The sequence below is a fragment of the Bradyrhizobium sp. CCBAU 25360 genome, assembly GCF_028128695.1.
GTDB classification, from domain to species: domain Bacteria; phylum Pseudomonadota; class Alphaproteobacteria; order Rhizobiales; family Xanthobacteraceae; genus Bradyrhizobium; species Bradyrhizobium ottawaense.
This window is the reverse complement of record NZ_LBJA01000042.1, coordinates 1-57,671: the sequence shown is the minus strand read 5'-3', so window position 1 is coordinate 57,671 and position 57,671 is coordinate 1. Positions and strand designations below refer to the sequence as shown.

General features: G+C 65.1%; 49 protein-coding genes and 1 pseudogene (2 of these 50 only partly in view). 18 read left to right on the top strand and 32 right to left on the bottom strand.

Annotated elements, in window-relative coordinates:
• Window positions 1–2: a 2-nt sliver of an alpha/beta fold hydrolase gene (locus XH81_RS24480; RefSeq protein WP_244439131.1), read on the bottom strand. 889 nt of this gene lie to the left of the window's left edge; only 2 of the gene's 891 nt are visible here; its start codon straddles the left edge of the window (only 2 of its three bases are visible, at window positions 1–2); its stop codon lies off the left edge, out of view.
• Here XH81_RS24480 and XH81_RS24475 point away from each other — a divergent pair.
• Window positions 1–135: the 3' portion of a hypothetical protein gene (locus XH81_RS24475; RefSeq protein ID WP_244439132.1), read on the top strand. 12 nt of this gene lie to the left of the window's left edge; the window shows 135 of its 147 coding nt (coding positions 13–147); its start codon lies off the left edge, out of view; it ends in the stop codon at window positions 133–135. The two genes, XH81_RS24480 and XH81_RS24475, sit on opposite strands and share 14 nt — an antisense overlap.
• A gap of 78 nt (window positions 136–213) precedes the next feature.
• Here the strand turns inward: XH81_RS24475 and XH81_RS24470 are convergent, their stop codons facing one another.
• The 15 genes from XH81_RS24470 to hpaR form a co-directional block, all read right to left on the bottom strand.
• A complete protein-coding gene (locus XH81_RS24470) occupies window positions 214–1,428 on the bottom strand; it encodes an acyl-CoA dehydrogenase family protein (protein WP_028143229.1) in 1,215 nt (404 codons plus the stop codon).
• Between the two features lie 182 nt (window positions 1,429–1,610).
• Complete coding sequence (locus XH81_RS24465; protein ID WP_028143230.1) at window positions 1,611–2,822, bottom strand: ABC transporter substrate-binding protein; 1,212 nt, start codon at window positions 2,820–2,822, stop codon at window positions 1,611–1,613.
• 112 nt (window positions 2,823–2,934) lie between these two features.
• The gene (locus XH81_RS24460) at window positions 2,935–3,510 is read right to left on the bottom strand and encodes an HdeD family acid-resistance protein (protein ID WP_026201537.1); all 576 of its coding nucleotides are present in this window, start codon (window positions 3,508–3,510) and stop codon (window positions 2,935–2,937) included.
• A 128-nt stretch (window positions 3,511–3,638) separates the two neighbouring features.
• Window positions 3,639–5,162 carry an FAD-dependent oxidoreductase gene (locus XH81_RS24455; RefSeq protein ID WP_038971566.1) on the bottom strand — a complete coding sequence of 508 codons (1,524 nt, stop codon included), beginning with the start codon at window positions 5,160–5,162 and terminating at the stop codon, window positions 3,639–3,641.
• A 27-nt stretch (window positions 5,163–5,189) separates the two neighbouring features.
• Window positions 5,190–5,816 carry a GTP cyclohydrolase I FolE gene (gene folE, locus XH81_RS24450; protein WP_028143232.1) on the bottom strand — a complete coding sequence of 209 codons (627 nt, stop codon included), beginning with the start codon at window positions 5,814–5,816 and terminating at the stop codon, window positions 5,190–5,192.
• 136 nt (window positions 5,817–5,952) lie between these two features.
• Entirely contained in the window at window positions 5,953–6,843 is an 891-nt protein-coding gene (locus tag XH81_RS24445) for an alpha/beta fold hydrolase (RefSeq protein WP_028143233.1), read from the bottom strand.
• 105 nt (window positions 6,844–6,948) lie between these two features.
• Window positions 6,949–7,776: a hypothetical protein gene (locus tag XH81_RS24440; RefSeq protein ID WP_028143234.1), complete on the bottom strand. Its 828-nt coding sequence runs from the start codon at window positions 7,774–7,776 to the stop codon at window positions 6,949–6,951.
• Between the two features lie 215 nt (window positions 7,777–7,991).
• Window positions 7,992–8,870 carry a transglutaminase family protein gene (locus XH81_RS24435; RefSeq protein ID WP_028143235.1) on the bottom strand — a complete coding sequence of 293 codons (879 nt, stop codon included), beginning with the start codon at window positions 8,868–8,870 and terminating at the stop codon, window positions 7,992–7,994.
• Entirely contained in the window at window positions 8,867–11,389 is a 2,523-nt protein-coding gene (locus XH81_RS24430; RefSeq protein ID WP_028143236.1) for a circularly permuted type 2 ATP-grasp protein, read from the bottom strand. Before XH81_RS24430 ends, XH81_RS24435 begins: the two co-directional genes overlap by 4 nt.
• Before the next feature lie 27 nt (window positions 11,390–11,416).
• Complete coding sequence (locus tag XH81_RS24425) at window positions 11,417–14,686, bottom strand: transglutaminase family protein (protein ID WP_028143237.1); 3,270 nt, start codon at window positions 14,684–14,686, stop codon at window positions 11,417–11,419.
• Window positions 14,687–14,964: 278 nt separating this feature from the next.
• Window positions 14,965–16,269 carry a methyl-accepting chemotaxis protein gene (locus XH81_RS24420; protein ID WP_028143238.1) on the bottom strand — a complete coding sequence of 435 codons (1,305 nt, stop codon included), beginning with the start codon at window positions 16,267–16,269 and terminating at the stop codon, window positions 14,965–14,967.
• Entirely contained in the window at window positions 16,247–16,765 is a 519-nt protein-coding gene (locus tag XH81_RS24415; RefSeq protein ID WP_028143239.1) for a PAS domain-containing protein, read from the bottom strand. The genes XH81_RS24420 and XH81_RS24415 overlap by 23 nt, the downstream gene beginning before the upstream one ends.
• A gap of 228 nt (window positions 16,766–16,993) precedes the next feature.
• Window positions 16,994–18,517 carry a UxaA family hydrolase gene (locus XH81_RS24410; protein WP_028143240.1) on the bottom strand — a complete coding sequence of 508 codons (1,524 nt, stop codon included), beginning with the start codon at window positions 18,515–18,517 and terminating at the stop codon, window positions 16,994–16,996.
• A gap of 162 nt (window positions 18,518–18,679) precedes the next feature.
• Window positions 18,680–19,456, bottom strand: a complete 777-nt coding sequence (locus XH81_RS24405) for an HpcH/HpaI aldolase family protein (RefSeq protein ID WP_008549964.1) — start codon at window positions 19,454–19,456, stop codon at window positions 18,680–18,682.
• 363 nt (window positions 19,457–19,819) lie between these two features.
• On the bottom strand, window positions 19,820–20,350 hold the full coding sequence (gene hpaR / locus XH81_RS24400) for a homoprotocatechuate degradation operon regulator HpaR (RefSeq protein ID WP_028143241.1): 531 nt from the start codon (window positions 20,348–20,350) through the stop codon (window positions 19,820–19,822).
• 111 nt (window positions 20,351–20,461) lie between these two features.
• Here hpaR and hpaH point away from each other — a divergent pair, with 111 nt between their 5' ends.
• The 6 genes from hpaH to XH81_RS24370 all read left to right on the top strand — a co-directional run bounded on the left by hpaH (window position 20,462) and on the right by XH81_RS24370 (window position 27,023).
• Complete coding sequence (hpaH, locus tag XH81_RS24395; protein WP_028143242.1) at window positions 20,462–21,268, top strand: 2-oxo-hept-4-ene-1,7-dioate hydratase; 807 nt, start codon at window positions 20,462–20,464, stop codon at window positions 21,266–21,268.
• Window positions 21,269–21,298: 30 nt separating this feature from the next.
• On the top strand, window positions 21,299–21,697 hold the full coding sequence (locus tag XH81_RS24390; RefSeq protein WP_028143243.1) for a 5-carboxymethyl-2-hydroxymuconate Delta-isomerase: 399 nt from the start codon (window positions 21,299–21,301) through the stop codon (window positions 21,695–21,697).
• Window positions 21,690–23,228 (top strand): 5-carboxymethyl-2-hydroxymuconate semialdehyde dehydrogenase, encoded by a 1,539-nt coding sequence (gene hpaE, locus XH81_RS24385; RefSeq protein WP_028143244.1) that lies wholly within the window; start codon window positions 21,690–21,692, stop codon window positions 23,226–23,228. The genes XH81_RS24390 and hpaE overlap by 8 nt, the downstream gene beginning before the upstream one ends.
• 120 nt (window positions 23,229–23,348) lie before the next feature.
• Window positions 23,349–24,332 carry a 3,4-dihydroxyphenylacetate 2,3-dioxygenase gene (hpaD, locus tag XH81_RS24380; RefSeq protein WP_028143245.1) on the top strand — a complete coding sequence of 328 codons (984 nt, stop codon included), beginning with the start codon at window positions 23,349–23,351 and terminating at the stop codon, window positions 24,330–24,332.
• Between the two features lie 174 nt (window positions 24,333–24,506).
• A complete protein-coding gene (locus tag XH81_RS24375) occupies window positions 24,507–25,376 on the top strand; it encodes a fumarylacetoacetate hydrolase family protein (protein ID WP_271596392.1) in 870 nt (289 codons plus the stop codon).
• A gap of 18 nt (window positions 25,377–25,394) precedes the next feature.
• Window positions 25,395–27,023, top strand: coding sequence for a thiamine pyrophosphate-dependent enzyme (locus tag XH81_RS24370; protein ID WP_028143247.1), 1,629 nt, complete (start codon window positions 25,395–25,397; stop codon window positions 27,021–27,023).
• Between the two features lie 107 nt (window positions 27,024–27,130).
• Here the strand turns inward: XH81_RS24370 and alkB are convergent, their stop codons facing one another.
• From alkB to XH81_RS24350, 4 genes are all read right to left on the bottom strand, one after another.
• Entirely contained in the window at window positions 27,131–27,784 is a 654-nt protein-coding gene (gene alkB / locus XH81_RS24365; protein ID WP_028143248.1) for a DNA oxidative demethylase AlkB, read from the bottom strand.
• Window positions 27,785–27,792: 8 nt separating this feature from the next.
• A complete protein-coding gene (locus XH81_RS24360) occupies window positions 27,793–28,539 on the bottom strand; it encodes a 2OG-Fe(II) oxygenase (RefSeq protein ID WP_028143249.1) in 747 nt (248 codons plus the stop codon).
• Between the two features lie 205 nt (window positions 28,540–28,744).
• Window positions 28,745–29,431, bottom strand: a complete 687-nt coding sequence (locus XH81_RS24355) for a DUF2848 domain-containing protein (protein ID WP_028143250.1) — start codon at window positions 29,429–29,431, stop codon at window positions 28,745–28,747.
• On the bottom strand, window positions 29,424–30,773 hold the full coding sequence (locus XH81_RS24350) for an amidase (RefSeq protein WP_028143251.1): 1,350 nt from the start codon (window positions 30,771–30,773) through the stop codon (window positions 29,424–29,426). Before XH81_RS24350 ends, XH81_RS24355 begins: the two co-directional genes overlap by 8 nt.
• A 192-nt stretch (window positions 30,774–30,965) precedes the next feature.
• Between XH81_RS24350 and XH81_RS24345 the strand changes: the two genes are divergently transcribed.
• The 4 genes from XH81_RS24345 (at window position 30,966) to XH81_RS24330 (ending at window position 34,846) form a co-directional block, all read left to right on the top strand.
• On the top strand, window positions 30,966–31,379 hold the full coding sequence (locus XH81_RS24345) for a Zn-ribbon domain-containing OB-fold protein (RefSeq protein WP_027568974.1): 414 nt from the start codon (window positions 30,966–30,968) through the stop codon (window positions 31,377–31,379).
• Window positions 31,380–31,382: 3 nt separating this feature from the next.
• Window positions 31,383–32,522, top strand: coding sequence for a thiolase C-terminal domain-containing protein (locus XH81_RS24340; protein ID WP_028143252.1), 1,140 nt, complete (start codon window positions 31,383–31,385; stop codon window positions 32,520–32,522).
• A 180-nt stretch (window positions 32,523–32,702) separates the two neighbouring features.
• Entirely contained in the window at window positions 32,703–33,617 is a 915-nt protein-coding gene (locus tag XH81_RS24335; RefSeq protein WP_028143253.1) for an SDR family oxidoreductase, read from the top strand.
• 116 nt (window positions 33,618–33,733) lie between these two features.
• Entirely contained in the window at window positions 33,734–34,846 is a 1,113-nt protein-coding gene (locus XH81_RS24330; protein ID WP_028143254.1) for an SMP-30/gluconolactonase/LRE family protein, read from the top strand.
• A gap of 135 nt (window positions 34,847–34,981) precedes the next feature.
• Here the strand turns inward: XH81_RS24330 and ppc are convergent, their stop codons facing one another.
• The 3 genes and pseudogenes from ppc to XH81_RS24315 all read right to left on the bottom strand — a co-directional run.
• Window positions 34,982–37,774, bottom strand: coding sequence for a phosphoenolpyruvate carboxylase (ppc, locus tag XH81_RS24325; protein WP_028143255.1), 2,793 nt, complete (start codon window positions 37,772–37,774; stop codon window positions 34,982–34,984).
• A 1,061-nt stretch (window positions 37,775–38,835) separates the two neighbouring features.
• Window positions 38,836–39,927: a phosphatase PAP2 family protein gene (locus XH81_RS24320; RefSeq protein ID WP_049801719.1), complete on the bottom strand. Its 1,092-nt coding sequence runs from the start codon at window positions 39,925–39,927 to the stop codon at window positions 38,836–38,838.
• Between the two features lie 310 nt (window positions 39,928–40,237).
• Window positions 40,238–40,408, bottom strand: a pseudogene (locus tag XH81_RS24315) (YccF domain-containing protein); the annotation flags it as partial.
• Between the two features lie 344 nt (window positions 40,409–40,752).
• On the opposite strand from XH81_RS24315, the gene XH81_RS24310 reads away from it, so the two are divergent.
• A complete protein-coding gene (locus XH81_RS24310) occupies window positions 40,753–41,670 on the top strand; it encodes an NADP-dependent oxidoreductase (RefSeq protein ID WP_097668804.1) in 918 nt (305 codons plus the stop codon).
• A gap of 80 nt (window positions 41,671–41,750) precedes the next feature.
• On the opposite strand, the gene XH81_RS24305 is transcribed toward XH81_RS24310, so the two are convergent.
• From XH81_RS24305 to XH81_RS24285, 5 genes are all read right to left on the bottom strand, one after another.
• On the bottom strand, window positions 41,751–42,155 hold the full coding sequence (locus tag XH81_RS24305; protein ID WP_097668803.1) for a YccF domain-containing protein: 405 nt from the start codon (window positions 42,153–42,155) through the stop codon (window positions 41,751–41,753).
• 88 nt (window positions 42,156–42,243) lie between these two features.
• Window positions 42,244–43,335: a rhomboid family intramembrane serine protease gene (locus XH81_RS24300; protein WP_271596391.1), complete on the bottom strand. Its 1,092-nt coding sequence runs from the start codon at window positions 43,333–43,335 to the stop codon at window positions 42,244–42,246.
• Window positions 43,336–43,422: 87 nt separating this feature from the next.
• A complete protein-coding gene (locus XH81_RS24295; RefSeq protein WP_179879944.1) occupies window positions 43,423–44,217 on the bottom strand; it encodes an enoyl-CoA hydratase/isomerase family protein in 795 nt (264 codons plus the stop codon).
• 137 nt (window positions 44,218–44,354) lie between these two features.
• Window positions 44,355–45,899 (bottom strand): acyl-CoA synthetase, encoded by a 1,545-nt coding sequence (locus tag XH81_RS24290; RefSeq protein WP_097668823.1) that lies wholly within the window; start codon window positions 45,897–45,899, stop codon window positions 44,355–44,357.
• A gap of 157 nt (window positions 45,900–46,056) precedes the next feature.
• A complete protein-coding gene (locus XH81_RS24285; RefSeq protein WP_097668800.1) occupies window positions 46,057–46,866 on the bottom strand; it encodes a crotonase/enoyl-CoA hydratase family protein in 810 nt (269 codons plus the stop codon).
• Between the two features lie 116 nt (window positions 46,867–46,982).
• Between XH81_RS24285 and XH81_RS24280 the strand changes: the two genes are divergently transcribed.
• Together XH81_RS24280 and XH81_RS24275 are read left to right on the top strand one after the other, a co-directional pair.
• Complete coding sequence (locus XH81_RS24280) at window positions 46,983–47,855, top strand: SDR family oxidoreductase (protein ID WP_028143262.1); 873 nt, start codon at window positions 46,983–46,985, stop codon at window positions 47,853–47,855.
• A gap of 276 nt (window positions 47,856–48,131) precedes the next feature.
• Window positions 48,132–49,709 (top strand): fatty acid--CoA ligase, encoded by a 1,578-nt coding sequence (locus tag XH81_RS24275; RefSeq protein WP_097668799.1) that lies wholly within the window; start codon window positions 48,132–48,134, stop codon window positions 49,707–49,709.
• 165 nt (window positions 49,710–49,874) lie between these two features.
• On the opposite strand, the gene XH81_RS24270 is transcribed toward XH81_RS24275, so the two are convergent.
• Window positions 49,875–51,149, bottom strand: coding sequence for an acyl-CoA dehydrogenase family protein (locus tag XH81_RS24270; protein WP_097668798.1), 1,275 nt, complete (start codon window positions 51,147–51,149; stop codon window positions 49,875–49,877).
• 213 nt (window positions 51,150–51,362) lie between these two features.
• Between XH81_RS24270 and XH81_RS24265 the strand changes: the two genes are divergently transcribed.
• Window positions 51,363–52,142, top strand: coding sequence for an enoyl-CoA hydratase-related protein (locus XH81_RS24265; RefSeq protein WP_038947741.1), 780 nt, complete (start codon window positions 51,363–51,365; stop codon window positions 52,140–52,142).
• Window positions 52,143–52,272: 130 nt separating this feature from the next.
• Here the strand turns inward: XH81_RS24265 and XH81_RS24260 are convergent, their stop codons facing one another.
• The 3 genes from XH81_RS24260 to XH81_RS24250 are packed head-to-tail and all read right to left on the bottom strand — an operon-like array spanning window position 52,273 to window position 54,425.
• Complete coding sequence (locus tag XH81_RS24260; protein ID WP_028143266.1) at window positions 52,273–52,650, bottom strand: DUF6285 domain-containing protein; 378 nt, start codon at window positions 52,648–52,650, stop codon at window positions 52,273–52,275.
• Window positions 52,651–52,653: 3 nt separating this feature from the next.
• Entirely contained in the window at window positions 52,654–53,640 is a 987-nt protein-coding gene (locus tag XH81_RS24255; RefSeq protein ID WP_028143267.1) for a phosphotransferase family protein, read from the bottom strand.
• Entirely contained in the window at window positions 53,637–54,425 is a 789-nt protein-coding gene (locus XH81_RS24250; protein ID WP_038947737.1) for an enoyl-CoA hydratase/isomerase, read from the bottom strand. The genes XH81_RS24255 and XH81_RS24250 overlap by 4 nt, the downstream gene beginning before the upstream one ends.
• A 180-nt stretch (window positions 54,426–54,605) precedes the next feature.
• Between XH81_RS24250 and XH81_RS24245 the strand changes: the two genes are divergently transcribed.
• The 3 genes from XH81_RS24245 to XH81_RS24235 all read left to right on the top strand — a co-directional run bounded on the left by XH81_RS24245 (window position 54,606) and on the right by XH81_RS24235 (window position 57,514).
• Window positions 54,606–55,385 (top strand): SDR family NAD(P)-dependent oxidoreductase, encoded by a 780-nt coding sequence (locus XH81_RS24245; protein ID WP_028143268.1) that lies wholly within the window; start codon window positions 54,606–54,608, stop codon window positions 55,383–55,385.
• A 131-nt stretch (window positions 55,386–55,516) separates the two neighbouring features.
• Complete coding sequence (locus XH81_RS24240) at window positions 55,517–55,897, top strand: VOC family protein (RefSeq protein ID WP_028143269.1); 381 nt, start codon at window positions 55,517–55,519, stop codon at window positions 55,895–55,897.
• Between the two features lie 339 nt (window positions 55,898–56,236).
• Window positions 56,237–57,514 (top strand): acyl-CoA dehydrogenase family protein, encoded by a 1,278-nt coding sequence (locus XH81_RS24235; RefSeq protein ID WP_028143270.1) that lies wholly within the window; start codon window positions 56,237–56,239, stop codon window positions 57,512–57,514.
• Window positions 57,515–57,671 lie beyond the last annotated feature (157 nt).

Here is a 57,671-nt window from a genome sequence, read left to right as displayed (position 1 = left end):
ATCAAAATCGAGGCGAAGATTGCCGCGATGGATCGCGCGCCGGACGTCCGGCGGCTCGGGGCGAAACTGCACATTGTTGACCTGCTCGCTCTTGTGCCGAGCGCAACAACGTCGGCAATGCACGCATTGAAGTGATCCCGTCATCCAAGCATACCATGCTACCTATGACCAGATACTTCCGCGCATTGGGCCAGTCCCGGAGAAACTGTCTGCCTATCCCATCACCCCGCCGCGCTTGATTAGCTCCTTGCCGACAGCAGCCAGATGCACCTGGTCCGGCCCGTCGCCGATGCGGATGAAGCGGGCGTAGACGTAAGCACGCGCCAGGAACGTGTCCTGCGAGACGCCGGCGGCGCCGTGGATCTGGATGGCGCGGTCCATGACACGGGCGGCCATGCTGGGCACCACGATCTTGGCCGCCGCGATCAGGTCGCGCGCGGCCTTGTTGCCTTCGCGGTCCATCTTGTCGGCGGCTTGCAGCGTCAAGAGCCGCGCCTGCGCGATCTCACAGAACGAGTTTGCGATGTCCTCGCGCACCGAGCCCTGCTCGGCAAGCGGCCTGCCGAAGGCCACGCGGGAGACTGATCGCTGGCACATCAATTCGAGCGCACGCTGGGCGCAGCCGATCAGCCGCATGCAATGGTGGATGCGGCCGGGCCCGAGCCGCCCCTGCGCGATCTCGAAGCCGCGGCCCTCGCCGAGCAGCATGTTTTCCGCGGGCACGCGGACGTTCTCGTAGACGATCTCGGGGTGGCCGACCGGGGCGTCGTCATAACCATAGGTGAGCATGTCGCGGACGATGCGCACGCCCGGCGTGTTTCTGGGCACCAGGATCATGGATTGCTGGCGGTGGCGGTCGGGATCGTCGGGCGCGGTCTTGCCCATCACGATCAGGATCTCGCAATCCTCGTTCATCGCGCCTGAGGTGAACCACTTCCGGCCGTTGATGACGTAGTCGTCCCCGTCGCGCGTGATGGCGCACTGGATATTGGTGGCATCGCTGGAGGCGACCTGCGGCTCGGTCATCGAGAAGCCGGAGCGGATGCGGCCCTCCAGCAGCGGCTTCAGCCAGCGCTCCTGCTGCGCCCTGGTGCCGTAGTTCGCGAGCACCTCCATGTTACCGACATCGGGCGCCGAGCAGTTGAAGACCTCGGGCGCCCAGAGGATGCGGCCCATGATCTCCTTCACGGGTGCATATTCGAGATTGGTCAGACCGGGGCCGTGCTCGCCCGACAGGAACAGATTCCAGAGCCCCTGCTCCCGCGCCAGCCGCTTCAGGTCCTGCAGGACGGCCGGCGTCCTGTAGCGCGCGGCCTCCGGCTTCACCTGCTCGTAATAGAGCTCCTCGACCGGCTCGACATGTGCCCGCATGAACTGCCGGACGCGCTCCTGGAGCTCCAGCGAACGGGCGGAGTGTTGAAAGTCCATTGGGTTCTCCTCTTCCCTTCTCCCCTTGTGGGAGAAGGTGGCGCGAAGCGCCGGATGAGGGGTTGTTTCAGCGAATGCCATTGTTAGAGGAGTGCGCGGAGATAGACCCCTCACCCGGCTTCGCTTCGCGAATCCACCCTCTCCCACAAGGGGAGAGGGTGCACCGTCTCTGCGGCTGCCCCTCACGTCCCTTTCAGCAGCTCACTCGCCACCACCCAGTCGTTGCCGTCGAACTGCAGCATGTAGCCGTCCTTGATCGGGCGGAAATCCTGCGGCGTGGTATTGAGCGTGATGCCGGGCATCAGCAGCGACAGCGGCACGCTCTTCAGGTTCGCCGCCTGCGCCATGATGTTCTCGCGCGTCAGATTGTCCTTGCACTGCTTCAGCAGCACCACCAATGCCTCGGCGACGGTGTAGCCGTAGAGGCCGGCGACGTTGTTGACGTCGGCATTGGGCAGGCGCTTCTTCATGAAGTCGATATAGGCCGTCATCGCCGGATCGTCCTTCGGCGTCTCGACGAACGGCTTGAGCGCGCCGAGCGAGAGCACGCCCTTGCCGGCCTCGAGACCCGCAGGGACCATCACGGTCGCCTTGTTGGCGCAGCCGGAGGCGAGGAAGCGCGTCGGCTGCCAGCCGACCTCGTGGGCCTTGCGGATCGCCTGCGCGCAGGCGCGCGGCGTCACCGAATAAATCATGAAGACGTCGGCCTTGGTGTTCGCCAGCGTCAGCACCTGGGAATCGACGGTGGGATCCGCGACCTCGAAGCTCGAGGCCATCGCGATCGCCTTGTCGGCGTCGGCGCCGAGCGCCTCCTTGACGCCGCGAAGATATTCCTTGCCGGCATCGTCGTTCTGGTAGAGCACGGCGAAGCGCGCGTTCGGGTTCTTGGCACGCGCATAAGCGACGTCGATCGCAGCCTCGCTGGTGTAGTTCGGCGCCCAGGGCAGCGCCATCGACCACGGCATGTTGGCCGGATCGTTCCATTTCGAGGCCGAGCTGATCAGAAACAGCTGCGGCACCTTGTTGCTGTTGAGATATTTTGCGATCGCCGAGCTCGGCGCGGTGCCCATGGTCGCGAAGATGAAGGCGACGCCGTCGCCTTCGACGAGCCGCCGCGCCGCCTCCATGGTCTTGGGCGGCGAGAACGCGTCGTCCAGCGAGATCAAATTGAGCTTGCGGCCGCCAACCCCGCCCTTCTCGTTGACCTCGTCGAAATAGGCCGCGATCACCTTGCCCGTGATGCTGAGCGGCGAGGCCGGCCCGCTATAGGGCATGGTGTTGCCGATCTTGATCTCGGTGTCGCTGACGCCCGGACCGTAGGATTTTTGCGCGGAGACGGATGTGGACAGGCAGGCGGCAGCGAGCGCTGCGGCCAGGGCCAAGGCGGCTTTCATGGTTTCTCCCCGGTGATCTCCGCGCGAGGCGGCCGCGCGGCGTGCTGCTTTTTGTCAGCGCGTCAGATCAGCGGAGTTCCGCAAGATGGTCTTGCGTCGAGTTGCTGATGGCTTAGCCGCGCCGCTTCAAGCTGAAGCCCAGGCTGATCCAGCCCGCTCCCGCCATGATCAGGTCGATGCCGAGGAACAGGCCGAGGATATAGACGCTGTTCACCGGCCAGCGCGCGACGATCAGCAGGCCGAGCAGCAGCGTGATGACGGCCGACAGCGCCACCCAGACCCACGGGCTCTCGCGCTTCATGCTGAAGGCGAGAAACAGCCTGACGGCGCCCGAGGCGATCAGCGAGGCGCCGAGAAACAACGTCAGCAGGACCGCCGCGAACAGCGGATTCTCGAAGGTCAGGAAGCCCGCGATCACGTAGAGCACGCCGAGCAAGGCCCAGATCAGGAACTTGCCCCAGCTCTTCATCTGGAACGCGCCGATGATCTCGGTGACGCCCGCGACGATCATCATGGCGCCGACCACGATCACGCTCGCCACCGTCGCCATCACCATGCTGCCGAGCGCAATGAAGCCGGCGATGAGATAGACGACGCCGAGCGCGACGATCCAGCCCCATTTGGCATGCAGCGCCGCGATGCCGGAGCCGAGACTTGGGTGATGTGACGTGTCCGAAGCACTGGTCATGACGGCCACTCCTGCTTGCGTAGCCCGGGGGCACGCGCCAGAATAGCACGCATCGTGCCGGGACGACAGCCAGCAGAGCACCCGTACCGGCAGTAACATTGACGCAAATCAAGATCGACTGCGGCGCGTCAGCCGCGCGACCGCTCCATCTCGAGCTCGGCCTTGAGGTTGTCGAGATCGCGGTAGATCGAAGCAATCGCGAGCACGCGGCCGTCCTTGCGGTACTTCAACAGGCAGTCCTTGCCTCCGATGCTGCCGTCGATCGCGACCTCGTCAAAGCTCTCGGCGTGGCCGACATAGTTGATCGGCACGTCGTAGTGTTGCGACCAGAAGAACGGCACCGCGTCGAAGCGCTCGCGCTTGCCGAGCATGTTGCGCGCCGCGGTCTGGCCCTGGCGTTCGGCAACGACCCAATGTTCGACGCGGATGGTTTGCCGGGAATGCGGATCGGGCCAGCGCGCGATGTCGCCGGCCGCGAAAATGCCGGCGACACTGGTCTCGAGATATTCGCTCACGCTGACACCGCGATCCGCCGCAAGGCCGGCGTGCTCGGCCAGCGCAAGGCGCGGCTTGACGCCGATGCCGACCACGACGAGGTCGGCTTCGATGACAGCTCCACTCTTCAGCGTGGCGCGGGTGCCGTCGAGCTTTTCGACTGTGTCCTTGAGATGAAAGATCACGCCGTTCTCTTCATGGAGCGACCGCACGAAGTCGCCCATCTCGGAGCCGAGCACCTTCTGCATCGGCCGCTCTTCCGGCGCGACCACGTGCACCTCGATCTTGCGTGCCCGCAAGGACGCCGCGACTTCGAGGCCGATGAAACTGGCGCCGATTACCAAAGCGCGCCTGGCACTCTCCGCGGCCTTGATGATGGCGCGGCTGTCGGCGACGGAGCGCAAGGTGTGGACATGCGGCTGGTCGGCGCCCGGGATCTGCAGTTTGACGGGCTCGGCGCCGGTCGCGAGCAGCAGCCGGTCGAACGGAAGCCTGTCGCCATTGCCGAGCGTGACGTTGCGCGTCTTCGCATCGATGGCGGAGACGTCGGTGTTGAGCCTGAGATCGATGCCCGCGTCCTGATAATAGTCCTGACCCCGCAGCGGCAGCCAATCCTCCGGTGCGTTGCCCGCGAGATAATCCTTGGAGAGGTTGGGCCGGTCGACCGGCATCGCGCCGTCATCGCTGAGCATGGTGATGGCGCCGGCAAAGCCCTCGCGCCGGAGCGTCTCGGCGGCCGCGAAGCCGGCTGCGCCGCCGCCGACGATGACGAATTTCTCCGGTGTCGGCGCGTTGCGATGAGCGGTCGACGGCTTTGGCGCCTCGCGCTTGCGCCGAACGATGATGTCGTCCCGATCGCGCGCGACCTCCCACACCGCCAGCGCGTTCAGGGCCGGCGGGCGGGTGGCTTCGCCCGTGCGCAAGGAGAAGCAGGCGTGATGCCAGGGGCAGCGGATGGTGTCTCCCACCACCAGGCCCTCGGCGAGCGGCCCGTGGTAATGGCTGCAGGCCGGCTCGATCGCAAAGATCTCGCTGCCGGCCTGCACCAGCAGGACGTCCTCCTCGCCGACATGACCGAGCAGTTTGCCATCCCTGAACGCGGTCAGCGACACGCCTTTGCTCAGGTCGGGTCCGCTCGGCTTGTTGTTCTCGGTCATGGCGCCGTCTCCTTGAGCAGTCGCGGGTCAATCGTCCGAATTGGCGAGCCCCAACAGTTCCTGGCGCGTCAGCGCATTGTCGCGGAATACGCCCAGCATGCGGCTGGTGACGAGATCGGTCCCGGGCTTGTGGGCGCCGCGCGTCGTCATGCAGTGATGCGTCGCCTTGATGATGACGCCGACGCCTTCAGGCTTGAGCACGTCGTTGATGGTATTGGCGATCTGCGCGGTCATCTTCTCCTGGATCTGGAGGCGCTTCGCGTAGATGTCCACCACGCGCGCAAGCTTGCTGATGCCGACGACACGGCCCTGCGGGATATAGGCGACCCAGGCGCGGCCGACGATCGGCGCTATGTGGTGCTCGCAATGGCTCTCGAAGCGAACGCCGCGCAGCACGATCATCTCGTCATAGCCTTCGATCTCCTCGAAGGTCTTTTGCAGGATTTCCGTCGGATCCTGCGCATAGCCGGAAAAATACTCTTCGAAGGCACGTGCGACCCGGTCCGGCGTGTCACGCAGACCGTCGCGCGCGGGATCGTCACCGGCCCAACGGATCATGGTTCGGATCGCCTGCTCGACCTCCGGCCTGTCAGGCCGTTCGACCGGCGCCTGCGCCACCGCGACACGTTCCAGCTTGCGCACTTGTGACTTCATCGAGATCCTCCCCTGCAACGCGCCGCATACAGAAGCGGCTCCTCAGCTTGGACGGCTGCAATCGCAAAAGGTTCCCAGGATCAGGAAAAATCGGAGGGATGGCAGACAAGCCGGCCGGCCGGACGAGAAAGGGCCTTTATGAGGCCGCTTTCCGGACCTCGACCACCGCCTGCGCCCATTCGGCCGGCCGCTCCTGCGGCAGGTTGTGGCCGGCATCGGCGAAGACACGCCGCTCGAATGGGCCCTCGAACTTGCGCGCGTGATGGGCGGTGCCGGGATTGACGCCGTCGCTGTCGCCGTCGATCGCGATGGTCGGGACGCGGATCGGCGGTTGGCCCGCGAGCTTCGCCTCGATCGCGGCATAGGCGGGGTCGCCCGCGACCAGCGCGTAGCGGTGGCGGTAGGAGTGGATCACGACATCGACGAAGTCAGGATTGTCGAACGACACCGCGCTCCGTTCGAACGTCGTGTCGTCGAACGCCCATTTCGGCGACCACATCGCCCAGAGCTGGCGGGCAAAGCCACGCCGGTTGCGCTCCAGCGCGCGGCGGCCGCGCTCGTTGTGGAAGAGATATTGGTACCAGAGCGCCGCCTCTTCCGGCGGCGAGGCCGGCTCCATGGCGCGGGCGATGTTCTGGATGTTGTAGGAGTTGCCGGAGACGAGGCCGACAACGCGCTCCGGATAGAGCGCAGAGACCACGCAGGCCGCGCGCCCGCCCCAGTCATAGCCGCCGACGACGGCACGCTTGATGCCGAGCGCGTCCATGAAGGCCAGCAGATCCGCGCCGAGCGCCGCCTGCTCGCCGGAGCGCGGCGTGTCCGCGAAGCGAAACCGCGTCGGCCCATAGCCACGCAACCAGGGCACCAGCACCCGCGCGCCGGCCTCGGCAATGATCGGGGCGGCCTCGGCATAGGCGTTCACGTCATAGGGAAAGCCGTGGCCCATGATGCAGGGCCAGCCGTCCGGCGCGCCGTATTCGTGATAGGCGATGTCGAGGATGTCCGTGGTGACGGTTTTTTGTTGCATGATTTGCTCACGGAGTTGCGCGGTCGTAGGCCGGATGAGCGAAGTGATATCCGGAATCTGGCGCGGCCGGCCACGGATGTCGCTACGCTTATCCGGGCTATAGGGCTATCTCTGCGGGCCGGATAGCGAGATGTCGCGCTCGGCGCGGAAGACGTTGCTGTAGAGGTTGGCGATCCATTGCCGGCCGATCTCGGTCTTGTTGAGGTAACCGATCTCGGTCTGGATGTGCGGTGCGACGCTGTTCCAATAGAATTGTGGATAGCGGTTCACGATGTCGGCCGGTGAATCGTAGCCGAGCTGGCGATTGATGCCGACTTCCTCGAACTCGTAATAGAGCGCGTTGGCCTTGCGCAGATAGTTGGGATCGCCGAGCTGGCCGATGAAATCGGCGGCGCGCAGGATCGAGGCATCGACGTCATACTCATGGCCCTCCTGAGCCGGAAAGCGCGTTCCCTCGATAGCGCGGGCGATGCGTTCAGGATCAAGACCGGGAATGTGCTGCAGCCGCCGCGAGACATAGAGCTTCGAGCGGTCGACGTGATACATCATCAAGCTGGCGTCGGAGGCACCACGCGGCAACGAGATCTTGGTGTCGGCGGCATCGATGACGAAGCCGTCGATGTCATCCTCCTCGAACAGCCCGCGGACATAGCCGATATCGTGGGCGAGGCAGGCGATCAGGACATGGACGTAGTCCTCGGCCGTCAGGTGGGTATGGAGATTTCGGCCACTGAGGATCGAATGGCCCGCCAGCGTCACCAGCATCGTATGTTCGATATTATGGTAAAGGGCATCGCTGTTACCGATGCATTCCATCGCGGTGCGGGTTGCGCTCTCGACCATGCTTGCAGCGGTCTCGCCGTACCGACGCCGCATAAACGTACCCAGCAGCTTCTCCAGGGATTCAGCCGCCAGTCTCGGCAACGTCATCATGGATGCAGCCCCGCGTGTCGGTGGTGTCCCATGTCAGCTCCCGAAGTCTCGTTCTTGTCCTCGACGCAACGACCCAGCATAGCCCATCTTGGGCCGAGTGACCAAACCCCCGGGAACGCGATTACGGAAATATGTTACCGTTGTGCTATGCAAGATCGCGGTTGCGGTGAAGGCACGGCACACCCCGGCGGCGAGCCCGGCCGACGAGGCCGCGTTTATTCCACCATCACCACGTCCACGGCGACGCCGAGCTTCTGCTTCGGCGAGCCGACGATGATGCCGTCAACCGGCGAGACGTCCGAAAAGTCGCGCCCGACCGCAAGCACGATATGGTCGTTGGCAATCAGCAGATCGTTGGTCGGGTCGAAATCGACCCAGCCAAGCTCCGCCCCGCACCACAGCGACACCCAGGCATGGGTGGCATCGGCGCCTTGCAGGCGGGCCTGGCCCGGCGGCGGAATGGTGCGTAGGTAGCCGCTGACATAGGCTGCCGGCAGACCGAGCCCGCGCAGCCCTGCGATCATCACATGGGCAAAGTCCTGGCAGACGCCGTGTCGCTTGTCGAAGACCTCGTCCAGCGGCGTCGAGATCACCGTCGCCTTGGGGTCGTAGCGAAACTCGGTGCGGATGCGATGCATGAGATCGACCGCGCCCTCGAGGATGCCCGCGCCCGGCGCAAAGCTCATCCCCGCATAGGCGCTGACCGGACGCAGCACCGGCACCAGCGGGCTCGCGAAGACATAGCCGACCGGCGAGGACGGCCCGAGGCTGGTCGCCTCGAAGGCGATGTCGCGGATGCTCTCCCAGCTCGGGCTGCCCGCATCGCGCGTCGGCGGCTTACGTGACACGGAGACACGCGAACGCGAGTCGATCCGCAAATTGCGATGCGCCGCTTCGATCACCACACTCTCCGTCAGAGTGCCGAAGAAATCGCGCCGGACGTGGCGCTCGGCGGGACGCGGGCGGATATCGACCTTGTGCGAGATCAGCTCCTGGCCGCCGCCGCTCCTCGGCTCCAGCCGCAGCGTGCAGCGGGCGAAGCTGACCGGATTCTCGTACTCGTAGGTGGTGACGTGACGGATGTCGTAGATCACGCCAGCCCCGTCAGCTTTTCCGGCCGGGCGGCATTGGGGCCGTGCGGGAAGTAGTGCTGACCGATCGCCTCGGCGAGGCTGAGCAGGTCCTGCTCCAGCGCGAACAGCGACTTGACCTCGAGCTTCTCGGCCTCCGCGGTCGCCAGCATCGCCTGCATCGCCACCGCAAGGCGCTGCGGCTTCTCGATCAGGCCGTGCTCCTTCAGGCTCGGCAGCGCGGCGATGTGCTCGTTCAGCGTCGTCACCTGGAACGCCACCGAACGTGGATTATAGCCGTCGAGCACGGCAAGGTCGCGCACCGGCGCCAGGATCGGCGCCAGCAGATAGCGCGAGCGATAGGTGATCTGGCAATCCACCAGCGTCAGCAGGATGTCGAGATCCTCATCGCCGGCCTCGTCATAGGCGAACTGGCGGGTGAAGCGCGTGGTGTTGATGGCGCGCTCGGTGCGGCGGCCGATGTCGAGAAAGCGCCAGCCGGCGGCGCGGTTCATGTTCTCCTGCGCCAGCCCTGCGAGGCTCGCGAGTTCCTGCAAGGTCAGCTCGGCCGCGCTCAGCACGCCGTCGTCGCCCTCGACCTGGTAGGCCAGGCGCTCGGCCATCTCGGTGATGACCTGCCAGGCATCGGGCGACAGCCGCTCGCGCAAGGAGGTCGCCGTGCGCTGCGCCGCGCGCACCAGCGACAACGCCGAGCCGAAACGTTCCGCGCTCTGCAACGCTTCGGCGGTGATCCGCCCGGGCGCGGCGCGCGAGGTTTGCGAGATCGCGCCCCAGGCCACCAGCAGGCGCTGGATGCGTTCGCCAGATTGCAGCGAGGCCGCGGTGCCCTTGTTGGGCCCGCTCGGCGAGCCCAAAGCGCGCACCAGCCGCAGCGTCGCCTCGGCGCGTTCGAGATAGCGGCCGAGCCAGAACAGATTGTCGGCGGCGCGGCTCGGCAGCACGCCGGCGATGCGGCGGATGCGGACCTTGTCGGTCGCCGGCAGCAGCGTCGCGGTCGAGACCTGCTTGTCGGAGACCACCCAGACGTCGGCGGCGCGCGCGCCGTCGCCCATCGACACCGCGCGCGCATCCGGCTGCTCGGCGATGCGACAGAAGCCGCCGGGCATGATGGCCCAGCCGTCGGGCGTCGCCGCCGCGAACACGCGCAGCACGAAGGGCCGCGGCGTGATCTGGCCCTGCTCCCACACCGGCATGGTCGACAGCCGCACCACCTCCTGGCCGACATAATCCATGCCGCGTGCGGCGATGGCGTCGATCAGGCGCTGGCGGTCGCTCGCATCCAGCTCGCTCGCGAGCACCGGTCCCGCGCTGTCGAAACCGGGCACGCCGCGCCGGTAGGCGCCTTCGATCGCGACCTCGTCGAGCCGCGACAGCACCTCCTCGCGCGCGCTGCGCTGGCCGCACCACCAGGTCGCGATGTGCGGCATCTTCAGCTCTTCGCCGAGCAGGCGGCGGCTGAGCGCCGGCAGGAAGCCGAGCAGCGCCCGCGCCTCCAGCACGCCCGAGCCCGGCATGTTGGCGACGACGACGCCGTCCTTGCGCAGCACGTCGATCAGGCCGGGCACGCCGAGATGCGAGGAGGTGTCGAGCTCGAGCGGATCGAGCGAATTGGAATCGACCCGGCGCAAGAGCACGTCGAGCCGCTTCAGCCCGGCGACGGTGCGGATGTGGACGCGGTTGTCGCTGACCGCGAGATCGTCGCCCTCGACCAAGAGGAAGCCGAGATAGCGCGCCAGCGTCGCATGCTCGAAATAGGTCTCGCTGAAGCTGCCGGGGGTGAGCACGCCGATCCGGGGCTCGTCGCGGTCGGCGCGCGCACGAAGACTGTCGCGGAACGCCTCGAAGAACGGCGCGACGCGCGGCACGTTCATCGACTTGTAGAGGTCGGAGAAGGCGCGCGAGAGCACCAGACGGTTCTCCAGCGCGTAGCCCGCCCCCGACGGCGCCTGGGTGCGGTCGCCGAGCACCCACCAGCGGCCGTCGGGTCCGCGGCCGACGTCGGCGGCATAGATCGACAGATAGCGCCCGCCCGGCGGCGGCACGCCGCAGACGGGGCGGAGATATTCGGGACTGCCGGCAATCGCGGCCGCCGGCAGTGCGCCTTCCGCGACCAGCCGGCCCTCGCCATAGATGTCGGCCAGCACCAGTTCGAGCAGCTCGGCGCGCTGGGTGATGCCGGCGCAAAGCTGCTGCCAGTCGGCCTCGTCGATCAGGAGCGGCAGATGGCTGATCGACCACGGCCGGTCGGCGCTGTCGCCGGGCGCACGGTAGGTGACGCCGGCCTCGCGCAGATGGCGGTCGGCCATGCCGAAGCGACGCTCGATCTCGTCGGGCGCGAGCGCGCCGAAGGCATCGAAGAAGCGGCTCCAGACCGCACGCGGGGCGCCGTCGGGGCCCAGGAACTCGTCGGGGATGCCAGGCAAGCGGCGATAGTCGCGGACCCATTGGGCAAAGCGGCGCTGGCCTTCACGCTGGCCTTGCGCCCTACCCGCCTTGTCCTGCTCGGCTGCGCCCTCGCTCATGCGCCTCTCCCTGCCCCACCATCATACTCATTGCAGGAGCGGGGTCCGCAAGTCGAGGGTCAGCGGAAACTCATTTGTGCGTTCCTCGGGCGGCGGCTGGACCGGCCCCGGCGTATGGCCGTGGTCCTGGAAACGCGCCAGCCGCCGCGCCTCGGCCTCGTAGGTGTTGACTGGCTTGGTGTCGTAGCTGCGGCCGCCGGGATGGGCGACGTGGTAGACGCAGCCGCCGAGCGAGCGGCCGTTCCAGGTATCAATGAGATCAAAGGTCAGGGGCGCATGCACCGGAATGGTCGGGTGCAGGCCGGAGGCCGGCTGCCACGCCTTGAAGCGGACCCCGGCCACGGCCTCGGAGGAGCGGCCGGTCGCGGTCATCGGCAGGCGGCGGCCGTTGCAGGTGACGATGTGGCGACCCTCGACGAACCCTTCGGCCTTGACCTGAAGCCGCTCGACCGATGAATCGACATAGCGCACGGTGCCGCCGGCCGAGCCCTCCTCGCCCAGCACGTGCCAGGGCTCCAGCGCCTGACGCAGCTCCAGCGTCACGCCGCCATGATGGACGCGGCCGAAAGCGGGGAAGCGGAATTCGAGCTGGGCCAGATACCATTCCGGCTCGAACGGATAGCCGAACTGCTTCAGCTCGGTGAGAACGTCGAGAAAATCCTCCCAGATGAAATGCGGCAGCATGAAGCGGTCGTGCAGCGCCGTGCCCCAGCGCACGAACTTGCCGGCCTGCGGCTCGCGCCACATCTTCGCGATCAGCGCGCGGATCAAGAGCTGCTGCGCCAGCGACATGCGCGGATCGGGCGGCATCTCGAGCGCGCGGAATTCGACGAGGCCGAGCCGGCCGGTCGAGCCCTCCGGGGAATAGAGCTTGTCGATGCAGATCTCGGCGCGATGGGTGTTGCCGGTGATGTCGACGAGCAGATGCCGGAACAGCCGGTCGACCAGCCATAGCGGCGTCTGGGTGCCCGGTGGCGGCACGTGCGAGAGCGCGATCTCGAGTTCGTAGATGCTGTCGTGGCGGGCTTCGTCGATGCGCGGCGCCTGGCTGGTCGGGCCGATGAACAGGCCGGAGAAGAAATAGGACAGCGACGGATGCCGCTGCCAGTGCAAGACCAGACTCTTGAGCAGATCGGGCCGGCGTAGGAACGGCGAGTCCTGCGGCGAGGAGCCGCCGACCACGACGTGGTTGCCCCCACCTGTGCCGGTGTGGCGGCCGTCCACCAGGAAGCGGTTGGCGCCGAGGCGAATCTTGGCGGCATCCTCATAGAGCCCGACGGTGATGTCGACCGCCTCACGCCAATTCCTTGCCGGCTGGACGTTGACCTCGATCACGCCGGGATCGGGCGTCACCTTGATGACCTCGACGCGCGGATCGAACGGCGGCGGATAGCCCTCGACATGGACCTGGAACTGCATCTCTTCCGCTGTGGCTTCGAGCGCCGTGATCAGCTCGAGATAGTCCTCGATCCGCTCGACCGGCGGCATGAAGGCGCAGAGCACGCCGTCGCGGACTTCGATCGACAGCGCAGTACGCACCGGAACAGACGTGTTGAGATGCTCGGGCTCGACCCGCGGCGGCGATTCCGGGCGCGCCGGAAGGCTGAACACCGGCAGCTTGCCGCGCGCCTCCATCGGATCCCGCTCGATAATGTAGGGATATTGATTGGGCGGGACGTAGCCGAGCGAGCCGAGCGGCAAGCGCAGGCCGAGAGGCGAATCGCCGGGCATCAGGAACAGATGATTGCGCCGGAGAGCCCAACGCTCGCTGCGCCAGCGCGGCGGCGCGTTCCAGCGCTGCACCGGCAGCACGAAGCCGCGCGGCGTGTTGAGGCCCTGCTCGAACACGCGCGCCATCCGCGCGCGCGCTTCCGGATCGGACAATTTGGAGTCGGACGGATCGACGTTGACGGGCAACTCGGCTTCCTTCTGGAGCCAGTAGGCAGTGTCCTCGTAAGCCGGGATGATGTAGCCGGGATCGAGCCCGAGCCGTGCCACCGTACCCTCCATGAAGGCCTCAGCATCCTTCGTCTCGGCGCGCCGCGGATTCCCGATCCTGGCGATCAGGTCGGCATTCTTCCAGATCGGCACCCCGTCCTTGCGCCAGTACAGGCCAAACGCCCAGCGCGGCAGGCTCTCGCCCGGATACCATTTGCCCTGGCCGTAATGCAGAAGGCCGCCGGACGCGAAGCGCGTGCGCAGGCGGCGGATCAGATCGTCGCCCAGCGCGCGCTTGGTCGGGCCGACGGCCTCCGTGTTCCACTCGGCAGCTTCGAGATCGTCGACCGAGACGAAGGTGGGCTCGCCCCCCATGGTGAGCCGCACGTCCTGCGCGGCGAGATCGCCGTCGACCTGCTCGCCGAGATCGTTGAGCCGCGCCCAGGATTCGTCGGAGAAAGGCTTGGTGATGCGCGGCGCCTCGCGAATGCGGCGCACGCTCATGTCGAAGGCGAACTCGACCTCGGCAAAGCCGGCGCTGCCGGAAATCGGCGCAGCCGAGCGGTAATGCGGCGTGGCGGCGACCGGGATGTGGCCCTCGCCCGCGAGCATGCCGGAGGTCGCGTCGAAACCGATCCAGCCGGCGCCGGGCAGATAGACCTCGGCCCAGGCGTGCAGGTCGGTGAAGTCGTTCTCCACTTCCGGCGGTCCCTCGATCGGATCGATGTCCGGGCGGATCTGGATGAGGTAGCCGGAGACGAAGCGCGCGGCGAGCCCGAGATGCCGGAAGGTCTGGATCAGGAGCCAGGCGGAGTCGCGGCAGGATCCGGCGCCCGAGGCGAGCGTCTCCTCCGGCGTCTGCACGCCCGGCTCCATGCGGATGATGTAGCGGACCTTCTTCTGAAGTTCGCGATTGAGCTCAACCAGGAAGTTGACGGTGTTCGGAGCGTCCTGCGGGATCGAATCGAGATATTTCGCAAACAGGCGATCGGGCTTGATGGTCTCCAGATAAGGCGCCAGTTCGGTCTTCAGGTCGTTCGGATAGTCGAACGGAAAGCTGTCGGCATAGGGCTCGACGAAGAAGTCGAACGGGTTGACCACGGTCATCTGCGCCGTGAAGTCGACCTCGATCTTCAATTCGGTCGTCTTCTCCGGGAAGACATAGCGGGCGAGCCAGTTGCCTTGCGGATCCTGCTGCCAGTTCACGAAATGGTTGGCTGGCGTGACCTTGAGCGAATAGCTCATGATCGGCGTGCGCGTATGCGGCGCCGGCCGCAGGCGGATGGTCTGCGGGCCGACGTCGATCGGGCGATCGTATTTGTAGTGCGTGACGTGGTGTAATGCGACGTAGATCGACACGGGGTGCGATGCTCCAGCAGCTTTTTTGAGCAGAACACCTGATGTCAGCGCGATCAAGCACTAACAACGGGCAGGGCGTGCCTAGGAAGTATCCCGTCAGCCCGGCGGGCGAACTACGATGTCGGAGTTTGGCGCTCTGAACCTTCCGCGGCGTCATGGCCGGGCTTGTCCCGGCCATCCACGCCCTTCGCTGCAGTATCAAAGAACGTGGATGCCCGGGACAAGCCCGGGCATGACGACCTCTTGTGGGGCCACGCAATTACCCTCTTCGCGCGGCCCTACGCCGCCGACGTCAGCCGCTGCAAAAACTGCGTCACCTCGCGCCGGAGGGTCTCGACTTCGCCGTGGACGCGTTCGGAGGCGCTGTTGACGCGGCTGGCGACGCGCCCCGTATCGGCGGCGGCTTCGCTGATGCCTGACACGTTGGAGGACACTTGCGAGGTGCCGACTGATGCTTCCTGGACGTTGCGGGCGATCTCGCGGGTCGCGGTGCCCTGCTCCTCGATCGAGGCGGCGATGCTTGCGGTGATACCGTCGATCTCTGCGATGGTCTGCGCAATCGCCTCGACGGCTGCGACCGAGTTGGTGGTCGATTGCTGCATCTCGCCGACCTTGGCGCTGATCTCCTCGGTGGCCTTCGCGGTCTGGTTGGCGAGGCTCTTGACCTCGGAGGCCACGACGGCGAAGCCGCGGCCGGCCTCGCCTGCCCGCGCCGCCTCGATCGTGGCGTTGAGCGCCAGCAAATTGGTCTGCTCGGCAATTTCGCTGATCAGCTTGACGACGTCGCCGATCCGCAGCGCGGCATCCGCGAGGTTGCGAATCTCGCTGCCGGCACGATTGGCCTCATCGACGGCGCGCCCGGTGCTCGTGGTCGAGCCGGCCACCTGGCGGCTGATCTCGGCGATCGAGGATGCGAGCTGTTCCGCGGCGCTCGCCACCGTCGCAACGTTGTTCGACGCCTGATCGGACGCACTGCGCATGCCGGAGGTCTGACGGTTCGTCGTCTCCGCCGCCGCCGCCATCTGGCCGGCATCGGATTCGAGGTCGGTTGCGGCGCTCATCAGGCTGCCCGCGACTTCGTCGAGATGAGTGCCGAACTGCTTTGCGAGGCCGGCGATCTCGACCACGCGGCGACCGAGGCTGTCGGTGCCGGCATTGATGACGGTGGCCGAGCGGCGGAACGAACCGGGCAATCCGCGCGCGAGGATCTTGCGGAAATACTTGCCGCGGCTGGCATAGTCCATCGATGCCGAAGCCTCGCGGACGAAGGCGTCGGCGATGTCGAGCATGTCGTTGACCGACGTCTGGATGGCGCCGATCCGGCCGGCCTGGCGCTCGCTCAGGATCCGCGCTTCGAGATCGCCGCGCGCCGCCTTGCGGCAGACATCGGCGACCTCATCGACGGCCACCGCCGTGCGATGCTGACACCAGAGCGCGTAGCCGAGCAGCAGGATCGCCGCGCCGAGCGGCGCTGCACTGATGATTCCGGTCCAGCCGAGCAGCGAGAGGACGAACGCGATGCTGGCGAGAAGGCACGCGACTGCGGTCGCTCCCTGCGCCTTAGAGAGAGAGCACAAATTCATCGTAACCGACACCGTTTTGCTTGAGCAGACCGACCATCATTTCGAAGCTCGCACGCATGCCGTCCTTGGCATTGGCGTGGCGCGCCTCTTCCGCGCAGAGCGCCTTGTAGATCGGTTTGATTTTCTCGACCGGCGCCGGATCGGGCCTGCGTCGATTGGAATGATAGCCGATGATGTTGCCGTGATCGTCGAGCGTCGGGGTGACATGGGCGAACACCCAATAGTGGCTGCCATCTGCCGCTAGATTGACGACGTAGGCGAAGATTTCCTGCTTGGCCTGGAGCGTATCCCACAGCAGCTTGAAGACGCAGCGCGGCATGTCGGGATGGCGGATCAGGCTGTGGGGCGCGCCCATCAGCTGCTTCCAGGGGTATTTCGCCATGCGGAGAAAGACGTCATTGGCGTAGGTGATGCGGCCTTTGAGATCGGTCTTCGATACAATCAGCTCCTCCTCACCGAGGAGATTTTCCACCCCCGTGGGACGTATCGCTTGCATCGGTTCGATCCTTAAAGGCCGGCCCACCACGCTGTGGAGCCGCATCGCCCCCTGTCTACGGCAACAGTGTTAATCAGGTGTAAGCCGCGGATCCCCAGCGAAGGAACCTCGCCTCCGTATCATTACGTAGCGAACGATCGGTGCAATTCGCGCAACCACACGCGCCGCTCATCGGCCGCGCGTATCCCCCAATGACACGCAATTGCATGTGTGGTGCGCGAAGCGCGGCTACATCGTCGCGCCGAGCACCCAGGGCGCGAACTCGGCACCGCCGAAATCAAAGCTCTCGCTCTTGGTCGGCTGACCCGAGGCCGTCTTGAGGATGAGATCGAAGATGCGCTGGCCGCATTGCTCGACGCTCTCCTCGCCTTCGAGGATGGTGCCGCAATTGACGTCCATGTCCTCTTCCATGCGCTTGTACATGGGCGTGTTGGTGGCGAGCTTGATCGAGGGCGCCGGCTTGCAGCCGAACACGCTGCCGCGGCCCGTGGTGAAGCAGACGAGATTGGCACCGCCGGCGACCTGCCCGGTTGCCGCGACAGGGTCGTAGCCGGGCGTGTCCATGAAGACGAAACCCTTCTTGGTGATGGGCTCGGCGTAACGCAGCACCTCGACGAGGTTGGTGGTGCCGGCCTTCGCCATCGCACCGAGCGATTTTTCAAGAATGGTGGTGAGGCCGCCGGCCTTGTTGCCGGGGCTCGGATTGGCGTTCATCTCGGCGCCTTCGCGCTCCGTGTATTCGTCCCACCAGCGCATCAGGTCTACCAGCTTCTCGCCGACCTCGCGGCTGACGGCGCGTCGCGTCAAGAGATGCTCGGCGCCGTAGGTCTCCGGCGTCTCCGACAGGATCACGGTGCCGCCGTGGCGCACGATGAGGTCGCTCGCAGCTCCGAGCGCGGGATTGGCCGATACGCCAGAATAGCCGTCCGAGCCGCCGCATTGCAGGGCCACGGTGAGCTCGCTCGCCGGCACCGTCTCGCGCTTAACCTTGTTGGCGTCAGCCAGCGCTTCGCGCACGAAGGCGATGCCTGCCTCCACGGTCTTGCGGGTACCGCCGACCTCCTGGATGTCCATCGCGCGCAGGCGTCCTGCGAGCTTCTGCTCCTCCATCAGACCACCGATCTGGTTCACCTCGCAGCCGAGGCCGAGCACGATGACGTGGGAGAAATTGACGTGGCGCGCATAGCCGCCGAGCGTGCGGCGGAGCAGCGCCAAGGGCTCGTTCTGCGTCATACCGCAGCCGGTCTTGTGAGTCAGCGCGACCACGCCGTCGACATTGGGGAAATCGGCCAGCGGATTGTCGCCGGTGAAGGGATTCTTCTTGAAGACGTCGGCGACGAGGCTTGCGACATGCGCGCTGCAATTCACCGAGGTGAGGATGCCGATATAGTTGCGCGTGGCGACGCGGCCGTCCGGGCGGCGGATGCCTTCGAAGGTCGCCGGCAGGTCGAAATTCGGCGTCGGCTTGACGTCGGCGCAATAGGCATAGTCTTTTGAAAAGTCGCCCATGCCGATGTTCTGCACGTGCACGTGCTGGCCCGGCGCGATCGGAATGGTCGCAAAGCCGATGATCTGGCCGTAGCGGATGACGGGCTCGCCCACCGCGATCGGCTTGATCGCGACCTTGTGCCCGGAGGGGATGCGCTCGACCGTGGTCACGCCGTCGGCGACGACGGTGCCGGGCGGCAGGCTGGCACGCGCGATCACCACGCCATCATCGGGATGCAGGCGGATGACGGGGCTGATGGTCATGGATATCTCCTGTATCGAAATGATCGTGCCCCGGACGCAGCGCAGCGTGAAACGATGCGCTGCTGATCCGGGGTCTGGTTGTTACGTCATGCGCTTCGTTAGCGACCGGGTCCCGGCTCTGCGCTGCAGCGCTTTGCGCTGCAACGCGTCCGGGACACGAGATCAGGCCTTCCCGCCCGAATCCTTGCGGGTCGCGTTGACCTGCATCTTGGCGTAGGTCGTCATCAGGCCGACCTCGTTCGACAGCGTCACCAGCTTGAAGCCCATGTTGATGGCGCGCGCTGCGCCTTCGGCGCCGCTGCAATGGATGCCCGGGTTGAGGCCGCGCTTGCCGCATTCCTTGATGATCTTCTCGTAGATCGCGAGGATCTCGGGCTCGCTGCGGTCGAGCTTGGGCTCGAGGCCGTAGGAGAAGCCGAGATCGGAGGGTCCGATATAGACGCCGTCGATGCCTTCGACGTCGAGGATCGCTTCCATGTTCTCGACCGCGGTCTTGGTCTCCATCATCGGCAGCAGGATGGTGTCGGCATTCGCGGTCTTCTGATACGAGCCGGCGGTGCCGTACATGCCGGCGCGGATCGGGCCGTTGGAGCGCACGCCCTGCGGCGGATATTTGGAATAGGAGACGAGGTTCCTGGCTTCCTGCGGCGTGTTGACCATCGGGCAGATCACGCCATAGGCGCCGCCATCGAGCACCTTGCCAATGATGCCGGGCTCGTTCCAGGGCACGCGGACCATCGGCGTGACCGGATGCTTGTCCATGGCCTGGAAGCACTGCACCATCGAGAGATAGTCCTGCACGCCATGCTGCATGTCGACGGTGACGCTGTCGAAGCCGCATTGCGCGATCATCTCGGCCGAGAAGCCGGAGGGTATAGCGAGCCACGCGTTGACCACGGCCTTGCCCGACTTCCAGATTTCCTTGACCTTGTTCGCCACGTTGCCTTCCTTCTTTGTTGTTTGGACCGTGTTATTTGGACCTTCGTCACCATGACGAGCGCCGCGACAGCACGACCCGCTGTTAGCGCGAACCGGAGCGCCGCGCCACGCTCGCAATGACGCAACGCCTATGCGCTCGCGCGCTGGATACTGACTTCGCTGACGCCGACCCCGCTAGCGGCGCTCACTATTGCCGCCCGGGTGTCGCCCGGCAAGGGGACGCCGTTTCGAGGCCGCTCTGTCACGATTTTCCGCCCCGGATCGCCCGGAATCGGCCGACCCCGATCCCACCGCCAGCGTCGTCCACCTTCGAATCGACGTCAAACCGTCGCCCGACGCCCCCGGTTCCGGCCGTCATGCCGCTCACTCCTCGGCATTGGCCTCCTCGCTTGCGCCAAGCTCTGCAAGACTCTGTTCGAGCGCGCCGAGCATCTCCTGCAATTCGGCGAGCTTGCGTGCACCGAAGCGTCGCGTGATCTCGGCATAGATCGCCTCCGATGTCGGCGCCACCGAGGCCATCAGCTTCACGCCCTCTTTCGAGATCGAGACCATGCTGCGACGCTGGTCCGCCTTGGCGGTCTTGCGTTCGATCAGATTGCGCGCCTCGAGATCGCGCAGGATGCGCGACAGGCTCGGTCCAAGCAGGAACGCCGTGCGCGCGAGTTCCGTGACCTCGACGGCTTCAATGGCCGCCAGTGCACGCAGGATGCGCCATTGCTGCTCGGTCAAGCCGTGCTCGCGCAGCGAGGGACGAAACTGCCGCATCACCGCTTCGCGGGCCCGCAGCAGCGACATCGGCAGCGAGCGCGAGAAATCGCGCATCGGCACCTGTCTTGCGGTAGGTCCTGCGGCAGGCGCGCTTCCGTTGGCCGGATCAGCCGGTCTCTTCACCATGATGCCCTTTCAAACCGCAAAACGTTTGCAGTGCAGCAAGCCGAAATCGTGTTTGACGCATTCATTTAACATGTTAAGTATCTCCCGGCACCCCAATTTGTAAGATCACAAATGGCGCTTTCCAACGACGATATCCAAGCTTGCGCGAGGCGTCTGCACGAGGCGGAGAAGACCCGCGTGCAGATCCGGCAGCTGTCGCAGGATTTCCCCGGCATCACGATCAACGACGCCTACGCGATTCAGAAGGCCTGGGTCGACGTCAAGATCGCCGAGGGACGCATCGTCAAGGGCCACAAGATCGGCCTGACCTCGAAGGCGATGCAGAGCGCGCTCAATATCGACGAGCCCGATTCCGGCGTGCTGCTCGACGACATGTTCTTCGCCGATGGCGGGATCATTCCGACCGAGCGCTTCATCGCCACACGCGTCGAGGCCGAGCTCGCCTTCGTCATGAGCAAGCGGCTCGCGGGGCCGGGCTGCACGCTATTCGACGTACTCAACGCCACCGATTTCGTGGTGCCGGCACTTGAAATTCTGGACACCCGCATCGAGCGCGTCGATCCCAAGACCAAGGCGACGCGAAAGATCTTCGACACCATCGCCGACAATGCGGCGAATGCCGGCATCGTGCTCGGCGGGCGGCCGATCCGCCCGCTCGACGCAGACCTGCGCTGGATCGGCACGCTCTGCTTTCGAAACGGCCAGTTCGAAGAGACCGGCCTTGCCGCTGGCGTGCTCAATCATCCGGCGACCGCCGTCGCCTGGCTCGCCAACAAGATCGCGCCGCTCGGCCTTGCGCTCGAACCGGGTCAGGTCGTGCTTGCCGGCTCCTTCATCCGCCCGATCGAGACCCGCAAGGGCGACACAATTCAAGCCGATTATGGCGCCTACGGCTCGGTCAGCTGCTACTTCGCTTAGACGCATAAAAATACAGGGAGTGAAACCGCGGTGCCGCATTTCACGATTGAATATTCGGCCAATCTCGATGGCCGCCTCGATATCGCGGCGGTGTGCGAGATCGTGCGCAAGGCGGCGGTCGAGACCGGCATCTTCCCGCTCGGCGGCATCCGCGTCCGCGCCATCAGGTGCGAGCACTATGCGATCGCTGATAACAGGCAAGACTATGGCTTTCTCGACATGGTCCTGCGCATCGGCGAAGGCCGCGACCTTCCCACGCGCCAGAAAGCCGGCGAGCACGTCTTCCAGGCACTCTCCCGCCATCTCGATCCCGTCTTCGCTGCCAGCAAGTTCGCTTTGTCGTTCGACATGCAGATCAACGACAAGGACACCAGCTGGAAGCGCAACAACATCCACGACGCCCTGAAAGTGGAAGCCGCCCATGGATAAGCCCAGCCCGAAAGCCGATGTGTTCCAGGCCAACCGCGACCGCGTCGCGCCGCTGCTGAAGAAGCTGCGCACTGAGGGCATCGGTCACATGATCGACGGCAAGACCGTTGCCTCGATATCAGGCGAGACGTTCGAGACGAAGTCACCGGTCGACGGCACGACGCTCGCGAGCGTCGCGCGGGGCACTGCCGAGGACATCGACCGCGCCGCAACCGCCGCGGCGCTCGCCTTCAAGTCCTGGCGCGACATGGGCCCGGCGATGCGGAAGAAGCTGCTGCATCGCGTGGCCGACGCGATCGAGGACAATGCTGAGGACATCGCGGTGCTCGAATGCATCGACACCGGGCAGGCCTATCGCTTCATGGCCAAGGCCGCGATCCGCGCCGCCGAGAATTTCCGCTTCTTCGCCGACAAATGCGCTGAGGCGCGCGACGGCCTCAACACGCCGAGCGACGAGCACTGGAACGTCTCCACCCGCGTGCCGATCGGCCCGGTCGGCGTGATCACGCCGTGGAATACGCCGTTCATGCTCTCGACCTGGAAGATCGCCCCTGCCCTCGCTGCCGGCTGCACGGTCGTGCACAAGCCGGCCGAATGGTCGCCCGTCACGGCCAGCATCTTGTCGAAGCTCGTCAAGGAGGCCGGCGTTCCCGACGGCGTGCTCAACACCGTCCACGGTTTTGGTGAAGAGGCCGGCAAGGCGCTGACCGAGCATCCCGCGATCAAGGCGATCGGCTTCGTCGGCGAAAGCGCGACGGGCTCGGCGATCATGATCCAGGGCGCCCCGACGCTGAAGCGCGTGCATTTCGAGCTCGGCGGCAAGAACCCCGTGATCGTGTTCGACGACGCCGATCTCGACCGCGCGCTCGATGCCGTCGTGTTCATGATCTACTCGCTCAACGGCGAACGCTGCACGTCATCGAGCCGTCTCCTGGTTCAGGCCGGCATTGCGCACAAGTTCACGGAGAAGCTCACCGCGCGCGTGAAGGCGCTGAAGGTCGGCCATCCGCTCGATCCCTTAACCGAGATCGGACCGCTGATCCACGAACGGCATCTTGCAAAAGTCTGCTCCTATTTCGACGTCGCGCGCCAGGATGGCGCTGTGATCGCCGTCGGCGGCAAGGCCCATGACGGCCCGGGCGGCGGACATTATGTCGAGCCCACCCTGGTCACCGGCGCGCACGGCAAGATGCGGGTGGCGCAGGAGGAGGTGTTCGGCCCGTTCCTCACCGTGCTGCCCTTCAAGGATGAAGCAGAAGCCATCGCGATCGCCAACGACATCCGCTATGGCCTGACCGGCTATGTCTGGACCAACGACGTCGGCCGCGCACTGCGCGTCGCCGACGCGCTGGAGGCCGGCATGATCTGGCTGAATTCGGAAAATGTCCGCCATTTGCCGACGCCGTTCGGCGGCATGAAGGCCTCCGGCATCGGCCGTGACGGCGGCGACTACTCGTTCGATTTCTACATGGAAACCAAGCACGTCTCGCTGGCGCGGGGCACGCACAAGATTCAGAAACTGGGAATTTGAGTCATTCCGGGGCGTGCGAAGCACGAGCCCGGAATCCATAACCACAAGCCGGGGTTATGGATCCCGGGCCTGGCCCTACGGGCCATCCCGGGATGACAAGCCGAAAGAGGGGAAACGCAAATGCCCGTACCGCAACACATCTTCGAGCCGCCGTTCAACATCATCCGCTCCAGCCACGTCGTGCTCGACGTGACCGATTTGAAGCTGAGCCGCGAGTTCTACGAGACCATTGTCGGTCTGAATGTCGAGGACGCCGACGACAAGGTCGTGTACCTGCGCGCCGCCGAGGAGCATCAGCATCACTCGCTGGTGCTGCGCAAGGCGGCCGTGCCCGCCTGCGCGCGGCTCGGCTTCAAGGTCGGCAACGACGGAGATCTCGACAAGGCCGCCGCGTTCCTGTCCGAGAACGGCCTTTCTTACGCCTTCGTCGACCAGCCCTTCCAGGGCCGGACCCTGCAGTTCACCGATCCCTTCGGCTTCCAGATCGAGCTCTATGCGTCGATGGACCGGCGGCCGCATCTGCTGCGCCGCTACGACCTCTACCGGGGCTGCCATCCGCAGCGGCTTGATCATTTCAACGTCTTCGCCGCCGAGGTGCAGGACACCGTGGAGTTCTACGCCCGGCTCGGCTTTCGCCTCACCGAATACGCCGAGGAGGATGGACCGAACGGGCGCATCGCCGCGGCCTGGATGCATCGCAAGGGCAATGTCCACGACTTCGCGATCACCAACGGCAAGGGCCCTCGCCTGCACCATTTCGCCTACTGGACGCCGACGGCGATGAACATCATCCATCTCTGCGACGTCATGGCGTCCCAAGGCTTTGTGAAGAACATCGAGCGCGGCCCCGGACGCCACGGCATCTCCAACGCATTCTTCCTCTATGTCCGCGATCCCGACGGACACCGGCTCGAGCTCTACACCAGCGACTATTTCACGGGGGATCACGACCACGAGCCGCTGCGCTGGTCGCTGCGCGATCCCCGCCGCCAGACGCTGTGGGGCGCCCCCGCGCCGCGCTCCTGGTTCGAGCAGGGCTCGCCGTTTAGCGGGCAGGCCGTGCGTGAGCCGAAGTTTGTCGCGGACGTGCTGGTTGCGGATTGATGCCCATGACCTGCCGAGCTTCTCTTCCTGTCGTCCCTGCGAACGCAGGGACCCATAACCACAGGGAGGCGTTTTGCGAAGATTGGTCGTTCGGGATCGTCACCGTGCGCTATCGATGGATCACGCGGTATGGGTCCCTGCGTTCGCAGGGACGACAAGAGAGATAGACTGCCTATGAAACTCCCTCGCCTCGCTACCTATTCCGTCAAGGGCGATGCCCGTTATGGGGCCGTCCTCGAGGGCGGCATCGTCGACCTCTCCACACGTTACGCAAAACACTATCCGACGCTGCGCGAGGTGATCGCGGCCGGAAAGCTCGCGAGCCTCGCCGAGGAAGCCGCCAGCCGCGCGCCGGACCACGCGCTCGATGACATCACCTGGCTGCCGCCCGTGCCCGCGCCGGAAAAGATCATCTGCATCGGCGTCAACTATCCCGACCGCAACGCCGAATACAGGGATGGCCAGGACGCACCGAAATATCCGAGCATGTTCATGCGTTCGCCCCGCTCCTTCGTCGGCCACGAGACGCCGCTGGTGCGCCCGCGTGCGTCCGCGCAGCTCGATTATGAGGGCGAGATCGTGCTGGTGATCGGCAAGCAAGGGCGGCATATTCCGGAAAGCGCTGCGCTCGATCACATCGCCGCGCTGACGATCTGCAACGAAGGCTCGGTGCGCGATTGGCTTCGGCATGCCAAGTTCAACGTGACACAGGGCAAGAACTTTGATTCCAGCGGCAGCCTCGGCCCATGGCTCGTGCCCTACCTGCAGGAATCGCAGATCGCCGATGTCAGGCTCACCACGCATGTCAACGGCGAGCTCAGGCAGGACGATCGCACCAGCCGGCTGATGTTCTCCTTCCGCTACCTCATCAACTATATCTCCACCTTCGCAACGCTCGTTCCCGGCGATATCATCGTCACGGGCACGCCGACCGGCGCCGGTGCCCGATTCGATCCGCCGCGTTACCTGAAGCCGGGCGATGTCATCGAGGTCGCGGCCGAAGGCATCGGCAGCTTGCGAAATGGCGTCGTCGACGAGGCCTAACAGGATTGGAATGATGCAATGACCACCCTCACCGGCGGCGAAGCGATCGTAAGCGGCCTGGTCGCCCATGGCGTCGACACCGTGTTCGGTCTACCCGGTGCGCAGGTCTACGGCCTGTTCGACGCCTTCCATCAGGCCCAGCTCAAGGTGATCGGCGCGCGGCACGAACAGGCCTGCGGCTACATGGCGTTCGGCTACGCGCGCTCCAGCGGCAGGCCCGGCGTGTTCAGCGTGGTGCCCGGCCCAGGCGTGCTCAATGCCAGCGCGGCGCTGCTCACCGCGTTCGGCTGCAACGAGCCGGTGCTGTGCGTCACCGGCCAGGTGCCGACGCAATTTCTGGGCAAGGGCCGCGGCCATCTGCACGAGATGCCGGACCAGCTTGCGACCTTGCGCACCTATGTGAAATGGGCCGACCGGATCGAATATCCCGGCAATGCGCCGACGGTCGTCGCGCGCGCCTTCCAGGAGATGATGTCGGGACGGCGTGGCCCGGCCTCGGTCGAGATGCCCTGGGACGTCTTCACCCAGCGCGCGGACACCGCCGCGGCGCAGGTGCTGGAGCCGCTGCCCGCCCCGCAGCCTGATCCCGATCTCGTGAAGCAGGCGGCCACGCAGATCAAGGCCAGCAAGGCGCCGATGATCTTCGTCGGCAGCGGCGCGATCGAGGCCGGCGAGGAGATTCTCGAGCTCGCTGAGATGATCGATGCCCCCGTCGTCGCCTTCCGCAGCGGCCGCGGCATCGTCTCCAACGCGCATGAGCTCGGCCTCACCATGGCCGCAGCCTACAAGCTGTGGCCGACAACCGACCTGATGATCGCAATCGGCACGCGCGCCGAGCTGCCGGCATCCGGCTTCCGCTGGCCCTATCAACCGAGCGGACTGAAATCCATTCGGATCGACATCGATCCGGTCGAGATGCGCCGGCTCGCCGCCGATGTCGCGATTGTCGCCGACGCCAGCGACGGGACCGCCGATCTCGCTGCAGCCGTGAAGAGGGCCGGCTATGCGAGGAGCCATGGCCGGCGCGGAGAGATCCGCGAGGCCACCGCGGCCGCGCAAGCGGAGATCCAGCGCATCCAGCCGCAGATGGCGTATCTCAACATCCTGCGCGAGGTGCTGCCGGCGAACGCGATCGTCACAGATGAATTGTCGCAGTTCGGCTTCGCGTCCTGGTACGGCTTTCCGGTCTATGAGCCCCGCACCTTCATCACCTCGGGCTACCAGGGCACGCTCGGGTCGGGCTTCCCGACTGCGCTCGGGGCCAAGGTCGCCAATCCCGACAAGCCGGTGGTGGCCATCACCGGCGATGGCGGCTTCATGTTCGGCGTGCAGGAGCTTGCCACCGCCGTGCAATTCAACATCGGCGTGGTGACGCTGGTGTTCAACAACAACGCCTACGGCAATGTCCGCCGCGACCAGCGCGAACGTTTCGACGGCCGCGTGGTGGCATCCGACCTCGTCAACCCGGATTTCGTCAAGCTCGCGGAGTCCTTTGGCGTTGCCGCCGCGCGCGTCACAGCGCCCGATCAGTTCAAGGCGGCGATGGAAAAGGCGCTCAGCCATGGCGGGCCGTATCTGATCTCGGTCGAGGTGACTCGCGATTCGGAGGTCAGTCCGTGGGCGTTCATTCACCCGCCGAAGCCGTAATTGCTGTCATTCCGGGATGCGCCGTGAGGCGCAGGCCCGGAATCCATACTCCCGATCGTTGTTATGGATTCCGGGCTCGCGCTACGCGCGCCCCGGAATGACGAAGATTACCGCGTCCGGCGAAACGTCAGATTGATCCGCTTCCGCCCCAGCAGCGCATGCTCGCCCTCCACAAGCGGCGCGACGCCGTGATAGGCGAGCCGGCTGGCTCCGCCCCAGACCACGACGTCGCCATGCACCAGGCGGAAGCGGCGCGGCTTGTTGCTGCGGACGAGGCCACCGAACAGGAAGGTCGCGGGCAATCCGAGCGAGACCGAGACGATCGGCGCCGAATAATCCAGCTCGTCCTTGTCCTGATGCAGCGACAGCCGCGTGCCGGGCTCGTAGCGGTTGACGAGGCAGGCATCGGGCGCGAAGTCTTGAAAGCCGCCCTGCTCCGCGGCGCGGCGCGCAAGATCGCGGAGCACCGGCGGCATTTCGGGCCATGGCGCGCCGGTGCGCGGATCTATGGGATCGTAGCGATAGCCGGTGTGGTCGGTGATCCAGCCACGCTCGCCGCAATTGGTCATCGCCACCGACATCAGATGGCCGCCGGGCGTGGTCATTCGGCGGAACGGCGATTGCGCCACGATGGCGCGCACGGCGGCGATCAGCTCGCTTTCGATCGGCTTGACGAAGCCGCGCAGCAGCACGGCGCCGTCGGCGATCTCTTCGCGCGAGGGCTGCGCTTCGGCAACGCTATCGAACAAATCAGCCGTCAACGCTCCGCTCATTTGGCATCGTGAAAAATTACACCCAGTGTGTGGCGCTGGCCTGACCTGATGCGGCTGACGCCATGGCGCAGATTAACGCGGTAAGTGCCGCGTGTCCCCTGCACCGGGCGGTGATGCACAGCGAAGGCGACCGCATCACCCTGCGCCAGTGGCACGACCTCGGCGCGGGACTGCATGCGCGGCCGTTGCTCGGTCAGCACGAATTCGCCGCCGGTGAAGTCGCGGCCCGGCTCGGAGAGCAGGATGGCGACCTGGAGCGGGAACACGTGCTCGCCATAGAGGTCCTGATGCAGGCAGTTGTAATCGCCCGCCTCATATTGCAGCAGCAGCGGCGTCGGCCGCGCCTGCCCCGCCTCGTGGCAGCGCTTGAGGAACGCGGCATGCGCTGCGGGATAGCGGATGTCGATCCCCATCGCCTCGTTCCAGCGATTGGCGACGCCTTGCAGATGCGCATGGAGCGCCGGACGCAATTGCGCGATCAGATCGGGCAGCGGATAGGAGAAATATTTGTACTCGCCGCGGCCGAAGCCGTGACGGCCCATGACGATGCGGCTGCGGAAGTGCGTGTCGTCCGGATAGAGTGCGGCGACGGCGCGGCACTGGTCCGGCGTCAGCAGGTGCTTGAGGACGGCGCAGCCCTGGGTGTCGAGTTCGGCCGTGATCTGCGGCCAGTCGAGGCCGTCGACGTGGGCGGTGAGGTCGGGAACGGAGGATTGGGCCGTTTTGCGTGCGGTCATTGTCATAACAATCACCCTGGCGGCCCGACGTTCACCCCGCCACCCGATTTCCGAGAACCGTCTCCGCGTCATTGCGAGCGAAGATCGATACCGAAGTCAAGCAGACCAGTTTCGTAGGGTGGGCAAAGGTGCTCTTGCGCCGTGCCCACGACTTCGTAAGACGTGGGCACGCTTTCGCTTTGCCCACCCTACGGGACCGTCGCTCGCGGACCTAGCCCCGCACCGGCAGTGTCACCACGTCATATCCATGCCTGATCGTCCGCTTCAGCACGGGATCCTCGAGCTCGAACTCGAAGCGCTCCGCTGGGCGGATGCCGCCCTTGGCTGCAAACGTGCCGCCGAACATGGCGCAACCGTCGGGGAATTTCCCTCCTTCGAAGCCGCGCGCGATCAGGTCGTTCACCGGCAGCATCGCGTCGAGCGTACCCTCCTGATAGAGCACGCGCTCGCCCTTGATGGTGGCGTAGGAGCGCAGGATCATCTTGTCCCAATGATCGATGACGTCCTCCAGCTCCCACAGCGTCAAGGCGATCGGCTTGTCGCACATCTGCTTGGACACCGTGACGTTGTAGGCCTCGACCTTGCGGTCGGTGTGGTCGGAGCCGCAGCCGACGAAGATGCGGCTCTGCCAGCCGATCAGCACGAACTCGACCTCGCCGGAGGAATCCCCGCCGGTGCATTCGATGCTGTCTTCCTGGGTCAGCCGCCGCGCCGAGGCGCGGTAGTAGATCGGCGTCGAGGCCGGCGGGGCGATGCCCATCTCCTGCAGCTCGGCGATGTGCTTGTCGCGCGCGACGGGGTCGCGGCCGGTCCAGCCGGCGATGACCATCTGGTCGATCGCGAGCGTCAGCGGCGTGGTGGTGTCCTGGGCATCGACGGTGAAAGTGAGGTCAAACACGAATGACGGCCTCCATGCCGGCAGCAAGTTCAAAGATACGGCGGTCCGATCCGCCCGCGCCCGCCAGCATCAGGCCGACCGGGACGTCGCCTTGGCGATGTGCCGGCAGCGAGATGGCGCAACCGTCGATCATGTTGATCAGGGTGCAGTTGCGCAGCGCGCGCAGGTTTTCTCTGGTGAATGCCTTGTCGTCGGCGAGGTCGGCGATCTTCGGCGGCGTGTTGGCGGTGGTCGGCAGCACCAGCGCGTCATAGGGCGCGATGCGGGCGTTGACGCGGGCGATCAGCGAGCGGCGCTCGTTGAGGAGATCGATGTAATCGGCCGCGCTCTGCGCCTCGCCGCGCATGATCCGCACGGAGACGCGGGGATCATAGACATCGCCCTTGGAGGTGATGAGATAGCGGTGCCAGGCGTAGCTCTCGGACGCGGCAAAGCCGCCCTTGGCGTTCATCGGGCCGATGTCGTGGAACTCCGCCATCTCGATGCGCTCGATGATGGCGCCATGATCGGAAAGCGTCTTCAGGGCGCGTTCGAACGTCTCGGCGACTTCAGCATCGAGGTCGTCGAGCGCGATTGTGGTCGGCACCGCCAGTCGCATGCCCTGGATCGGACGCGGCTTCAGCGGGGCGATCGGCTCGTTCGCGAGCACGGCGTCGAGTATGGCACAGCAACTGACTGATCGTGCCAGCGGCCCGATGCTGTCGAGCGAGAACGACAGCGGCACGGAGCCATCGAGCGGCACGCGCCGCTGCGTCGGCTTGTAGCCGACGATGCCGTTATAGGCCGCCGGAATCCGGCACGAGCCGCCGGTGTCGGTGCCGAGCGCGCCGTGGGCCATGCCATCGAGCACGGACACCGCCGCGCCGGCGGAGGAGCCGCCCGGCACATGGCCTTGGGCCCGGTTCCAGGCGCCCTTCGGCGTGCCGTAGTGCGGATTGATGCCGATGCCGGAATAGGCGAACTCGGTCATGTTGGTGCGCCCGATCACGACGAAGCCGGCCCTGCGCAGCCGCGCCACTGTCACCGCATCCTGCTCGGCCGGCGGCGAATCGTCGAGCGCGCGGGAGCCGGCGCGTGTCACCTGGCCCTTGATGTCGAACAGATCCTTGATCGAGATCGGGATGCCGGCATAGCGCGATGGCGCCGCCTTGGCCTTGCGCAAGCCGTCCATCGCATCCGCCGCCGCGAGCGCGGCGTCCTTGTCGACATGGAGGAAGGTGCGCTGCCCCTCCCCGGCGGGATCGGCGATCCTGGCGATGCACGCCTCGACCAGCTTGCGGGCGGTGGTGCGGCCGCTTTCGAGGTCTTCGGCGAGCTTCGCCAGCGTCGGAAATTCGGGCATGTCTGTCTCACGGAATATTGTCGCGCGCAATCTATAGCGCTGCCTCAGTTCGACACAAGCATTGTGCGCATGATGGCATGCATGCGTATTGCTGGACCGTTGACGCACCATGGTCGATTGTCGCATCAAGCTTGAAACGGGCGGGCGTGAGCCTGCCTTATCAAGATTTGCTTTCTGGGAGGGCGTTCCGACATGGCCGAACCGCAGCGCGCGCGACCGAAACCGACGCCGGAAACCCAGCATTTCTGGGACGGCACCAAAGCGGGCGAATTGCGCCTGCAACGCTGCGACGCCTGCGCGCATGTCTACTTCCCGCCGCGCCCGTTCTGCCCGTCCTGCGCCTCGCGCAAGGTCAGCATCTTCAAGGCGAGCGGCAAGGGCTTCCTCTACAGCTACGTGATCAATCACCGTCCCGCTGCGCCCGGCTTCACGCCGCCTTACGCGATCGCCGTGGTGGAGCTTGCCGAGGGGCCGCGGATGATGAGCAACATCATCGACTGTCCGCAGACGCCCGAGGCGCTCGAGCTCGACATGAAGCTCGAGGTCGCCTTCGAGGCGCTCGACGACAAGATCACCCTCCCCGTGTTTCGTCCGGCGAAGGGATAAGCCATGCGCAAGAATCAGGTTGCCGTCGTCGGCGCGGCCGAGACCACCGAGCTTGGCGTCATCCCGAACGCCTCGCAGCTCCAGCTGCACGCGGACGCGGCGCTCAACGCGATCGCCGATGCCGGACTGAAGCTCTCCGACATCGACGGCTTTGCCACCGCGGTCGAGACGCCGCAGCAGGTCTGCCACTATCTCGGCATCAAGCCGACCTGGGTCGATGGCACCTCGGTCGGCGGCTGCTCGTTCATGCTGCACGTCCGCCATGCCGCCGCCGCGATCGAGGCCGGCCTGTGCAAGACCGTGCTGATCACCCATGCCGAGAGCGGCAAGTCGATGATCGGCAAGGCGCCGCGCTCGATCCCGGCGGACAGTCTGCAGGGCCAGTTCGAGGCGCCCTTCGGCGTCTACGGTCCGCCCAGCATGTTTCCGATCCCCGTGCTGCGGTTCATGAAGACCTACGGCATCACGCACGAGCAGCTCGCCTCCGTGGCGGTGGTGCAGCGGGAATGGGCGGCGAAGAATCCGCGCGCGATGATGAAGGACCCGATCACGGTCACCGACGTGCTCAATTCGCGCATGATCGCCTATCCGTTCCGCCTGCTGCAGTGCTGCCTCGTCACCGACGGCGGCGGCGCGCTGATCCTGACCTCGGCCGACCGCGCCAGGGATTTTCCGCGCAAGCCCGTCTACATCATGGGCACCGGCGAGAGCGTGGAAACGCCGATGGTCAGCCAGATGGAGACGTTCAATTCCTCGCGCGCGTTCAAGACCGCGGGCCCCCTTGCGTTCAAGGAGGCCGGCATCGCCCACGGGGACGTCGACCATCTCATGATCTACGATGCCTTCGCGCATCTGCCGCTGTTCGGCCTCGGCGATCTCGGATTCATGCCGCATGAGGAGACAGGCAAGTTCATCGCGGACGGCAATACGCGCCCGGGCGGCAAGCTGCCGCTCAACACCAATGGCGGCGGATTGAGCTATATGCATTCGGGCATGTACGGCATGTACGCGCTGCAGGAGAGCGTGCGGCAGATGCGCGGCATCGCGCCGGCACAGGTGCCGAATGCGAGGATTTCGGTGTGCCATGGCGTCGGCGGCATGTTCGCAGCGAGTGGCACGATCGTGTTTACGAACGAGAGGTAAGCGGCTGTCATTCCGGGGCGTCGCGTCAACGACGAGCTATGATGCGCAATGCGCATCTGAGAATCCATAACCACGATCGGGAGTATGGATTCTCAGATGCGCAATTGCGCATCATAGCTCGCGCCAAGGGGCGCGCCCCGGAATGACGGCGGAAATTGGAACGGCAGCGGAGAACCCCCCATGAGCAAATCACTGCAAGACAAGGTCATCATCGTCACCGGCGCAGGCCGCGGCATCGGGCGCGAGATCGCGCTGCTCTGTGCGGCGGAGGGCGCCAAGGTCGTGGTCAACGATCCCGGCGGAGCCTCGGACGGCGCCGGCTCGAACGCTGCGCCTGCCGAGGAGGTGGTCGAGGAGATCAAGAAGCGCGGCGGCACGGCCGTCGCCAATTTCGAAAGCGTCGCGGAAGCCATCCCCGCCAGCAAGATCGTGAAGACCGCGACCGATCATTTCGGCCGGCTCGACGGCGTCGTCAACAATGCCGGCATTTTGCGCGACATGATCTTCCACAAGATGAGCGTGGAGGCGTTCGAGGCCGTCATCAAGGTGCATCTGATGGGCTCGTTCTATGTCAGCCACGCCGCGGCGCGGATCTTCCGCGAGCAGGAGTCGGGCTCCTTCGTGCACTTCACCTCGACCTCCGGCCTGATCGGCAATTTCGGCCAGGCCAACTACGCCGCCGCCAAGCTTGGCATCGTCGGGCTGTCCAAATCCATCGCTCTGGACATGGGCCGCTTCAATGTTCGTTCGAACTGCGTCTCGCCGTTCGCCTGGACGCGCATGATCGGCACCATCCCGACCGAGACTGAAGCGGAGAAGGCGCGGGTCGAAAAGATCAAGCAGATGGGGCCGGAGAAGATCGCGCCGCTCTGCGGCTATCTGATCTCCGATTCCGCCAGGGACGTCACCGGCCAGATCTTTGGCGTGCGCATGAACGAGATCTTCCTGTTCAGCCAGAACCGTCCGATCCGCTCGGTGCAGCGGAGCGAAGGCTGGACGCCGCAATCGATCGCGGAACACGGCATGCCGGCGCTGAAGGGCTCGTTCTACAAGCTTGACCGTTCCGCCGACATCTTCACCTGGGATCCCGTCTAGCCGCATTTCCGGCATTCCTGCCCTGCGATCTCCGGTTGTCTTGTCCGAAGATCGCCCCGGTTTACGCCTGATTGCGGGCGAATGGTCGCCTCCCAACGAAACTTTGGGAGGAAACCATGACAAGAATACTGACCAACTCCGACGACACGACTGCAGGCGGCGGTCTCGGCCGCCGCGCGCTGCTGCAGGGTGCAGCGACACTCGCCGCATCGACCCTGCTCGCCTCCAATGCCGACGCCCGCGACTTCGGCGCCAATGCCGAGCCGCAGCGCTATCCCGACCCCGATATCATCGCCATCGATCCCAAGCGCTTCAAGGCCAAGGTCGGCAACACCGCAATCAAGCGGCTCTACACCGGCTGCCTCTGGGCGGAAGGGCCGGCGTGGAATGCGCAGGGACAATATCTCGTCTGGAGCGACATTCCGGCCAACCGGCAGCTGCGCTATCTCGACGATGACGGCCATATCTCCGAGCAGTTCCATAAGCCGTCCAACGAGGCCAACGGCAATTCGTTCGACACCGAGGGCCGCCAGCTCAGCGCCGAGCGCACCCGCCTCGTCCGCTACGAGCATGACGGCTCGGTGACAGCGCTGGCCGAGCAGGCCGGTGGCAAGCCGCTCAACGGCCCGAACGATATGGTGGTGCATCCCAACGACAAGGCGATCTGGTTCACCGATCCCGGCTACGGCGCGATCAGCATCTACGAGGGCAAGCTCGCCAATACCGGCTCGTTGCAGCCGCACCAGAAGGAAGCCGTCTATCGCCTGGACACCCAGACCGGACAGGTGGCGAAGGTCGCGGACGAGCCGTTCAAGCCGAACGGCATCGCCTTCAGCCACGATTACAAGAAGCTCTATGTCTGCGACACCGGCATCACGCACTACCCTGAAGCCAAGAACGTGGTGTGGGCCTACGACATCGACGGGGCCAAGCTGTCCAATCCGAAGAAGCTGATCGACATGACGCTCGACGGCAAGTCCGGCTTCCCTGACGGCTTGCGCGTCGACACCGAGGGCAACATCTGGGTCGGCGCCGGCTGGGTCGGTCCCGGCTATGACGGCGTGCAGGTGTTCGCGCCGACCGACGGCGCACGCATCGGGCAGATCCTCTTGCCCGAGACCTGCGCCAATGTCTGCTTCGGCGGCAAGAAGCGCAACCGCCTGTTCATGACTGCAAGCCAGTCGCTCTATGCGGTCTATGTGGAGACGCAAGGCGCGCATTTCTGTTGAGTGCCCCACTCTCTCCGCGTCATGGCCGGGCTTGACCCGGCCATCCACGCCTTACCGCGCGATGCCAAGAACGTGGATGCCCGGGACAAGCCCGGGCATGACGGCTGAGTATCGGGCAGCAACGTGGCCCGGTAGCTACCCCGTATTCCTCAGCCCCGCCGAAATCCCGTTGATCGTCAGTTGAATCCCGCGCAGCACCTGCTCGTCGGGGTTCTGCGCGCGATGCTCCTTCAAGAGTTCGACCTGCACGTGGTTGAGCGGGTCGAGATAGGGGAAGCGGTGGCGCACCGAGCGCTCCAGCAGCGGATTGCCTTGCAGCAAGCGGTCCTGCCCCATGATGTCCAGGAGCGTCTCGATGCAGGAATGCCATTCGCGGCGAATGCGGCCGAAGATTTTTTCGCGCAAGGCTTCGTCCGGCACCAGCTCGGCATAGCGCGAGGCGATCGCGATCGAGCTTTTGGCGAGCACCATGTCCATGTTCGAGAGCAGCATGCGGAAGAACGGCCATTCCCTGTAGAGCTCCTTCAGGAACGGCATGCCCTTGTCGGGATGTTCAGTGATCCACTGCTCGACCGCGCTGCCAAAGCCGTACCAGCCCGGCAGCATCAGCCGGCACTGCGCCCATGAAAACACCCAGGGGATGGCGCGCAGATCCTCGATCGCCCGGGTCTTCTTGCGCGAGGCCGGACGGCTGCCGATGTTCAGCGTCGCGATCTCGTTGATGACGGTCGAGGACCAGAAATAATCGACGAAGCCGTCGGTCTCGTAGACAAGGCCGCGATAGGCTTTGAAGGCGAGGTTCGACAATTCGTCCATCGCGGTCAAATATTCGCGGCGCGGCGCGCTCTGGCGCGGATGCAAGAGACTTGCTTCAAGCGTCGCCGCCGCGAGGATTTCCAGATTGTTGCGGCCGACTTCGGCGTTGGAATATTTCGACGAGATGATCTCGCCCTGCTCGGTGATGCGGATCTGGCCGTTCACGGCGCCGCCGGGCTGCGCGATGATGGCATCATAGCTCGGACCGCCGCCGCGGCCGACCGAGCCGCCGCGGCCATGGAACAGGCGCAGTCGCACGTGATGCCGCTCGAACACTTCGACGAGGTTGATCTCGGCCTTGTAGAGCTCCCAACCCGAGGTGACGAAGCCGCCGTCCTTGTTGCTGTCGGAATAGCCGAGCATGACCTCCTGCACGCTGCCGCGACTGTCGACCAGGCGGCGGTAATCGTGCAGCGACAGCATGCGGTCCATGATGCCGCTGGAGGCCTGCAGATCCTCGATGGTCTCGAACAGCGGCACGATGTTGATAGCGCTGCGGCCAGAGGGATGGACCAAGCCGACCTCCTTCAGGAGCACCGCGACCTCGAGCATGTCGGACATGCCCTTGCACATCGAGATGATGCATTGGGGAATGGCGTCCGAGCCGAACATCGCATGCGCTTCCGCGGCGGCATGGAACACGTTGAGCTCGCCCATGGTCTCGTCGCTGTACTTGACGAAGGGCGAGACCAGCGCGCGCGTCGAGCGCAGCTCGTTGGTCAGCAGCGAGATGCGCGCCTCCTCGCCGAGCGCGAGATAGGACATGCCGGGATTGGCGGCGTCCATCAGCTCGGCGATGGTGCGTTCGTGCACCGCCGAGTTCTGGCGGATGTCGAGCCGGGCGAGATGGAAGCCGAAGCAGTCCACCGCGCGCCGCAGCAGCCGCAGCCGGCCGCGGGCGATGACGCGGGCATTGTTGGAGATCAGCGAGCGGTGCAGCACGTCGAGATCGGCCTGCAGCTCCTTCACGCTCGCATATGGCGCGCCCTTGCCGACCGGCCGGCGCGTGATCTCGACCGCGAGCTTTTCGGCCGTCGCGGTCAGGCGCGCATAGATGCCTGAGACCGCCAGACGATAAGGCTCGCCGCTCCGGTGCGGCGAGGTATCGGGCGAGCGTTCCGCCAGGTTGCGCAGTTCTTCGGAGACGTCGGCAAGATGCGCCGCGATCGACAGTTCCGAGCCGAGCACGTGCAGCTCTTCCAGATAGAACTGCATCACCCGGCTCGACTGCAGCCGCAGCGTGCCGCGCATCACGTCGGCGGTGACGAAGGGATTGCCGTCGCGGTCGCCGCCGATCCAGCTGCCCATGCGCAGGAACGAGGCGAGCTCGGAAGCCGCCTGCTCGCCGCCCTCCTCCAGCCGGTCCTCGAGTGCGTTGACCAGCCGCGGCACCTCGCGCAGGAAGGTGTAATCGTAGAACGACAGGCCGTTGGCGACCTCATCCAGCACGGTGAGCTTGGTGCGGCGCAGGAGGTTGGTCTGCCACAGCGTCAGCACCTCGCGGCGCAGCTGCTCGTCGCTGGCATCGGCCTCCTCCGCGGTCAGCGCCACGCGCTCACGGCGATCGAGCAGGCCGGCGACCTCCATCTCGCGGTCCATGGTGCTCTTGCGGCGGACTTCGGTCGGATGCGCGGTCAGAACCGGGCTGACCAGCGCGGACTTGAAGAAGCTGCGGAGCTGATCGGGCTTGATGCCGGCGTCCCTGGCATGGGCGAGCGTTTCCGCCAGCACGCCGGAGCTCTTGCCTGCGCTGCGAGCCCGCATCTGGCGGATGTTGTTCTGGTCCTCGGCGATGTTGGCGAGGTGGGAGAAGTAGCTGAAGGCGCGGACGATCCGCACCGTCTCCGAGGTCGACATGCTGTCGAGGATCTGCTCGAGCTCGCGGCGGGCGAGCCGGTCCTCGTCGCGGTGGAAGCGGATCGAGGTCTGGCGGATGCGCTCGACCAGGTCGAACAATTCGGCGCCCTCCTGATCGCGCACGGTGTCGCCGAGGATGCGCCCGAGCAGGCGGATGTCGTCCCGCAGCCGCGCATCGGCCTCCAGCGCCTGGACGTCCTCGGGGCGGTTGGCGCGATGCTCGGCGCTGTCGGATGGTGCGGTCTGGAGGGACATGGCTCGCTCCTCTTCAAGAGCTCCTTGCGGCTCCTCAGTCCGGTGGAGTGTGCGATATTTTTCTACCGCAGTGCAAGACGAAGTTGGGGGCATTGCACACTGCCGGCCAAACTCGTGTCCCGGACGCGCTGCAACGCCTTAAGCGTTGCTGCGCAGAGCCGGGACCCAGAAAGCCGCACCGTCCCTGCCGCCTTCTGGGCCCCGGCTCTGCAGCGCACCACGCCGCGAAGGCGCGACGCGCTGCGTCCGGGGCACGAGAGCTCTCTTCAACTGATAAAACACGCCTTCGCCTTCTCGCGGCGTATTCCGCCCGAGCTTTGCTGTCCGTTTCGCCCTCATCGAGAACAAAGGGCGCAGGGAAGGCCGGGCGCCGGCTGGCACCCAGGGTCCGCACGCGACAAGACGCACGCGGGGTGACCACAGGTGACGCCGGGACATCCCGGCCTTCCCTGCGCAATGGTTTTACGGCTTATGGCGCGCTCTCCCCGGGGAGCGATGCACTATTGCCCCCGTCGCCTTGCGGATCACTGATGCGCGCGCCCGGTCGGGCCGCTTCACCACCGCAAGCCTTGACGCACAGACCCCGGGCGTCAGGACCACACGCTTTTGCCGTCCGCGGACGTCCCTCCCCGGACAGTCGGAAGCTCGCGCGTGCTCGCTTCCAACGCCGTAAAGAAACGCTGTGACCGCGCCGTGTCGTGCCGCGGATCGCGATGGCTCACGGGCCTCGCCCGCCCTGCCACCCCGTCACGCGCCGGCGCTGCCGCGTCCATCGCATCCCGGCCTACGTATCGTGACGATCGCGAAACGCCCCTTCGACGGGTGGGAATGGAATGCGGTTTAGCCGAAACGGAAAATTCGGTCAATCAGAATATTTTACAACCCCGTCCCTTGACCTGCATGTAGCGTGTTTTGCCCGTCGGGCAACGCGAGGGATTGGGGGCGGAGGGCCGCAACTGCCTGGACGCCGGGCTGCGGCTCGATAGGGGTTGAGCTCTGGCACTGCAAGCGGAAATGAAGACGACAGCCGCGCAGGTCTCCCTGGGGCCAGCAGCACACGTTCATGGGCGTATCGCATGCCGGGACATATTCCGCCGGAACGGCCGCACGAACATGGCGGCGAAGGCAAGAGCGACCAGCCGACCCGGTGTCGCCGAGCTCGGCTGCGTCGAGACGGCCAGCGGACTTGCAGCCACGACCGCCGTCAGGCCTTTCGACGCCTGGATCGTCAGCGCAGCCACCGACACGCCCGCGATCACATCCACGAAGTAATGCCCTCCGACCAGCGGGGTCGCGACGAGCATTCCCCCATTCAGCACCAGCAGGGCGGGACGCAGCCACCAAATGCTCCATAAGCTCCAGATGCTGAGAAGCGCCGTGGCAGCGTGAAAGCTCGGGAAAGTGAGGATGCCGCCGAGCTTCACGATGTTGAGAGCTCGCAACGTGCCATCGCGCAGCATAGGTATGTCGCTCGCCTGTCCTCCATATCCGTTCGCCTTGAACAGCTCGGTGTCGGAGGGCAGTCCGAACTCGAAATAGGTGCCGATCGCCGGAAGCAGGGAGGAGACGACAATCACCACGCACAACGCCAATGTCGACGCCATCACGAACTGCTGCAGACGGATATATTGACCCATCAACCCCAGTACGACCGGAACGCAGAAGGCCGGCACGAGGATCATTGCGTAGAAGAACTTGGCGTACAGCAGCAATTCCGGATGGGCCATCGCAAAATGGAAATATGCAGGCCAGTCCAGGCCGAGCAATCGGTCAAGCTCGGCAAATCTGGCGTCCTGCAGCGGCATCGCGGCGCCCAAGCCGATATACGACAGCGGCGCCGCACAGATCGTGACAAAACCCATCTGCGCAAATGCGAGCATGGTGAACGCCGGCCGCTCGCCCCAGCCCCACCGCATCAGCCACAACCCGGCAACCGCCAGCGCCGGCGCTGTGACGACCTCCGTCGTCATCAAGCCTTCCAGCGTGAAGGTTGTTACGGCAAGCCCGACGCAGAGCGCCAGCGCCCATCCAACCACAAGACTCCAGTTGACCAGTTGCAACCTGTTCGCGATCCGTCGTTCCGTGTGACCGACCAAGCGCAGCTGTTCCTTGACAGCACAATTTGCTCTCGCAAAAGGCGGCGCACTGAACATTCCAATCCCCATGCCAGCCCACGTGCAATTTCGGGTAATGCTCCCAGAAGTTTAGCGTCCACACCGTCCGGTTGCATCTCGCGACTAACGCCATCGTTATTATTGGTAAAAATCTTGTTTCCAAGCGTTGCTGGCAGCGTTCCGATAATGGGAATCGGCCTGGCGCAGGACGAGGCGCGGTCTCGGCGCTAGGGTCAAACGGAGTTGAGATACTGTTGAGGTGTCTGCTCAGGGGTCATCAGCCGACGACTCCGCAAGCTATGCCGGCTTCCCCTCTACGCGCGGAGGCGGACATTGACGGATCCCCACCTCACGCCGGCACGATCACCTTGCCGATCGGCCACAGCGCGATGCCGGCGAGTTTCAAATGGGCCCAGGCGAAGGGGATGCCGATGATGGTGATCGCGAGCGCCAGTGCGGTCAATAAGTGGCCGAGCGCCAGCCACCAGCCGGCGAGCACGAACCAGATGTTGCCGATCAGCGCGTAGGATGGGTGGAGCCCTTGCGAAACCCATCATGCCTCGTCAACGGTCGGGTTGATGGGTTTCGCTCTCGCTCTACCATCCTACGAGCTCAATCTGTTCGCCGTCTCAATGGCCCTTGGTACAGCCGAATTTTGCAATCTTGGTACTGGTTTCATGACCAAGCGTAACGCATCTAACTCCTAACACCACGACCGAAGCGATCCCGATCGGCAGTTTCAGTGGGAGCCCCGGTCAATAGATCGCGGACACTTCCACACTGTCTGGCAGTTTGTGGATAGCCGTCGCGCTCACGCTGACTGCAATCGTTGCATCAGGAGACAATGACTGAGGAGATGATCCAATGAAGGCGATCGTTGTAACGGAACAGGCCGCGGGAACGGCGGGGATGAAGCTGGTGGACCGGCCCGAGCCGCAGGCTGCGATAAACGACGTCGTGGTTCAGGTTCATGCGTCGGGATTTGTCCCGACTGAGCTGACGTGGCCTTCGACCTGGACTGATCGCCTCGATCGCGACCGAACACCGTCGATCCCTGGACACGAGCTGGCCGGAGTGGTCACTGCTCTTGGCTATGGAACGACAGGGCTGGTGTTAGGACAGCGGGTGTTCGGCCTGGCGGACTGGTATCGCGACGGCACGCTGGCCGAGTATGTGGCAATCGAGGCGCGCAATCTTGCGCCGCTGCCGGGCGACATCGACTTCACAGTGGGGGCGAGCCTGCCGATCTCGGGGCTGACCGCATGGCAAGGGCTGTTCCAGCATGGCCGTCTCAAATCGGGGCAGAGCATCCTGGCACAGGGCGCGGCCGGCGCAGTCGGGTCGATGGTGACGCAACTCGCACGAGAGGCCGGCGCCTACGTCATCGGCACCGGACGCGCCGCCGACCGTCAGATGGTGCTCGACTTCGGCGCAAACGAGTTCGTCGACCTCGACAAAGACTCGCTGCAAGACGTCGGCAAGGTCGATCTGGTGTTCGATGTCATCGGCGGTGACATACAGAAGCGGTCGGTAGAACGCATTCGAGCCGGAGGAACACTGGTGACCATCGTCGGGCCGGCCGAGGCGCGGCCCTCCGATGGATTGGCGGTCGACTTCGTCGTCGAGTCGGATCGCGCCCAACTCAGTGAGATCGTCCAGCGGGTGCGGGATGGACGACTGCGGACGAACATCGGCAAGGTCTCGACCTTCGACGATGCGGTCGCCGCCTTAAATCCGACCGGGCGACGCAAGGGAAATACGATCATTCGCGTTCGTCCCTGAGGGAGCATGCTCATTGATGTCCGCAGCGCGTAGGATGGGGTGCACTTGCGAAACCCATCCTACGAGCCACGAGTTGGGCCTCACGCCGGCACGATCACCTTGCCGATCGGCCAGAGCGCGATGCCTGCGAGCTTGAGATGGGCCCAGGCGAAGGGGATGCCGATGATGGTGATCGCGAGCGCCAGTGCGGTCAATAAGTGGCCGAGCGCCAGCCACCAGCCGGCCAGCACGAACCAGATGATATTGCCGATCACGCCGAGCGGGCCCGTACCGATATCCTCGACACCCGTGACGTCGTAGCGGTTGACCGCCCGCGAGCCGAACGGCAGCAGCGTGTAGACGGCGATGTTGAACGCTGCCCGCGCCCAGGGCAGGCCGATGATGGTGATCGCCATGATGACCGCGGCGATCACCCAGCCGAACGCCATCCAGGCGCCGCCGAAGAGGATCCAGAGGATGTTGAGCAGGATGGAAACGGGGGTCATGGGATGATCCGGGGGTGGATGATCCCGTGCATATAGGCATGAAATCTGTCTCTGCTAAGACGGCCCCGATTTCCGCTCCCCTCCAAGCTCATAATCCGTGACGCCGGCTGCGTTCGGCGCGCAGCGATGTGCCGACAAACCCAACATCCTCGATCCCGCGCGAGATCTCCTTTGAGCAGAGCCAATGCGTCAGCGCGGCGGCGCCGATCGCGGCCAGCCCCGAGATGACAACAGGACTAGGGCAGAATGTGGCGAGTAAGTTGTCGAGCGGAACGGAGCCGGTGGGCCGGCGCGGGCTGCAAGACGATGCCAGGGCCCAACCGGACAGCATCACGGCGGCCGCGTTCACACCGGCCAAAATCGCCACGACGATCGCAAGGCCCTTCCTGACGGAGAGTGCGAGATCAATCGTCTTCACGACAGCGCAATACGCGGCCACGGCGACGAGAGCCGGGACCCATCCAGAACCCCCGGCTGCGATCGCCTGGGCCTGACCGCTCCAGGCCCACAGCGCAACGACGCACCCGAGCAGTGTCAGATTGACCTTCACGGCTTCGGGAAATTTGCAGCGAAGCACCCACACATTCGCTTTCTCGATCAGGTCCAGCACTGCGCAGGCGATCAGCCCGGCCGCAAAACCACCGAGATGCACGCCCCAGTCGATCCGCGAATTGCCGAGCGCAAACGCGACGTTCAATCCGATATTGATCGCGAAGAAGTCGAACCCGACCTCGAGCTTGCCGAGGATCCACAGGCAGAGCAGCGCGCCCAGGATGCCCGACGTGGCACCGGACGCGCCGACCGTCAAATAGGGCGTGGAATGGATACCGTTGCCGATGACGGCACCGAACACCATCGCGCAGAGATAGATGAGGAGGAAATAGGCCGGCCCGACCCGCCGCTCGAGATGGGCGCCCCACAGCACCAGGCACAACATGTTCATGGTGAGGTGGATGAAATTGACGTGCAAGAAGCCATAGGCGACGAGGCGCCAATATTCGTGCCGCGCGATCGCGGTCGCATACATGCTGCCGTAGCGATACAGCAACTCCGCCGGCGCCGCCGGACCACCCGCCTGGATGAAGCAGAAACCCGACGCGAGGACCGTCACCGTCATCAGCGTATAGACGGCGGCATGGGGGACTTCGAAAAAGCCAGGACTGGCACGGTATGAGGGCATGGACGATCGCAGGGGATTGGCGTGGGAACGCCAATCTAGCCGAGCCGCTCGATGATTGCTACTCCAACGCGTACCAGACGGCCCCGGCTACCGCCCCTCGAATTTGGGCTCGCGCTTCTCCATGAAGGCCTTCATGCCCTCGGCCATGTCCTGGGTTTTGAACAGCGGCAGGAACTGGAGATAGACGTGGTGGACATGGTCGTGGAAATTCTCGTTGAGGCCCATCCGCATCATGCGCTTGGAGGCCTGCACCGCGAGCGGCGCGTTGGCGGCGATCTCGCGGGCGACCGCCGTGGCGCGGCTCATCAATTCGGCACCCGGCACGACCTCGTTGGCGAGGCCCCATTCCAGGCACTCGCGCGCGCCGAGCGTGCGGCCGGTGAAGATGAGCTCTGAAGCCTTGGCCCAGCCGAGCATGCGCGGCAATAGCCAGGTGCCGCCGGATTCCGGCACCACGCCGCGCTTGACGAAGGCGGCGGCGAGCTTGGCGGATTCCGCCATGATGCGGATGTCGCAGCCGAGCGCGGTGTCCATGCCGTAGCCGGCGGCGCCGCCGTTGACGGCGCAGATGGTCGGCTTGTCCATCGCCTGCAGCACCGTCGGCGGCGTGTTGCGCAGGTTGATCGTGGTCGGCGAGGACGCCGCGCTGAGGCCGTTGCCGTCACGCTCCTTGCGCAAGTCGAGGCCGGCGCAGAACGCCCTGCCCTTGCCGGTGAGGATCACGACGCGGACGTCCTTGTCCTCGTTGGCTTCGGTCAGGAGCCGCGCCAGATCGTTGAGCATCGGGCCGGAGATCGTGTTCATGCGCTCCGGCGCGTTCAGCGTGATGGTCGCGATGTGATCGGCGACTTCGTAGAGGACTTCGTTCGCGGCATCGGTCATGACAAATGTTTCCTCGTCCCTGATCTCGTAGGGTGGGCAAAGGCGCGCCTGCGCCGTGCCCACGATCTGCCAACGTATTCTGATCGAGATGGTGGGCACGCTCCGCTTTGCCCACCCTACGGGTCCTCGTCGAATTGTCAGATCTTCCGCCCCGCCTGCTCCCAATAGGGATCGCGCAGGCGGCGCTTGAAGATCTTGCCGGAATCCTCGCGCGGCAGGCCGGTGCGGATCTCGATGTGCTTGGGCACCTTGTAGTCGGCAAGATGCGCCTTCAGCGCGGCGCGAACACCTGCAGCATCCAGCGTGACGCCGGCTTGCGGCTCCACCACCGCCATCAGCGCCTCGCCGAACTCGGCATCGGGGATGCCGAACACGGCGCAATCATGCACGCCTGATACGGCGTGCAGCACGGACTCGATCTCGGCGGGGTAGATGTTGACGCCGCCCGAGATCACCATGTCGCGCTTGCGGTCGCAGATGAAGACGTAGCCGTCCGCGTCGATATAGCCGACGTCGCCCGAGGTGATGAAGCCGTCGCGGTCGATCTCGGCGCGCTTCTCCGGTTTGTTGTGGTAGGTGAAATCGGCGAGATTGGTCATGCGCGAATAGATCTCACCGATCTCGCCGACGCCGAGCACGCTTCCGTCCTCACCAAGGAAGCGCAGCTCGGCGCCGGGCGAGATTTTGCCGACGGTACCGGGCTTCTTCAGCGCGTCCTCGGAGGTCGCGAACGTCACCGCGCTGGATTCGGTCGAGCCGTAGAATTCGTAGATCACCGGCCCCCACCATTCGATCATGGCGCGCTTGACGTCGGCCGGACAGGGCGCGGCGGCATGGATGACGTGGCGCAAGGAAGAGACATCGTACTTCCTGCGCACCGCCTCCGGCAGCTTCATCAGGCGGATGAACATGGTCGGCACCATGAAGATCGTGTCGATTCTGTAGTGCTCGATCAGTTCGAGGAATTCCTCGGCCTCGAAGCGCGGCATCAGCACCAGCGCGCCGCCGAGCTTGCCGGCGCGGATGCCGAAGGAATTCGGCGCGGAGTGATAGAGCGGCCCCGGCAGGATCGCGCGGGCGCCGGGCTTGAGCCCGTAGATCATCGCGCGCATGCGCTCGCCGGCGGCCTGCTGCTCCGGCGTCGGCGCGTTGCGCCGCACGCCCTTGGGGTGGCCTGTGGTGCCCGAGGTGTAGATCATGTTCATGGGCTGCGGCACGACCGGGCCATCATAGGGCTGGAACTGCGCAAGCCAGGATTCGAAATCGATGGCGAAGTCCGGCGTCTTCAGATGATCGGGATCGATCTTGTAGCTGGACAGGATCTCCGGCGGCGTCGGCACGCTGAGCACGGTGACGCCCTCAGGGATCGCATCGCGCAAGGCGTGCAGCATGTCGGCATGTCCGATCAGGACGGACGTGCCGGTGTCATCAAGGATGTAGTTGATCTCCTCCGGCTTGAAGTGCCAGTTGATCGGAACGCCATAGGCCCCGAGCCGCATCGCGGCGTAGGCGGCCTCCAGGAAGGCGATGTCGTTGCGCATCAGCATGCAGACGCAATCGCCTTGGCGGACGCCGATCTTGGCGAGGCCCGAGGCGATGCGGTCGGCGCGGTTGGCGACCTCAGTGTGGGTTCGGCGGCGCTCGCCGGAGACGATGCCGAGGAATTGGGGCGTTTCGCTCATTGTTGTTTTCCGATCTTTCGTCGGGTTGAAGGGCATCGAACCAACCACGATCGTCATTCCGGGGCGCGCCTCTTGGCGCGAGCCCGGAATCCATACTCCCGATCGTGGTTATGGATTCCGGGCTCGATGCTTCGCATCGCCCCGGAATGACAGAAAGCTAATCCGCATACTTCGCCGCGCGCTTCTCCAGATTGGAGCGCACCGCCTCGGTCTGGTTCGCGGTGCCGATCAGCTTCTGCTGCTCGACCGACTCCGCCAGCAGCGCCGGGCCCGGATCGACCGAGAGATTATTGAGCAGACGTTTTGCCGCGCGGATCGCATCGGGGCTCTTGCCGGCGATCTCGCGTGCGGTCCCCAGCGCCGCGGCGCGCGGGTCGTCGCAGATGCGCGTGGCGAGGCCATAAGCCATCGCCTCCTGCGCAGAGAAGATGCGACCGGTGTAGGTGAGATCGCGCAGGATGTCGTCGCGCACGAGGCTTGCGAGGATCGGCGTGCCCGCCATGTCAGGCACGAGGCCCCATTTGATCTCCATGATCGACATCCGCGCATCCGCCGAGAGGAAGCGCATGTCGGCGCCGAGCGAGAGCTGGAAGCCGCCGCCGAAGGCGACGCCGTGCACGGCCGCGATCACGGGAACCGGAAGCTGGCGCCAGCCCCACACCGCCTGTTGCGGGAAGTTCGCCTGGCCGTGCGTGCGCTTGGTGAGATCGCGATTTTCGCCACCCGGAATTCCGTTGCCGCCCTTCTCCTTCATGGCGGCAAAACGCCCCATGTCGAGCCCGGCGCAGAACGCGCGGCCTTCGCCTGAGAGCACGACGACGCGCACGCTCTTGTCCTTCGAAAGCCGGTCCGTTGCGGCGACAAGCGCCTCGAACATGGCCTGATCCAGCGCGTTCATCTTGTCCGCACGCACCAGGCGCACGTCGGCGACGCCTTCCGAGATCGAGATCGAGACGCGCTCTTCCATGGATGAATTCTCCCTTAGTTCTTGCCTGTTCTTGTTCAGTGCCGCTTTACAGGACGCTGGCGGCCGGATTTAGTCAATCGACCAATTAACTGACAATCCGTACGGGAGAAACAGCCATGTTCAAGGAAAATCTTCTCGCTGGACGGCGCATTCTCGTGACCGGCGGTGGCACAGGTCTCGGCAAGGCGATGGCGGCGCGCTTCCTCCAGCTCGGCGCCGAGGTGCACATCTGCGGCCGGCGCAAGATCGTGTGCGACGAGACCGCGACCGAGCTGATGGATCTGTATGGCGGCCGCGTCACCAGCCACGGCGTCGACATCCGCAACGCGCTCGCGGTCGAGGAGATGGTGGAGACCATCTTCCGCGACGCGCCGCTGACCGACCTCATCAACAACGCCGCCGGCAATTTCATCTCGCGCAGCGAGGAACTGTCGCCGCGCGGCTTCGACGCCGTCGCCAACATCGTCATGCACGGCACGTTCTACGTGACGCAGGCGATCGGCAAGCGCTGGATCGCCCTGAAGCGGCCCGGAAACGTGGTCTCGATCACCACGACCTGGGTGCGCAACGGCTCGCCTTACGTGGTGCCGTCGGCGATGAGCAAGTCGGCGATCCATGCCATGACGATGTCGCTCGCCGCCGAATGGGGCCGCTACGGCATCCGCCTCAACACCATCGCGCCCGGCGAAATCCCGACCGAGGGCATGAGCAAGCGCATCAAGCCCGGCGACGAGGCCGGCGCGCGCACCAAGGCGATGAACCCGATGGGCCGCGTCGGCACCATGGAGGAACTGCAGAACGTCGCCGTGTTCCTGATCTCCGGCGGCTGCGACTGGATCAACGGCGAGACCATCGCCATGGACGGCGCGCAGGCGCTGGCGATGGGCGGCAATTTCTACCAGCTCCGCGACTGGAGCGACGACGACTGGAAAACCGCGCGCGAGAGCATCATGGCGCAGAACGAGAAGGACCGGGCGAAGCGGGGGTGATGTCGCGTTGCAACGGGGTGGGGGTGTAAGGGGCTGACGCTCTACCCTCACCCTCAACTGTCGTCACCGCGAAGGCGGGGACCCATAACCACAGGGAGAGGTGCGAGGCGAGGCTGGTCACTCCGAGTCTTCGCCAAATCCTTGCTGCGGCGTATGGGTCCCGGATCTGCGCGCGCTTGGGGCGCGCTTGTCCGGGACGACAACGGGGCCACCTTGTCTTCCCCCGCGGATGACGCCACACTCCCGGGCATAAGAACAAGACGCCACGGGAGAAACATGTCCACACAGCCATTGGCAACTCTTGCCGACATGGTGCGCGAACGCGCCAAGAGCCGCGGCAACGCCATCGCCTACGAGTTCGAGGGCCGCCTCACCAGCTTTGCCGAATTCGACGCGAGGACCAACAAGGTCGCCAACGCGCTGATTGCGATGGGCGTGAAGAAGGGTGACCGCATCGCCTATCTCGGCAAGAACAGCGACCTCTATTTCGAGCTGCTGATGGGCGCGATGAAGGCCGGCGTGGTGACGGCGCCGGTGAACTGGCGGCTCGCGGGGCCCGAGGTCGCCTTCATCGTCGAAGATTGCAAAGCCGCGGTGCTGTTCGTCGGGCCGGAGTTCATCACGCAGGTCCGCCAGATCAGGGATCAGCTGCCGGGCGTGCGCACGGTTATCACCACCGAAGGCGGCGCGCCGGAATGGCAGGACTTTGCGGCGTGGCGGGATGCGCAGAGCGGCGACGATCCCGGGGTGCCGATCGACACGAAAGACATCGCGATCCAGCTCTACACGTCCGGCACCACGGGCAAGCCGAAGGGCGCGATGCTGAGCCACGCCAACTTCCTCAACCTCGTGCAATCAGGTAATGCCGAGGACAAGCCGGAATGGAACCGGTGGTCGACCGACGACGTCTCGCTGGTGGCCATGCCGGTCTTCCACATCGGCGGCTCCGGCTGGGGCGTGATGGGCCTCTATCACGGCGCCCGCGGCGTGATCGCGCGCGAGTTCGATCCGACCAAGGTTTTGGATTTCTTCGAACTATCAGGCATCACAAAACTGTTCATGGTGCCGGCGGCGATGCAGTTCGTGGTGCGGCAGCCGCGCGCCAGGACGGTGGACTTTTCACGATTGAAATACATGCTCTATGGCGCCTCACCGATACCGGCGGCGTTGCTGAAGGAGTGCATCGAGGTCTTCAAATGCGGCTTCGTGCAGCTGTATGGGATGACCGAAACCACCGGCACCATCGTCGCGCTGCCGCCGGAGGATCACGTCGAGGGGCTGGAGCGGATGCGCTCGGCCGGCAAGGCGCTGCCGGGTATCGAGCTTGCGATCCTCGACGTCGACGGCAAGCCGTTGCCGCCACGAGAGGTCGGCGAGATCGCGACGCGCTCGGGCTCCAACATGGCGGGCTACTGGAATTTGCCGGAGGCGACGGCGTCGACGCTGCGCAGCGACGGCTGGCTGCGCACCGGTGATGCCGGCTATATGGACGAGGACGGCTATCTCTACATCCACGACCGCATCAAGGACATGATCATCTCCGGCGGCGAGAACATCTACCCCGCCGAGGTCGAGAGCGCGCTGTGCGATCATCCCGACGTCGCCGAAGCCGCGGTGATCGGCGTGCCCGACGACAAATGGGGCGAGGCGGTGAAAGCGGTTGTCGTGATGAAGCCCGGCAAACAGGCGAGCGCCACCGACATCATCAACTTCACCCGGACGCGCATCGCCGGCTACAAGACGCCGAAGAGCGTGGAGTTCTTTCCGGCGCTGCCGAGGAATCCGAGCGGCAAGATTTTGCGGCGGCAATTGCGGGAGCCGTATTGGGCGGGGAAGGATAGAAGGGTGAATTGATCCCGCTGTCGTCCCGGACAAGCGAAGCGCAGATCCGGGACCCATAGCCCCAGGGAGAAGTTTGGCGACGACTCGGAGTTACCAGTTCGCGACAAACTTCTCCCTGAGGTTATGGGTCCCCGCGTACGCGGGGACGACTCGCGGAGAGAGAACGCGCGATAACAGTCAATGCTTCCCCGGCCCCATATAGCCGAACAGGAATCCCGCGACCTTCCGCATCTGGATCTCCTCGCTGCCTTCGGTGATCCGGTAGCGGCGGTGGTGGCGGTAGATGTGCTCGAACGGCTTGTGGCGTGAATAGCCCATGCCGCCGTGGACCTGCATGGCGCGGTCGGCGGATTCGCAGCAGAGGCGGTTTGCCCAGTAATTGCACATCGAGACGCGGTCGGAGAGCGTGCGCTCGATCTGCTCCTCGGTGAGCTGGTCCATCTCCCAGGCGGTCTTGCGGATCAGAAGGCGCAGCATCTCGGCTTGCGTGGCAAGCTCGACCAGCGGGAACTGGATCGCCTGGTTCTCGGCCAGCGCCCGGCCAAACGGTTTTCGCTCGCGCGCATACTTTACACTCTCGTTGATGCAATAGACCGCCGCGCCGAGCGAGCTCGCAGCCTGACGGATGCGGTTCTGGTGGACAAAGCACTGCGCCAGCGACAGGCCGCGGCCGACCTCGCCGAACAGCGCGTCCTCCGGCACGAACACGTCGGTGAAGCTGACGCGCGGATGATCCGTCGGCATGTTGAAGGTCCACATGTACTCCTCGACCTTGACGCCGTGGCTCTTGGCCGGAACCAGGAAGCAGGTGATGCCGCGGGCATCGCCGTCATTGCCGCCAGTGCGCGCAAACAGCGCGCAGTGCGTCGCGACGTGCATGCCTGTGGTCCACATCTTCTCGCCGTTGATGATCCAGCCCTTGACGTTGTCGCGGGTCGCGGGCACCGCGCGCGTCTCCATGTGGGTGGCGTCCGAGCCGTGATGCGGCTCGGTCAGGCCAAAAGTGATGCGGTACTTGCCCTTGATCGAGCCGTCGATCATCGCCTTCTGGTCGTCGCGGCCGTAACGGTCGAGCATGGTCACGACGGGGAAATTGCCGACGATGGAGTGCTCGTTCTGGAGATCGTTGTGCAGGCCGAGACCCTTCGCCGCAAAATGCTCGCGGATCACGGCCATCCAGAGGTTGGAGCCGTCCTTGCCGCCATACTGCCTGGATACCGGAAAGCGGAGATGCCCGGCGGCATCGGCGAGATCCTTGGCCTTGCGCAGCAGCGCCTCCCATTCATGGCGCGGCAGGCCGCCATTCTCGAAATCGGTGCGCGCCCATTCGCGGCGATGATCGAAGAAGCGGATGTTGTCGTCGGCCTCTTCCAGCGGCTTGATCTCGCGTTCGATGAAACGATCGAGCTCTGCGAGATAGGCGACGAGATCGGCAGGCAATGAGAAATCCACAGGTTCTCTCCCGGATTGATTTTATCGTTTTGCGTTAAGGCGCTAGGCGCGTTTCGGCTTCGTGCGATTAAGCTGAGAAGAGCGCGTGCAAGTCAAGCAAAGCGAGGCGTGTGACGCGCGCAAGGCGCATCAGCGCAATTCGATGGTGCTCCAGCGCCGACGCGCGGTAGTATGCGGTCAATATTCCTTGACGAGAAAATGCGGGAGCGCGCGATGGAGCTGAAATTCTCAAGAGTGGAACGCAAGGGGCCGGTCACGATCGTCACACTGTCGCGTCCCGAGGTCTACAACGCGCTGCACACCGACGCGCATTTCGAGCTGCAGAAGGTATTCGACGATTTCTCCGCGGATGCCGAGCAATGGGTCGCGATCGTCACCGGCGCCGGCGACAAGGCGTTCTGCGCCGGCAACGATCTGAAGTGGCAGGCGGCGGGGGGCAAGCGCGGCTGGGACAAGGGCGGCTTTGCCGGCCTCACCGCGCGCTTCGACTGCGACAAGCCTGTTATCGCAGCGGTGAACGGCGTCGCCATGGGCGGCGGCTTCGAGATCGCGCTGGCGTGCGACCTCATCATCGCCTCGGAGAATGCGACCTTCGCCCTGCCCGAGCCGCGCGTCGGCCTTGCCGCGCTCGCCGGCGGCCTGCACCGGCTGCCGCGGCAGATCGGGCTGAAGCGCGCCATGGGCATGATCCTCACCGCGCGCCATGTCAGCGCCAAGGAAGGTTTTGAGCTCGGCTTCGTCAACGAGGTCGTGCCGCAGGGCGAAGCGCTGTCGGGCGCGCTGCGCTGGGCGGACATGATCACCAAGAACTCGCCGATGTCGATCCGCGCGTCCAAGCAGGCGATCCAGAAGGGACTCGGCGTCTCGCTGGAGCAGGCGATCGAGGAACAGCGGGAGTATCCGGCGGTGAAGGCGATGGTGGCCTCGCAGGACTACATCGAAGGCCCGAAGGCGTTCTCGGAGAAGCGGCCGCCGAAATGGGTGGGGAAGTGACCGCGCTTTGCGCGGTCATTCCGGGGCGCGCCGACAGGCGCGAGCCCGGAATCCATCGGGCGGCAGAACGCGCGGATCAATGGATTCCGGGCTCGTCGCTACGCGACGCCCCGGAATGACGGGGCGCCGCCTACCCGCCCCGCCCCAGCTCACGCTTGTACGACGCGTAATTCGGCTGATCGACGGCGAGCTTGTCCATCGTGGTCGCCCACAGGTGCTCGGCAAGGCCCGGCGTTGCGAGGTCGACCTCGCCCTTGGCGATGCGCTCGGCGAGCGCGTGGTTGAGTTCGGTCACCGAGCCGTCGATGCCCAGCAGCGCGCGCAGGCGCGCCACTTCCTCAGCATCACTCCCCTCCTCCCGCGTCAGCTGTCGCGTGACGAGGTCGAGGATGTTGATGGCGACGCGCAGCTTGAAGGCCTGGTGACCGCTGATCAGCGGCGTGATGTCGTTGCGCAAGAAATCGGCGACCGATTTGGTCAGCTCGATCGGGGTCGGTTCGTCCTGCATGCGTCAGCTCCCGCGCGGCGCCAAGAGCCGCAACAGATCGATTTCGGTCTCGCTCGCGCGGCGGCCGATCATGGCACGTTCCATGGAATGGTCAGGTCCCTCGCGAAAGCGCTGCATCATGCCGCCGCACATGATGCCCCAGCGCAGCGTGCCCATCACTTCCCAGAATTTGACACGCACCGGATCGACCTTGCGGCCGGCAGCCTGGTAGCCCGCAAACAGCTCCTCGCGTGTGCCAAAACCGCCGACGGGCTTGTCGATCTCGCCGAAGCGCCAGGAGTTGACGCAGACCCAGCCGAGATCCTCCATGGGATCGCCGAGATGGGCGAGCTCCCAGTCGAGCACGGCGCGCACGCCATCGCGGCCGATGATGAGATTGCCGTTGCGGAAATCGCCGTGCACCAGCGTGGTTTCGGTCGACGGGCCGGGATCGTGGTCGCGCAGCCAGCGCAGCGCCAGCTCGAACACGGGCTTCGGCCAGTTCAGGCTGTGATAGTCGCGCTCGAACTCGGAAATCTCCTGGGTCGCCGACCTGCTGCGCAGCTCGGGCAGCCTGTCCTTTGGCAGTCGATGCAGGCCTGCGAGAATGCCGCCGATCTGCCGCGCCAGATGCGGCCGCGCGGCCGCATATTCGTCATCGCGAAGAATCTTGCGCGCGATGGTCTCGCCCTCGATCCGCTGCATGATGAAGCCGGTGCCGAGATCATCTTCCGGCACGAGCACATGCATTACCCGCGGCGACGGCACGCCGGCCTCATAAGCGAGCTGCATCAGCTGCGCCTCAGCCGCAAGGCCCGCCGCGCGCGTCGGCGCTGCGCCATACCCCTTCGGCGAGCGGCGCAGGATTGCGCCGATCACGCCATCGGGATGCGTGATGTCGAAGCGCCAGGTTTCCTGGCTGGCACCGCCCGACAGTTTGGCCGCAGAGGTCGCGCCGGTCGCGCCGTTGCACCAGCGTTGGACGCTGCGCGAAAGCTCAGTCTCGATCATTTGCCTTTGAACTGCGCGGGACGCTTCTCCAGGAACGCGCCCACGCCCTCGCGGAAATCCTGGGTGTCGCCGGCGCGGAGCTGGCACTGGAATTCGAGGTTGAGCTGATCCTCGAAGGAATTTTCGGGGCTGTCCCAATAGAGCTTGCGGATCAGCGACAGCGCCACCGTCGGGCCGCTGGCGAGATCGCGCGCGAGCTTCATCGCCTCCTCCATCAGCACACCGTCGTCATAGACGCGGTTGACGAGGCCCCATTCCAGCGCCTTCTCGGCCGGCAGCCGCTCGCCCATCAGCGACAATTCGATCGAGCGCGCCCGGCCGACGAGGCGCGGCAACAGCCAGGTCGAGCCGCAATCCGGCACGAGACCGATGCGGCGGAAAGCCTGCAGGAAGTACGAGGACCGCGCGCACAAAATCATGTCGCCGAGCAGCGCGAAGCTCATGCCGGCGCCCGCCGCCGGACCGTTGACCGCGGTGACGATCGGGCAATGCAGATTGCGAATGCGGCGCAGGAAGGGGTGAAAGCCGGTCTCCAGCGTCAGGCCGGCCTTGGTCTTCTTCGACTGGTTGTTGCGCCCTTGCAGATTGGCGCCGGTACAGAAGGCGCGGCCCGCGCCGGTCAGCACCACGCAGCGCACCTCATCCTTCTTCTCCTCGATCGCATCGAGCGCCTCGGCAAGACCGCCCAGCATATCCACGGAGACCGCGTTCATCACCTCCTGATGGTCGAGCCTGAGGACCGCGACCGAGCCATCGAAATCGAGCGTGACGTGTTTGAACTGCATGGTTTCCTCGTGAGTTGCGGCCTGCGTCAGTTTCGCAGACCGGAATTCGTTTTGTCGGGGCGCATATTTGATTTTTGGCGCGGTCTTGTCCATGGTGATCAGAGCATAGCAAGCAATCTTGCGCGCAGCGGCTGATGCGCCGCATCCCAAGATGTCTCGCCCAAAAACAGGAAACGCGGCATGAACCTTTTCGACCTCTCCGGCCGCGTCGCCGTGATCACCGGCGGTAATGGCGGTATCGGCCTCGGCATCGCGCAGGCGCTCGCCGGCCAGGGCTGCAATGTCTCGATCTGGGGCCGCAATGCCGACAAGAACAAGGCTGCGGCCGCGAGCATGGCGGGGCTATCAGGCAAGGTCGATGCCCGCGTCTGCGACGTCACCGATCCGGCCTCGGTCAACGCCGCGATGAAGGCGACGCTCGACATTTTCGGCCGGGTCGACGGCTGCTTCGCCAATGCCGGCATCGGCGGCGGCGGCCGGCGCTCCTTCATCGAGCGCACCGAGGACGAATGGCGCAGGATGTTTGCGACCAATCTCGACGGCGTGTTTCACGCGTTCCAGGCCGCGGCGAGACACATGACCGATCGCGCCAATGCCGGCGATCCCTTCGGCCGGCTGGTCGCGACCTCGAGCCTCGCCTCGATCTTCGGCACCGCGCGCAACGAGCATTATGCGGCAACCAAGGCCGCGATCAACGCGCTGGTGCGCGCGCTCGGCGTCGAGCTCGCCCGCCACGGCGTCACCGCGAATGCGATCCTGCCGGGCTGGATCAAGAGCGACATGACGTCGGGTCTCATGGCCAACGAAAAATTCGTCGCCAACGTGATGCCGCGGATTCCGGTGCGGCGCTTCGGCGAGGCATCCGATTTCGGCGGCATCGCGGTCTATCTGATGAGCAAGGCGTCGTCGTATCACACGGCCGATACGTTCGTGATCGACGGCGGCTATACGGCGTTCTGAGATTTCGCAGGGTGGGCGAAGGCGCTCTTGCGCCGTGCCCACCGTGAGCATTTTCGAATGTCGTGGTGGGCACGCTGCGCTTTGCCCACCCTACGGCTTCTCGTTTTGTCAGCGCAGAAGGGAATGGGCAAATGTTCTCACACATCATGATCGGCACCAACGACCTCGACAAGGCCAAGTCGTTCTACGACGACCTGCTGAGCACGCTCGAAGTGCGGCCGGCCAGGGTCGACGGCCACCGCATCTTCTACATCACCAAGACCGGCGTGTTCTCGGTGTCGAAGCCGATCAACGGCGAGCCGGCGACTTGCGCGAATGGCGGCACCATCGGCTTTGCCTGCAATTCACCGGAGCAGGTCGACAAATGGCATGCAGCCGGGATCGCGGCGGGCGCAAAATCGATCGAGGATCCGCCCGGCATCCGCCAGGGCCCCGGCGGCAAGCTCTATCTCGCCTATTTGCGCGACCTCGACGGCAACAAGATCTGCGCGATGCATCGGATGCCGAGCTGAGCTACACACTCGGTGTCGTCCCGGCGAAAGCCGGGACCCATAACCACAGGGAGAAATGAGGGCACGAAGCTCTCAACTCCGAGTCATCGCCAAACCACTCCCTGTGGCATCGCGACGAGCGCCAAGCGCTCGCGCGGAGGTCCCGGATCTGCGCTTCGCTTGTCCGGGACGACACCGGCGAGGGAGCGCCGCCCTCCACGCCATTCAAACAACATTTCAAACGACCCAGCGATATTCCATCGCGTGGCATGGCTGCGCGTGAAAAATGCGCGCTCGCACTTTGGCCGCGCTGCGACTATTCTCGTGACCAGAACGATCTCAGCGTCCCCGGGAGGAACAATGACAAAACACACCTATATTCCCCGCACCACCAACTACACCCTCAACCCCGGCGACGAGCTCAACGACCTCCGGATGTCGGACCAGGTCCGGCCGCTCTATGATCACGTCAAGAAGTTCATCCGCGACACCGTCGAACCGATGTCGATCGAGTTCGCCAAGGCGGGCGAAGGCAAGGAGGATCGCTGGAGCTTCACGCCGAAGCAGCTCGAGGTGCTGGAAAAGGCCAAGAACAAGGCCAAGCAGGAGGGCCTCTGGAACTTCTTCCTGCCCGACGATGAGACCGGCCAAGGCCTGAAGAATCTCGATTACGCCTATATCGCCTCCGAGCTCGGCAAGAGCCCGCTGGCGTCCGAGAGCATGAACTGCTCGGCGCCCGACACCGGCAACATGGAGGTGCTGGAGCGCGTCGGCACCAAGGAGCAGAAGGAGAAGTGGCTGAAGCCGCTGCTCAACGGCGAGATTCGCTCGGCCTATGTCATGACCGAGCCGAACGTCGCCTCCTCCGATGCAAAGAACATCTCGACGACTGCAAAGCTCGTCGGCGACGAATGGGTCATCAACGGCGAGAAGTATTACATTTCCGGCGTGGGCGATCCCCGCTGCAAGATCCTGATCGTGATGGTGAAGACCAATCCGGACGCGGCGCCGAGCAAGCAGCAGTCGCAGATCCTGGTGCCGCGCGACACGCCCGGCGTCGAGGTGCTCGGCCCGATGTACGTGTTCGGGCAGGACCACGCCCCGCGCGGCCACATGCACATGCGCTTCAACAATGTGCGCGTGCCCAAGGAGAACATGCTGCTCGGCGAAGGCCGCGGCTTCGAGATCTCGCAGCTCCGCCTCGGCCCCGGCCGCATCCATCACTGCATGCGCACCATCGGCAAGGCCGAGAAGGCGCTGGATCTGATGGTGCAGCGTGGCCTCACCCGCGAAGCCTTCGGCAAGAAGATCGCCCATCTCGGCGGCAACATGCAGATCATCGCCCAGGCGCGCTGCGAGATCGAGGCGATGCGGCTGATGGTGCTGAAGGCGGCCAAGGCGATGGACGTGCTCGGCAACAAGGAGGCCCGCGTCTGGGTCTCCATGGTCAAGGCCATGGTGCCGGAGCGCGCCTGCAAGATCATCGACCAGGCGATCCAGATGCACGGCGCTACCGGCATCTCGCACTGGACCCCGCTCGCCGAGATGTATCAGGACGTCCGCCATCTGCGCTTTGCGGATGGCCCGGACGAGGTGCACTGGATGGTTGTGGGACGCCACGAGCTGAGCATGGCGTGATCAGATGCCGTAGGGTGGGCAAAGGCGCTTCGCGCGCCGTGCCCACCATCTCTCTGTTGCAAGAAGTGCGTGGGCACGCTTTCGCTTTGCCCACCCTTGTATTAGCGCGCCGGATTAGAATGGCCTCGTTCCGTGAGGAATGGCCCAGCCCGGGTGG

What these genes read in the sequence shown, in the direction of transcription:
- XH81_RS24470 (WP_028143229.1), bottom strand. Translation starts at nt 1,428, where the DNA reads ATGGACTTTCAACACTCCGCCCGTTCGCTGGAGCTCCAGGAGCGCGTC.
- XH81_RS24465 (WP_028143230.1), bottom strand. Translation starts at nt 2,822, where the DNA reads ATGAAAGCCGCCTTGGCCCTGGCCGCAGCGCTCGCTGCCGCCTGCCTG.
- XH81_RS24460 (WP_026201537.1), bottom strand. Translation starts at nt 3,510, where the DNA reads ATGACCAGTGCTTCGGACACGTCACATCACCCAAGTCTCGGCTCCGGC.
- XH81_RS24455 (WP_038971566.1), bottom strand. Translation starts at nt 5,162, where the DNA reads ATGACCGAGAACAACAAGCCGAGCGGACCCGACCTGAGCAAAGGCGTG.
- folE (WP_028143232.1), bottom strand. Translation starts at nt 5,816, where the DNA reads ATGAAGTCACAAGTGCGCAAGCTGGAACGTGTCGCGGTGGCGCAGGCG.
- XH81_RS24445 (WP_028143233.1), bottom strand. Translation starts at nt 6,843, where the DNA reads ATGCAACAAAAAACCGTCACCACGGACATCCTCGACATCGCCTATCAC.
- XH81_RS24440 (WP_028143234.1), bottom strand. Translation starts at nt 7,776, where the DNA reads ATGATGACGTTGCCGAGACTGGCGGCTGAATCCCTGGAGAAGCTGCTG.
- XH81_RS24430 (WP_028143236.1), bottom strand. Translation starts at nt 11,389, where the DNA reads ATGAGCGAGGGCGCAGCCGAGCAGGACAAGGCGGGTAGGGCGCAAGGC.
- XH81_RS24420 (WP_028143238.1), bottom strand. Translation starts at nt 16,269, where the DNA reads ATGAATTTGTGCTCTCTCTCTAAGGCGCAGGGAGCGACCGCAGTCGCG.
- XH81_RS24415 (WP_028143239.1), bottom strand. Translation starts at nt 16,765, where the DNA reads ATGCAAGCGATACGTCCCACGGGGGTGGAAAATCTCCTCGGTGAGGAG.
- XH81_RS24410 (WP_028143240.1), bottom strand. Translation starts at nt 18,517, where the DNA reads ATGACCATCAGCCCCGTCATCCGCCTGCATCCCGATGATGGCGTGGTG.
- hpaR (WP_028143241.1), bottom strand. Translation starts at nt 20,350, where the DNA reads ATGGTGAAGAGACCGGCTGATCCGGCCAACGGAAGCGCGCCTGCCGCA.
- hpaH (WP_028143242.1), top strand. Translation starts at nt 20,462, where the DNA reads ATGGCGCTTTCCAACGACGATATCCAAGCTTGCGCGAGGCGTCTGCAC.
- hpaE (WP_028143244.1), top strand. Translation starts at nt 21,690, where the DNA reads ATGGATAAGCCCAGCCCGAAAGCCGATGTGTTCCAGGCCAACCGCGAC.
- hpaD (WP_028143245.1), top strand. Translation starts at nt 23,349, where the DNA reads ATGCCCGTACCGCAACACATCTTCGAGCCGCCGTTCAACATCATCCGC.
- XH81_RS24375 (WP_271596392.1), top strand. Translation starts at nt 24,507, where the DNA reads ATGAAACTCCCTCGCCTCGCTACCTATTCCGTCAAGGGCGATGCCCGT.
- XH81_RS24370 (WP_028143247.1), top strand. Translation starts at nt 25,395, where the DNA reads ATGACCACCCTCACCGGCGGCGAAGCGATCGTAAGCGGCCTGGTCGCC.
- XH81_RS24360 (WP_028143249.1), bottom strand. Translation starts at nt 28,539, where the DNA reads ATGACAATGACCGCACGCAAAACGGCCCAATCCTCCGTTCCCGACCTC.
- XH81_RS24350 (WP_028143251.1), bottom strand. Translation starts at nt 30,773, where the DNA reads ATGCCCGAATTTCCGACGCTGGCGAAGCTCGCCGAAGACCTCGAAAGC.
- XH81_RS24345 (WP_027568974.1), top strand. Translation starts at nt 30,966, where the DNA reads ATGGCCGAACCGCAGCGCGCGCGACCGAAACCGACGCCGGAAACCCAG.
- XH81_RS24340 (WP_028143252.1), top strand. Translation starts at nt 31,383, where the DNA reads ATGCGCAAGAATCAGGTTGCCGTCGTCGGCGCGGCCGAGACCACCGAG.
- XH81_RS24335 (WP_028143253.1), top strand. Translation starts at nt 32,703, where the DNA reads ATGAGCAAATCACTGCAAGACAAGGTCATCATCGTCACCGGCGCAGGC.
- XH81_RS24330 (WP_028143254.1), top strand. Translation starts at nt 33,734, where the DNA reads ATGACAAGAATACTGACCAACTCCGACGACACGACTGCAGGCGGCGGT.
- ppc (WP_028143255.1), bottom strand. Translation starts at nt 37,774, where the DNA reads ATGTCCCTCCAGACCGCACCATCCGACAGCGCCGAGCATCGCGCCAAC.
- XH81_RS24320 (WP_049801719.1), bottom strand. Translation starts at nt 39,927, where the DNA reads ATGTTCAGTGCGCCGCCTTTTGCGAGAGCAAATTGTGCTGTCAAGGAA.
- XH81_RS24310 (WP_097668804.1), top strand. Translation starts at nt 40,753, where the DNA reads ATGAAGGCGATCGTTGTAACGGAACAGGCCGCGGGAACGGCGGGGATG.
- XH81_RS24305 (WP_097668803.1), bottom strand. Translation starts at nt 42,155, where the DNA reads ATGACCCCCGTTTCCATCCTGCTCAACATCCTCTGGATCCTCTTCGGC.
- XH81_RS24300 (WP_271596391.1), bottom strand. Translation starts at nt 43,335, where the DNA reads ATGCCCTCATACCGTGCCAGTCCTGGCTTTTTCGAAGTCCCCCATGCC.
- XH81_RS24295 (WP_179879944.1), bottom strand. Translation starts at nt 44,217, where the DNA reads ATGACCGATGCCGCGAACGAAGTCCTCTACGAAGTCGCCGATCACATC.
- XH81_RS24290 (WP_097668823.1), bottom strand. Translation starts at nt 45,899, where the DNA reads ATGAGCGAAACGCCCCAATTCCTCGGCATCGTCTCCGGCGAGCGCCGC.
- XH81_RS24285 (WP_097668800.1), bottom strand. Translation starts at nt 46,866, where the DNA reads ATGGAAGAGCGCGTCTCGATCTCGATCTCGGAAGGCGTCGCCGACGTG.
- XH81_RS24280 (WP_028143262.1), top strand. Translation starts at nt 46,983, where the DNA reads ATGTTCAAGGAAAATCTTCTCGCTGGACGGCGCATTCTCGTGACCGGC.
- XH81_RS24275 (WP_097668799.1), top strand. Translation starts at nt 48,132, where the DNA reads ATGTCCACACAGCCATTGGCAACTCTTGCCGACATGGTGCGCGAACGC.
- XH81_RS24265 (WP_038947741.1), top strand. Translation starts at nt 51,363, where the DNA reads ATGGAGCTGAAATTCTCAAGAGTGGAACGCAAGGGGCCGGTCACGATC.
- XH81_RS24260 (WP_028143266.1), bottom strand. Translation starts at nt 52,650, where the DNA reads ATGCAGGACGAACCGACCCCGATCGAGCTGACCAAATCGGTCGCCGAT.
- XH81_RS24255 (WP_028143267.1), bottom strand. Translation starts at nt 53,640, where the DNA reads ATGATCGAGACTGAGCTTTCGCGCAGCGTCCAACGCTGGTGCAACGGC.
- XH81_RS24250 (WP_038947737.1), bottom strand. Translation starts at nt 54,425, where the DNA reads ATGCAGTTCAAACACGTCACGCTCGATTTCGATGGCTCGGTCGCGGTC.
- XH81_RS24245 (WP_028143268.1), top strand. Translation starts at nt 54,606, where the DNA reads ATGAACCTTTTCGACCTCTCCGGCCGCGTCGCCGTGATCACCGGCGGT.
- XH81_RS24240 (WP_028143269.1), top strand. Translation starts at nt 55,517, where the DNA reads ATGTTCTCACACATCATGATCGGCACCAACGACCTCGACAAGGCCAAG.
- XH81_RS24235 (WP_028143270.1), top strand. Translation starts at nt 56,237, where the DNA reads ATGACAAAACACACCTATATTCCCCGCACCACCAACTACACCCTCAAC.